Origin of the sequence: Pseudomonas sp. PAMC 25886 (assembly GCF_000242655.1) — a bacterium.
Lineage (GTDB): Bacteria > Pseudomonadota > Gammaproteobacteria > Pseudomonadales > Pseudomonadaceae > Aquipseudomonas.
In genome coordinates this window covers 1-57,671 of sequence record NZ_AHHC01000013.1, presented here as the reverse complement: position 1 = coordinate 57,671, position 57,671 = coordinate 1, and the positions used below count along the sequence as shown (strand labels likewise).

General features: G+C 62.7%; 32 protein-coding genes and 1 pseudogene (1 of these 33 running past the window's edge). 22 read left to right on the top strand and 11 right to left on the bottom strand.

The window, feature by feature from the left end; all coding sequences use genetic code 11:
* Positions 1-326 carry the 5' portion of an ArsR/SmtB family transcription factor gene (locus MUM_RS0102940; protein WP_010166774.1) on the bottom strand. It extends 10 nt beyond the left edge of the window, so 326 of the gene's 336 nt are visible here — the first part of the coding sequence; its start codon is at positions 324-326; its stop codon lies beyond the left edge, outside the window.
* A gap of 86 nt (positions 327-412) precedes the next feature.
* Between MUM_RS0102940 and MUM_RS0102935 the strand changes: the two genes are divergently transcribed.
* A complete protein-coding gene (locus MUM_RS0102935) occupies positions 413-1,276 on the top strand; it encodes an MBL fold metallo-hydrolase (RefSeq protein ID WP_010166773.1) in 864 nt (287 codons plus the stop codon).
* 136 nt (positions 1,277-1,412) lie between these two features.
* On the opposite strand, the gene bkdR is transcribed toward MUM_RS0102935, so the two are convergent.
* Positions 1,413-1,898, bottom strand: a complete 486-nt coding sequence (gene bkdR, locus MUM_RS0102930) for a Bkd operon transcriptional regulator BkdR (protein ID WP_003212855.1) — start codon at positions 1,896-1,898, stop codon at positions 1,413-1,415.
* 195 nt (positions 1,899-2,093) lie between these two features.
* On the opposite strand from bkdR, the gene MUM_RS0102925 reads away from it, so the two are divergent.
* From MUM_RS0102925 to MUM_RS0102905, 5 genes are all read left to right on the top strand, one after another.
* Complete coding sequence (locus tag MUM_RS0102925) at positions 2,094-3,329, top strand: 3-methyl-2-oxobutanoate dehydrogenase (2-methylpropanoyl-transferring) subunit alpha (RefSeq protein WP_010166769.1); 1,236 nt, start codon at positions 2,094-2,096, stop codon at positions 3,327-3,329.
* Position 3,330: 1 nt separating this feature from the next.
* Positions 3,331-4,389: an alpha-ketoacid dehydrogenase subunit beta gene (locus MUM_RS0102920; protein WP_010166768.1), complete on the top strand. Its 1,059-nt coding sequence runs from the start codon at positions 3,331-3,333 to the stop codon at positions 4,387-4,389.
* On the top strand, positions 4,390-5,661 hold the full coding sequence (locus tag MUM_RS0102915; RefSeq protein WP_010166766.1) for a dihydrolipoamide acetyltransferase family protein: 1,272 nt from the start codon (positions 4,390-4,392) through the stop codon (positions 5,659-5,661).
* Positions 5,662-5,664: 3 nt separating this feature from the next.
* Positions 5,665-7,044: a dihydrolipoyl dehydrogenase gene (lpdA, locus tag MUM_RS0102910; protein WP_010166764.1), complete on the top strand. Its 1,380-nt coding sequence runs from the start codon at positions 5,665-5,667 to the stop codon at positions 7,042-7,044.
* Between the two features lie 104 nt (positions 7,045-7,148).
* Positions 7,149-8,168, top strand: coding sequence for a branched-chain amino acid aminotransferase (locus MUM_RS0102905; protein ID WP_010166762.1), 1,020 nt, complete (start codon positions 7,149-7,151; stop codon positions 8,166-8,168).
* A gap of 76 nt (positions 8,169-8,244) precedes the next feature.
* Here MUM_RS0102905 and MUM_RS1000000132960 read toward each other — a convergent pair whose 3' ends face one another.
* The gene (locus MUM_RS1000000132960) at positions 8,245-9,135 is read right to left on the bottom strand and encodes a GNAT family acetyltransferase (protein ID WP_010166760.1); all 891 of its coding nucleotides are present in this window, start codon (positions 9,133-9,135) and stop codon (positions 8,245-8,247) included.
* A gap of 299 nt (positions 9,136-9,434) precedes the next feature.
* On the opposite strand from MUM_RS1000000132960, the gene ctlX reads away from it, so the two are divergent.
* From ctlX to MUM_RS0102860, 7 genes are all read left to right on the top strand, one after another.
* Positions 9,435-10,361 (top strand): citrulline utilization hydrolase CtlX, encoded by a 927-nt coding sequence (ctlX, locus tag MUM_RS0102890; RefSeq protein ID WP_010166758.1) that lies wholly within the window; start codon positions 9,435-9,437, stop codon positions 10,359-10,361.
* Between the two features lie 11 nt (positions 10,362-10,372).
* On the top strand, positions 10,373-11,419 hold the full coding sequence (locus MUM_RS0102885) for an ornithine cyclodeaminase (protein ID WP_010166756.1): 1,047 nt from the start codon (positions 10,373-10,375) through the stop codon (positions 11,417-11,419).
* Positions 11,420-11,774: 355 nt separating this feature from the next.
* The gene (locus MUM_RS0102880) at positions 11,775-12,554 is read left to right on the top strand and encodes an ABC transporter substrate-binding protein (RefSeq protein WP_010166754.1); all 780 of its coding nucleotides are present in this window, start codon (positions 11,775-11,777) and stop codon (positions 12,552-12,554) included.
* Positions 12,555-12,687: 133 nt separating this feature from the next.
* Positions 12,688-13,389, top strand: a complete 702-nt coding sequence (locus MUM_RS0102875; protein ID WP_010166737.1) for an ABC transporter permease — start codon at positions 12,688-12,690, stop codon at positions 13,387-13,389.
* Positions 13,386-14,099 (top strand): ABC transporter permease, encoded by a 714-nt coding sequence (locus tag MUM_RS0102870; protein ID WP_010166736.1) that lies wholly within the window; start codon positions 13,386-13,388, stop codon positions 14,097-14,099. The genes MUM_RS0102875 and MUM_RS0102870 overlap by 4 nt, the downstream gene beginning before the upstream one ends.
* A 3-nt stretch (positions 14,100-14,102) precedes the next feature.
* Positions 14,103-14,948 carry an ABC transporter ATP-binding protein gene (locus tag MUM_RS0102865; RefSeq protein WP_010166735.1) on the top strand — a complete coding sequence of 282 codons (846 nt, stop codon included), beginning with the start codon at positions 14,103-14,105 and terminating at the stop codon, positions 14,946-14,948.
* Positions 14,949-14,960: 12 nt separating this feature from the next.
* A complete protein-coding gene (locus MUM_RS0102860) occupies positions 14,961-15,458 on the top strand; it encodes an Lrp/AsnC family transcriptional regulator (RefSeq protein WP_003208571.1) in 498 nt (165 codons plus the stop codon).
* A gap of 299 nt (positions 15,459-15,757) precedes the next feature.
* Here MUM_RS0102860 and MUM_RS0102855 read toward each other — a convergent pair whose 3' ends face one another.
* The 4 genes from MUM_RS0102855 to MUM_RS0102840 form a co-directional block, all read right to left on the bottom strand.
* Complete coding sequence (locus MUM_RS0102855; protein ID WP_010166734.1) at positions 15,758-16,591, bottom strand: TIGR03915 family putative DNA repair protein; 834 nt, start codon at positions 16,589-16,591, stop codon at positions 15,758-15,760.
* Positions 16,588-17,808, bottom strand: a complete 1,221-nt coding sequence (locus MUM_RS0102850; protein ID WP_010166733.1) for a putative DNA modification/repair radical SAM protein — start codon at positions 17,806-17,808, stop codon at positions 16,588-16,590. Before MUM_RS0102850 ends, MUM_RS0102855 begins: the two co-directional genes overlap by 4 nt.
* 68 nt (positions 17,809-17,876) lie before the next feature.
* Complete coding sequence (locus MUM_RS0102845; RefSeq protein WP_010166732.1) at positions 17,877-19,214, bottom strand: lysine N(6)-hydroxylase/L-ornithine N(5)-oxygenase family protein; 1,338 nt, start codon at positions 19,212-19,214, stop codon at positions 17,877-17,879.
* 159 nt (positions 19,215-19,373) lie between these two features.
* Positions 19,374-19,856, bottom strand: a complete 483-nt coding sequence (locus MUM_RS0102840) for a sigma-70 family RNA polymerase sigma factor (protein ID WP_029615754.1) — start codon at positions 19,854-19,856, stop codon at positions 19,374-19,376.
* A 297-nt stretch (positions 19,857-20,153) separates the two neighbouring features.
* Here MUM_RS0102840 and MUM_RS0102835 point away from each other — a divergent pair, with 297 nt between their 5' ends.
* From MUM_RS0102835 to MUM_RS0102825, 3 genes are read left to right on the top strand one after another with little or no spacing between them, the layout of a single operon-like run.
* Positions 20,154-21,326, top strand: coding sequence for an efflux RND transporter periplasmic adaptor subunit (locus tag MUM_RS0102835; protein WP_010166727.1), 1,173 nt, complete (start codon positions 20,154-20,156; stop codon positions 21,324-21,326).
* Positions 21,327-23,294: a MacB family efflux pump subunit gene (locus tag MUM_RS0102830; protein ID WP_010166724.1), complete on the top strand. Its 1,968-nt coding sequence runs from the start codon at positions 21,327-21,329 to the stop codon at positions 23,292-23,294. It begins immediately after the preceding gene.
* Between the two features lie 7 nt (positions 23,295-23,301).
* Positions 23,302-24,714 carry an efflux transporter outer membrane subunit gene (locus tag MUM_RS0102825; protein ID WP_010166720.1) on the top strand — a complete coding sequence of 471 codons (1,413 nt, stop codon included), beginning with the start codon at positions 23,302-23,304 and terminating at the stop codon, positions 24,712-24,714.
* Positions 24,715-24,804: 90 nt separating this feature from the next.
* On the opposite strand, the gene MUM_RS0102820 is transcribed toward MUM_RS0102825, so the two are convergent.
* Both MUM_RS0102820 and pvdP read right to left on the bottom strand, forming a co-directional pair.
* Positions 24,805-27,291, bottom strand: a complete 2,487-nt coding sequence (locus MUM_RS0102820) for a TonB-dependent siderophore receptor (protein ID WP_010166718.1) — start codon at positions 27,289-27,291, stop codon at positions 24,805-24,807.
* Positions 27,292-27,444: 153 nt separating this feature from the next.
* The gene (gene pvdP, locus MUM_RS0102815) at positions 27,445-29,070 is read right to left on the bottom strand and encodes a pyoverdine maturation tyrosinase PvdP (RefSeq protein WP_029615753.1); all 1,626 of its coding nucleotides are present in this window, start codon (positions 29,068-29,070) and stop codon (positions 27,445-27,447) included.
* 173 nt (positions 29,071-29,243) lie between these two features.
* Here pvdP and pvdM point away from each other — a divergent pair, with 173 nt between their 5' ends.
* From pvdM to MUM_RS0102785, 6 genes are all read left to right on the top strand, one after another.
* Positions 29,244-30,602: a pyoverdine-tailoring dipeptidase-like protein PvdM gene (gene pvdM, locus MUM_RS0102810; RefSeq protein ID WP_010166714.1), complete on the top strand. Its 1,359-nt coding sequence runs from the start codon at positions 29,244-29,246 to the stop codon at positions 30,600-30,602.
* Between the two features lie 4 nt (positions 30,603-30,606).
* Positions 30,607-31,887 (top strand): pyoverdine-tailoring periplasmic protein PvdN, encoded by a 1,281-nt coding sequence (gene pvdN, locus MUM_RS0102805; protein ID WP_010166713.1) that lies wholly within the window; start codon positions 30,607-30,609, stop codon positions 31,885-31,887.
* Positions 31,888-31,928: 41 nt separating this feature from the next.
* Entirely contained in the window at positions 31,929-32,825 is an 897-nt protein-coding gene (gene pvdO, locus MUM_RS0102800; RefSeq protein ID WP_010166712.1) for a dihydropyoverdine dehydrogenase, read from the top strand.
* Between the two features lie 128 nt (positions 32,826-32,953).
* Positions 32,954-34,603: a cyclic peptide export ABC transporter gene (locus MUM_RS0102795; protein ID WP_010166711.1), complete on the top strand. Its 1,650-nt coding sequence runs from the start codon at positions 32,954-32,956 to the stop codon at positions 34,601-34,603.
* Positions 34,604-34,732: 129 nt separating this feature from the next.
* Positions 34,733-43,267, top strand: a complete 8,535-nt coding sequence (locus MUM_RS0102790) for a non-ribosomal peptide synthetase (protein ID WP_010166710.1) — start codon at positions 34,733-34,735, stop codon at positions 43,265-43,267.
* Positions 43,268-43,328: 61 nt separating this feature from the next.
* The gene (locus MUM_RS0102785; protein WP_010166709.1) at positions 43,329-44,282 is read left to right on the top strand and encodes an alpha/beta hydrolase; all 954 of its coding nucleotides are present in this window, start codon (positions 43,329-43,331) and stop codon (positions 44,280-44,282) included.
* Positions 44,283-44,344: 62 nt separating this feature from the next.
* Here MUM_RS0102785 and MUM_RS0102780 read toward each other — a convergent pair whose 3' ends face one another.
* A complete protein-coding gene (locus tag MUM_RS0102780) occupies positions 44,345-47,512 on the bottom strand; it encodes a non-ribosomal peptide synthetase (protein WP_010166708.1) in 3,168 nt (1,055 codons plus the stop codon).
* Positions 47,512-57,671: pseudogene (locus tag MUM_RS1000000134550) on the bottom strand (amino acid adenylation domain-containing protein); the annotation flags it as partial. The gene MUM_RS0102780 and the pseudogene MUM_RS1000000134550, both read right to left, overlap by 1 nt.

Sequence of the window (57,671 nt, the reverse complement as noted above, 5' to 3'; positions counted from 1 at the left end):
CTTTTTATCACTGCGCCGCAGTACAGGCCGGACAGCGTCTTCATCACTTGAATCACTTCGTGGCTGGCCAGCCCGTAGAAAATGTATTTGCCTTCCCGACGGGTGGCCACCAACCCTTCGTCCCGCAGGATGCCCAACTGTTGCGACAGGGTGGGTTGGCGCACGCCGGTCATGGTTTCCAATTCGCCGACATTGCGTTCACCCTGGGTCAACTGGCAGAGAATCAACAGCCGGTCTTCATTGGCCAGGGCCTTGAGCAAGGCGCAGGCCTTGGACGCGGAGGCACGCAATTGCGCGACTTCGCCTTCACTCAGGTTCGATTCCATTTGCGTGTGGCTCTCTCTGTCACTTAAGCTCAAAACATTATGTGTAAACGTAAAGTGATTGTAACTACTTATTTGGGACAACCGTCATGCCAGCGTTGATTCAATCCTTTCTGGACGAGGCGTCGTCGACCTACACCTACGTCGTCTATGAAACGGACGGTGGCCCCTGCGCCATCGTTGATTCGGTGCTCAATTACGACCCGGCCTCCGGACGCACCGGCACCGGCCAGGCGGACAAGGTGATCGCGTTCGTGCGCGAGCACGGCTTGCAGGTGCAGTGGCTGCTGGAGACCCACGCCCATGCGGATCACCTGTCGGCGGCGCCTTACCTGCGCCGACAGCTGGGGGGCAAGATCGCGATTGGCGAGTCCATCAGCAAGGTGCAGGGGGTGTTCAAGAACCTGTTCAACCTGGAGCCGGAGTTTCGGGTGGACGGATCGCAGTTCGACCATCTGTTTGCGCCGGATGAGGTTTTTCATATCGGCACCCTGAAGGCCCAGGCGCTGCACGTGCCGGGGCATACGCCGGCGGACATGGCTTACCTGATCGATGACCAGTTGATTCTGGTGGGCGACACGCTGTTCATGCCGGATGTGGGAACGGCGCGCTGCGACTTCCCCGGTGGGGATGCGCGCCAGCTGTTTGCGTCGATGCGCAAGCTGTTGGCTTTCGCGCCTGAAACCAGCCTTTATGTGTGCCATGACTATCCGCCCGAAGGCCGCGCAGCCAAGTGCCTGACCACGGTGGCTGAACAACGGGCGGGCAATATTCATGTGCATGACGGGGTGGATGAGGCGGCGTTTGTAGCAATGCGCACCACGCGGGATGCCGGGTTGGGCATGCCGACGTTGTTGCTGCCGGCGATCCAGGTGAATGTGCGGGCCGGGGTGATGCCGCCGGCGGAAGAAAACGGTGTGGTGTATCTGAAGATTCCGCTCAACCAGCTTTGAAATGCACTGCCAATTGTGGGAGCTGGCTTGCCTGCGATAGCGGTGTGTCAGACAGCGCATCGGGTGGCTGATACTCCGCCATCGCGGGCAAGCCCGGCTCCCACAGTTGGGCTGTGTTGTTTATGAACAGGGTGTACTAACCGAGGTTGATGCCGTTGGCCGGCAGCGGCAGTGCCGTCTTGTAGCGCACCTGCTTGAGGGCAAAACTGGAGCGGATGTTGGCGACACCCGGGACCTTGGTCAGGAAGTCCATCATGAAGCGCTCCAGAGACTGGATGGTCGGCACCAGCACCCGAATCAGGTAGTCGGGGTCGCCGGCCATCAGGTAGCACTCCATCACTTCGGGGCGATCCGAAATCGCCCCTTCAAACTGCTGCAAAGCCAGTTCGTTCTGTTTTTCCAGGCTGACATGGATGAACACATTGACGTGCAGCCCCAGCAGGTCGGCGTCCAGCAGCGTCACCTGGTCGCGAATCAGCCCCAGTTCTTCCATGGCCTTGACCCGGTTGAAACACGGCGTGGGCGACAGGTTGACCGAGCGGGCCAGGTCGGCGTTGGTGATGCGGGCGTTCTCCTGAAGGGCGTTGAGAATGCCGATATCGATACGGTCCAGTTTGCGCATGAGACAAAACCACCTGTTTATTATGTTTATGCAGTTTTTTTATCCCCAAATGATCTCCAACGCAACGAAACAGAGATAAATATTCTCCTGAGCCGAGCCTATGATTGTTGTAGGACAAGATTTCTTCTACCCGAAGAAGGACTGTCAGCTACCGCGCCCACTACAAGAAATTCACAAGATAGAGCGTAGAAAGCCATGACTCAGCAGTATGAACCACTGCGCCTGCACGTCCCCGAACCCTCGGGCCGCCCAGGCTGCAAGACCGACTTTACCTACCTGCGCCTGACTGACGCAGGCACCGTGCGCAAACCCCCAATTGACGTAGAACCCGCCGACACCGCCGACCTGGCGAAGGGCCTGATTCGCGTGCTCGACGATCAGGGCCAGGCCCTGGGCCCATGGGCCGAAGGTGTGCCCGTCGAGATTCTGCGCAAGGGCATGCGCGCCATGCTCAAGACGCGAATCTTCGACAACCGCATGGTGGTCGCCCAGCGTCAGAAAAAGATGTCGTTCTACATGCAAAGCCTTGGCGAAGAAGCCATCGGCAGCGCTCAGGCCCTGGCTTTGAACATCGACGACATGTGCTTCCCCACCTACCGCCAGCAAAGCATCCTGATGGCCCGGGAAGTGCCGCTGGTAGACCTGATCTGCCAACTGCTGTCCAACGAGCGTGATCCGCTCAAGGGCCGCCAGTTGCCGATCATGTACTCGGTAAAAGACTTCGGCTTCTTCACCATTTCCGGCAACCTTGCCACCCAATTCGTACAGGGCGTGGGCTGGGGCATGGCCTCGGCGATCAAGGGCGATACCAAGATTGCCTCGGCCTGGATCGGCGACGGCGCCACCGCCGAATCCGACTTCCACACCGCCCTCACCTTCGCCCATGTGTACCGGGCGCCGGTGATCCTCAACGTCGTAAACAACCAGTGGGCGATCTCCACCTTCCAGGCCATCGCCGGCGGTGAAGCCACGACCTTTGCCGGACGCGGCGTAGGTTGCGGCATCGCTTCCCTGCGGGTAGACGGCAACGACTTTGTCGCGGTGTACGCCGCCTCTGCCTGGGCCGCCGAACGCGCCCGCCGCAACCTGGGGCCGACCCTGATCGAGTGGGTGACCTACCGCGCCGGCCCGCACTCCACCTCCGATGACCCGTCCAAATACCGTCCCGCCGACGACTGGAGCCACTTCCCGCTGGGCGACCCGATTGCCCGCCTCAAGCAGCACCTGATCAAGATTGGCCAGTGGTCCGAAGAGGAGCACGCGGCGGTCAGTGCCGAGCTTGAAGCCGAAGTGCTCAAGGCCCAGAAAGAAGCCGAACAGTACGGCACCCTGGCCGGTGGCCAGATTCCAAGCGCCGCGACCATGTTCGAAGACGTTTATAAAGAGATGCCGGAGCACTTGAAGCGCCAGCGTCAGGAGTTGGGGATCTGACATGAACGATCACAACAACAATATCCAGCTGGAAACCGCCATGACCACCACGACCATGACCATGATCCAGGCCTTGCGCTCGGCCATGGATGTGATGCTTGAGCGAGACGACAACGTGGTGGTGTTCGGCCAGGACGTCGGTTACTTCGGCGGCGTGTTCCGTTGCACCGAAGGCTTGCAGAACAAGTACGGCACCTCGCGGGTGTTCGACGCACCGATCTCCGAAAGCGGCATCGTCGGCGTGGCGGTCGGCATGGGCGCCTACGGCCTGCGCCCGGTGGCCGAGATTCAGTTCGCCGACTACGTATACCCGGCGACCGACCAGATCATTTCCGAAGCCGCCCGCCTGCGTTATCGCTCGGCCGGCCAGTTCACCGCACCGTTGACCATGCGCATGCCCTGCGGCGGCGGCATCTACGGCGGCCAGACCCACAGCCAGAGTATTGAAGCGGTGTTCACCCAGGTCTGCGGCCTGCGCACAGTGATGCCGTCCAACCCTTACGACGCCAAGGGCCTGCTGATCGCCTCCATCGAAAACGATGACCCGGTGATCTTTCTCGAACCCAAGCGCCTGTATAACGGCCCGTTCGACGGCCACCACGACCGCCCGGTAACCCCGTGGTCGAAGCACCCCCAAGCGCAAGTGCCGGACGGTTACTACACCGTGCCGCTGGATGTGGCCGCCATCGCCCGCCCGGGCAAGGACGTGACCATCCTCACCTACGGCACCACGGTGTATGTGTCGCAAGTCGCCGCTGAAGAAACCGGCATCGATGCCGAAGTCATCGACCTGCGCAGCCTGTGGCCGCTGGACCTGGAAACCATCGTCAACTCAGTGAAGAAAACCCGTCGCTGCGTAATCGTTCACGAAGCCACCCGTACCTGCGGGTTCGGCGCCGAGCTGGTGGCGCTGGTGCAGGAGCATTGCTTCCACTACCTGGAAGCGCCGATCGAGCGCGTTACCGGCTGGGATACCCCGTATCCCCACGCGCAAGAGTGGGCGTATTTCCCTGGCCCGACCCGAGTGGGCGCGGCTTTGCATCGGGTTATGGAGGTCTGAATGGGCACGCACGTTATCAAGATGCCGGACATCGGCGAAGGCATCGCAGAAGTTGAATTGTCGGTGTGGCACGTCAAGGTCGGCGACCTGGTGGTAGAAGACCAGGTGCTGGCGGATGTGATGACCGACAAGGCCATGGTGGACATTCCTTCGCCGGTGCACGGCAAGGTGATTTCCCTCGGCGGCGAGCCGGGCGAAGTCATGGCGGTGGGCAGTATCCTGATCAGTATCGAAGTGGAAGGTGCGGGCAATACCCGGGAATCGGCAGTGGTTGAAGACCTCGCGCCGGCACCCGCACCGGTGCCGAAAGTTGAAGTCAAGGCCGCGCCCGTGGTTGAGCCCAAACCGGCCGCCAGGCCTGCGGTGGCGGCACAGGCCCCAGTGGCCCGCGAGGCCGATGACCGTCCGCTGGCCTCCCCGGCCGTGCGCAAACATGCGCTGGATGCTGGCATCCAGCTACGACTGGTCCAGGGTTCCGGCCCGGCCGGCCGGATTCTGCATGAAGATCTGGACGCTTACTTGCTCCAGGGTCCGGCGAAAAATTCCGCGGCCTCCAACCCGTACGCCGAACGCAACGACGAGCAGCAAATCCCGGTGATCGGCATGCGCCGCAAGATCGCCCAGCGCATGCAGGACGCCACCCGGCGTGCCGCGCATTTCAGCTATGTGGAAGAGATCGACGTCACCGCCCTCGACGAGTTGCGCGTGCACCTCAACGAGAAACACGGCGCCACCCGCGGCAAGCTGACCCTGTTGCCGTTCCTGGTACGGGCCATGGTCGTGGCGTTGCGGGACTTCCCGCAGATCAACGCGCGTTATGACGACGAAGCCCAGGTGATCACCCGCCTCGGCGCGGTGCATGTGGGCGTCGCCACCCAGAGCGATGTCGGCTTGATGGTGCCGGTGGTGCGTCACGCCGAAGCCCGCAACCTGTGGGGCACGGCGCAAGAAATCAATCGTCTGGCGAGTGCGGCGCGCAATGGCAAGGCCAGCCGCGATGAGCTGTCGGGTTCGAGCATTACCCTGACCAGCTTGGGCGCGTTGGGCGGGATCGTCAGCACACCGGTGCTGAACCTGCCGGAAGTGGCCATCGTGGGGGTCAACCGGATCGTCGAACGGCCGATGGTGATCAAGGGCCAGATCGTGATTCGCAAGATGATGAACCTCTCCAGCTCCTTCGATCACCGGGTGGTCGATGGCATGGACGCGGCGCAATTCATCCAGGCCATCCGTGGCCTGCTCGAACAACCCGCCAGCCTGTTCCTGGAGTAACCCATGTCTCAAACATTGCACACCACGCTGCTGATTATCGGCGGCGGGCCTGGCGGTTATGTGGCGGCGATTCGCGCTGGCCAACTGGGCATCCCGACCATCCTCGTGGAAGGCCAGTCCCTGGGCGGCACCTGCCTGAACATCGGCTGCATTCCATCGAAAGCGCTGATCCATGTGGCCGAACAGTTCCAGCAAACCGTGCACCACAGCCTGGGTTCACCGTTGGGCATCGAAGTCGATGTGCCGACCCTGAACATCGGCAAAAGCGTGGAATGGAAAGACGGCATCGTCGACCGCCTGACCACCGGCGTTGCGGCGCTGCTGAAGAAACACAAGGTGCAGGTCATTCAAGGCTGGGCCAAGGTCGTGGACGGCAAGACCGTCGACGTCGGCGACCAGCGCATCCAGTGCGAGCACCTGGTGCTGGCTACCGGTTCGAAAAGCGTCAACCTGCCGATGCTGCCAATTGGCGGGCCGATCATCTCCTCCACCGAAGCCCTGGCGCCGAAACGCATTCCGAAACGCCTGATCGTGGTGGGCGGCGGCTACATCGGCCTGGAGCTGGGGATTGCCTATCGCAAGCTCGGCGCCGAGGTCAGCGTGGTCGAAGCGCAGGACCGGATCCTGCCGGCCTACGACGCCGAACTGACCCAGCCGGTGGCCGAATCCCTGAAGCAACTCGGTGTGAAGGTGTTCCTGAAACACAGCGTCACCGGTTTTGAGCACAACACCCTGCAAGTGCGTGACCCCAGCGGCGAGACGCTGTCGCTGGAAACCGACCAGGTGTTGGTTGCCGTTGGTCGCAAACCCAATACTCAGGGCTGGAACCTCGAAGCCTTGAACCTGGACATGAACGGCTCGGCGATCAGGATCGACAGCCGCTGCCAGACCAGCATGCGCAATGTGTGGGCGATCGGCGACCTGAGTGGTGAACCGATGCTCGCCCACCGCGCCATGGCCCAGGGCGAAATGGTTGCCGAACTGATCAGCGGTAAAACCCGCGAATTCAACCCGGCAGCGATTCCGGCGGTGTGCTTCACCGACCCGGAACTGGTGGTGGTCGGCAAGACCCCGGACGAGGCCAAGGCCGCCGGGCTGGACTGCATCGTGTCGAGCTTCCCGTTCGCCGCCAATGGCCGGGCCATGACCCTGGAGTCGAAAACCGGCTTCGTACGGGTGGTGGCGCGCCGCGACAATCACCTGATCGTCGGCTGGCAGGCGGTGGGCGTTGGCGTCTCGGAACTGTCCACGGCCTTCGGCCTGAGCCTGGAAATGGGTTCGCGCCTGGAAGACGTGGCGGGCACCATCCACGCCCATCCGACCCTCGGCGAAGCGGTACAGGAAGCGGCGCTGCGGGCCCTGGGGCATGCATTACACATGTGAAGGGGGATGCGAATCCCCCCGCTAATGAAGTATTGTTGCGCCCATCCAGAAATAAACCATAAGCCTGCCTTCGACCAGGCGGTTGACAAAAGATAGAGGGTGTCATGGGTAACGAAAGCATCAATTGGGACAAGCTGGGTTTTGACTACATCAAGACCGACAAGCGTTTCCTCCAGACCTGGAAGGACGGCAAGTGGCAAAAAGGCACCCTGACCGACGACAACGTGCTGCACATCAGCGAGGGCTCCACCGCCCTGCACTACGGCCAGCAATGCTTTGAAGGCCTCAAGGCCTACCGCTGCAAGGACGGCTCGATCAACCTGTTCCGCCCGGACCAGAACGCCGCGCGCATGCAGCGCAGCTGTGGCCGCCTGCTGATGCCGCAAGTGCCGACCGACGCCTTTATCGAAGCCTGCAAGGAAGTGGTCCGCGCCAACGAACGTTTCATCCCGCCGTACGGCACCGGCGGCGCGCTGTACCTGCGCCCGTTCGTGATCGGCACCGGTGACAACATCGGCGTGCGCACCGCGCCGGAGTTCATCTTCTCGATCTTCTGCATCCCGGTAGGCGCCTACTTCAAGGGCGGCCTGACCCCGCACAACTTCCTGATCTCCGGTTACGACCGTGCGGCGCCAAACGGCACCGGCGCGGCCAAGGTCGGTGGCAACTACGCTGCCAGCCTGATGCCCGGCTCCCTGGCCAAAAAAGCCAACTTCGCCGACTGCATCTACCTCGACCCGGCCACTCACTCGAAAATCGAAGAAGTCGGCTCGGCCAACTTCTTCGGGATCACCCACGACAACAAGTTCGTCACCCCGAACTCGCCGTCGGTGTTGCCAGGCATCACCCGCCTGTCGCTGATCGAGCTGGCCAAATCGCGCCTGGGCCTGGAAGTGGTTGAAGGCGACGTGCTGATCGACAAGCTGTCGGACTTCAAGGAAGCCGGCGCCTGCGGTACCGCGGCCGTGATCACCCCGATCGGCGGCATCGAGTACAAAGACAAGCTGCACGTGTTCTACAGCGAAAAAGAAGTCGGCCCGGTCACCCAGAAGCTCTACAAAGAGCTGACTGGCGTACAGTCCGGCGACGTCGAAGCGCCTGCGGGCTGGATCGTCAAAGTCTAAGCAACACCGCAAAACAAAATGTGGGAGCGGGCTTGCTCACTCCCACATTTGATCTCCAGTGTTTTCAGAATCAAGCTCAATCTTGCGGAATATTTTCCAGGATCTTCTTGCCCATGCTGATCCTCGGCTCGGCGCCATAACCCAGCGCCTCATAAAACCCCATCACCGCGTCATTGCCGCTGGTGATCTGCAGGTTGATCTTCATACAGCCCAAGGCGGTCAACGCCTGCTCCGCATGCCGCACCAGCGAGGCGCCCAGGCCCTGGCGGCGATAGTCGTTGTGCACTGCCACCGAATACAGCCAGCCACGATGCCCGTCGTAGCCGGCGAGGATGGTGCCGATCACCGCCTTCTTGTCGGTGGCCACGAAGAACAACCCATCGTTGACCGCCAACTTCTTGTCGATCGCCAGGCCCGGCAGGTTATGGGCCGCGTCATAACCAAACGCCGCCTGCCACAGCGCCACCACCTGCGCCCTATGCGCCCGGTCGCGATAGGCGCCGATGGGATGGCGGGATGACAACGCCTTCTCCATCACCAGCGTGCGCTCATTGCCGTGGTAAACGTCGCGCACCGTGTGGAAACCCAGCTTGGTGTAGAACGGCTCGGCGGTCAGGGAAGACGGCACATGCAGCGAGGTCACCCCGGCTTCCCGGGCACGCAACTCGATCTCAATCATCAGCAAGCGCCCGATACCCTGCCCTTGCAGCACCGGATTGACGAACACCGAGCGCACCACATTGGCATCCAGCGCGGCAGTGGCCACGATCACTTCATCCTGGATGGCCACCAGCACCGTTCGACGCCCGAGCAATCCCACCACAGCCTCGGGGGTAAAGTTGCTCGCCACCCGCGCAATCACGTCAGCCGGGTAATCCCGGGCGTTGCTGTCATGCAGGGCCGCCAGGATGACCTGGCTGATGCCCTCGGCATCGGTGGTTTGGGCGAGACGAACTTCAGTGGGCATGGGCACTCCTTAATGACGGACTCAATTCCTGCAGCGCCCCCATACTAATGTGGGAGCTGGCTTGCCTGCGATAGCGGTCTGTCAGTCGATGTTTGATTGACTGTCAGACCGCTATCGCAGGCAAGCCAGCTCCCACAGTTGACCAGCTTTGTTCCTTCAACCGCACCCAACAGCCGATTCGGCTGCCCCACCCCACTTTTCAGCTTTCCCGGCTGAGCCACCCCCTCACTTCAGCCGGGATTCTTCCTTCACACCGCACAAAATAGCCTCACTGCCCAACCCCATGGACCCGTGCACCCATGCAAACCACCAACACTGTCCTGATGATCCGCCCGGCGCACTTCGCCTTTAACCCGGACACCGCGATCAACAACCGCTTCCAGCGCGCGCCCCTCGACCCGGTGGCCGCACAGCAGAAAGCGCTGGAAGAGTTCGACGGCTACGTCGACACCCTGCGCCACCACGGCGTGGAAGTGCTGGTGGTTCAAGACACCCCCGCCCCTCACACCCCGGATTCGATTTTCCCCAACAACTGGTGGAGCAGCCACGCCGACGGCAGCCTGGTGCTCTACCCGATGGAAGGCCAGAACCGACGACTGGAACGCGACAAAGGCGTACTGCAAGTGCTGGAGCAACGCTTTGCGATCCACAACACCATCGACTTCAGCCACCTCGAACAACAGAACATGTTCCTGGAAGGCACCGGCAGCATGGTCCTCGACCGCCAGCACCGCATCAGCTACGCCTGCCACTCCGGGCGTACCCATCAGGATGCCCTGCGCCAGTTTGCCGAACGCCTGGACTATCAGGTCTGCGTGTTCCACGCCGTCGACCGCCACCAGGCGCCGATCTACCACAGCAACGTGATGATGAGCGTCGGCCGCGACCTCTCTGTGGTGTGCCTGCAAGCCCTGCCCGACGACCACGAGCGCCAGGCCCTGGAACGTTCCCTGCGCGACACCGGCAAAGACATCGTCGCCCTGGACTTCGACCAGCTGGAAGCCTTCGCCGGCAACATGCTGGAAGTCCATGACCGCGACGGCCAGCCGCTGCTGGTGATGTCGGCCAGCGCCTGGGGCTCGCTCAAGCCGGCCCAGCGCCAGCACGTGGAGCGCCACACCCGGCCGGTGGTGGTGAACATCGACAACATCGAACGCATCGGCGGCGGCAGTGCCCGCTGCATGTTGGCGGAAGTGCACCTGCCCGCCCGCCCCTCATTTCAATAAGGAGTCTTCCCATGACCCGCTATATCGACGTCAACGACTTGAGCTACCTGGTTTCGCAAAAGGGCCTGCAAACCTGCATCACCGAGATGGCCGAGTACATCCGCGCCGACTACCTGCGCTGGCAGGACTTTGAAAAATGCGCACGCCTGGCCAACCATTCGCCCGAGGGCGTGATCGAGCTGATGCCGGTGTCCGACGCGTCGCTGTACGCCTTCAAATACGTGAACGGCCACCCGAAAAACACCCAGAGCGGCATGCTCACCGTCATGGCCTTCGGCGCCCTGGGCGATGTGGACACCGGCAAACCGGTGCTGCTGGCCGAAATGACCCTGACCACCGCGATCCGCACCGCCGCCACCTCGGCCCTGGTGGCGCGCTACCTGGCCCGGGACAACAGCCGCAGCATGGCGCTGATCGGCAACGGCTCCCAGAGCGAGTTCCAGGCCCTGGCCTTCCACGCCATGCTGGGCATCAATGAAATCCGCCTGTTCGACATCGACGCCAAGGCCACCGCCAAACTGGCCGCCAACCTGAAAGCCTTCCCGGCGATCAAGGTAATCCTGGCGGGCAGCGTGGCCGAAGCGGTGAAAGGCGCCGATATCGTCACCACCGTGACCGCCGACAAGGCCTACGCCACCATCCTGACGGACGAGATGATCGAGCCGGGCATGCACCTGAATGCCGTGGGCGGCGACTGCCCGGGCAAGACCGAGCTGGACCGACGAATCGTCGAACGTGCGCGGGTGATCGTCGAGTACGAACCGCAAAGCCGCATTGAAGGCGAGATCCAGCACATGCCGGAAGATTCGCCGGTCACCGAGCTGTGGCAAGTGATCAACGGCCAGGCCCCGGGCCGCGAAAATGCGCGCCAGGTCACCCTGTTCGACTCGGTGGGTTTTGCCATCGAAGACTACTCTGCCCTGCGTTACGTGCTGGACGTGGCCAAGGCGCTGGACGTGGGCAGCGAACTGGAACTGGTGCCGGACCTCGCCGACCCCAAGGACCTGTTTGCCCGCCTGGCCCAGGCACCGGTGGCACAGCAGAAAAAGCGCGCCTGAGACCGCTCTGGCCTGCCGCTTTGCGTAAGGGGCAGGCCGGAAAAAGTCGACTGACAAGCCGATTTAGCGGGTGCCGCAGCCGTTTCCGCTGTGGCCCGCGTTTTAACAGCACATTCCGCCCGCCGCGGCAGGGGTAAACGACACAAAAAACGCACCATCTTGAAGCATTCTCTCTGACAAGAAACATCCCAATGTGGCGAGGGAGCTTGCTCCCGCTGGAGTGCGTAGCGCTCCCGGGATTTTGGGGCCGCTGCGCAGCCCAGCGGGAGCAAGCTCCCTCGCCACAAAACCCAGCTCGCCTTAGCTTTCAGCTTTCTACTGCCCTGACATCAATTACAAAATATAGGGAATACACATGACTCCGCTCCGATCACTTTTCGCTGCGCTGCTCCTGCCATTGGCCGCCACGGCTGCCCAGGCTCAGGAATGGAAAGAAATCCGCTTTGGGGTCTTCCCCGAATACCCACCGTTTGAATCGGTCGCCGCCGACGGCAGCCTGCAAGGCTTCGACATCGACCTGGGCAACGCCATCTGCGCCAAGCTTGAAGTCAAATGCGTGTGGGTCCATAACGAATTCGACGGCATGATCCCGGCGCTGCGCGCGCGCAAGTTCGACGCCATCATGTCTTCCATGGCCGTGACCCCGGCCCGCCAGAAAGTCATCGACTTCAGCGATCGCCTGTTCCTCAGCCCGACCTCGGTGATCACCCGCAAAAGCGCCGACTTCGGCGACACCCCCGAATCCCTCAAAGGCAAACAGGTCGGCGTGCTGCAAGGCTCGCTGCAAGAGGCCTATGCCCGTGCGCACCTGGCAAAACTTGGCGCGCAGATCAAGGCGTACCAGTCTCAGGAACAGAACTACGCCGACCTGCAAAACGGTCGCCTCGACGCCACCCTCACCGACAAGCTCGAAGCCCAGCTCAACTTCCTGTCCAAACCTGAAGGCGCCGACTTCAAGACCGGCCCGGCCTTCAAGGACCCGACCCTGCCGCTCGACATCGCCATGGGCCTGCGCAAGAACGACAAGGACCTGGTGGAACTGATCAACAAAGGCATCGCCGCCGTCCAGGCCGATGGCACCTACGCACAGATCCAAAAGAAATACTTCGGCGATCAGGATATCTACAACGAGTGATATCCATCCCACCCCTGTAGGAGCTGGCTTGCCAGCGATGGCTGCCTGAAGCATTGCGCTGAACTCGACGGCCCCATCGCCGGCAAGCCGACTCCTACAGGGGACGTCTGAGCCCCACAGAGATCTCCCCTCCATGAATGAATTCCTCAACTTGCAAGGCTTCGGCCCGTTGCTGGCTCAGGGTGCCTGGATGACGGTCAAGCTGGCGTTCCTGGCGCTGGTGCTGAGCCTGTCGCTGGGCCTGATCGCCGCCGGCGCCAAGCTGTCCAGCGTCAAGCTGCTGCGGGTTCCGGCCACGCTCTACACCACGCTGATCCGCAGCGTGCCGGACCTGGTGCTGATCCTGCTGATTTTCTACAGCCTGCAACTGTGGCTGAACGACCTGAGCGAAATGCTCGGCTGGGCCTACTTCGAAATCGACCCGTTCACCGCCGGTGTCATCACCCTCGGTTTTATCTACGGGGCGTATTTCACCGAGAACTTTCGCGGGGCGATTCTCAGCGTGCCGGCCGGCCAACTGGAAGCCGCGACCGCTTACGGCCTGAGCCGCTGGCAGCGCTTTCGCCTGGTGCTGTTCCCGCAGCTGATGCGCTTTGCCCTGCCGGGCCTGGGCAATAACTGGCTGGTGCTGCTCAAGTCCACGGCACTGGTGTCGATCATCGGTCTGTCGGACCTGGTCAAGGCCGCGCAAAACGCCGGCAAGACCACCAACGACCCGCTGTACTTCCTGATCCTCGCGGGCCTGGTGTACCTGGTGATCACCACCCTCTCCAACCGCATCTTCAAACGCCTGGAACGGCGCTACAACGTCGGCATCAAGGGGATGGCGCGATGATCGAACTGATCCAGCAATACGGCCTGGCCTACCTGTTCACCGACGGCAACGGCTTTTCCGGGGTGGCGATGACCCTGTGGCTGTTCATTATCTCGGTGGTACTGGGCTTCTTCCTGTCGATCCCGCTGGCCATCGCACGGGTGTCGGAGCACTTCTGGATTCGCTGGCCGGTGGAGGTCTACACCTACCTGTTCCGCGGCACGCCGCTGTATATCCAGCTGCTGATTTGCTACACCGGCCTCTACGGCCTGGAGGTGGTGCAGGACAACGCCCTGCTCAACCAGTTTTTCCGCAACGCACTGAACTGCACGCTGCTGGCGTTTGTGCTGAACACCTGCGCCTACACCGTGGAAATCTTTGCCGGGGCGATCCGCAACATTCCCCATGGCGAAATCGAAGCGGCCAAGGCCTACGGCCTGCACGGCTGGCGCCTGAACCTGTTTGTGGTGGTACCCGCCGCACTGCGTCGTGCGCTGCCGGCCTACAGCAACGAAATGATCCTGATGCTGCACGCCACCTCCCTGGCGTTCACCGCCACCATCGCCGACATCCTCAAGGTGGCCCGCGACGCCAACGCCGAGACGTTCCTGACGTTCCAGGCCTTTGGCATCGCGGCCCTGTTGTACATGCTGCTGTCCTTTGCACTGGTGGGCCTGTTTCGACTGGCCGAACGTCGCTGGATGCGTTTTCTTGTTCCTACCCGAGGCTAACCCATGAATCAGTCCGCGCAGGCCCTGGCCGCTTATCCCACCGATGTACGCCCTGCCGCCAAACCGGTTGCCGTGGCCGAGAATGCCAACGTCAAACTCCAGGTCGAAGGCCTGCACAAACGCTATGGTGAGCATGAGGTGCTCAAGGGCGTCTCGCTGAACGCGCGCAATGGCGACGTGATCAGCCTGATCGGCGCCAGCGGCTCCGGCAAAAGCACGATGCTGCGCTGCATCAACTTCCTCGAACAGCCGGACGCCGGGGTCATCACCCTGGACGGCATCAGCATCGAAATGCAGCAAGGCCGCACCGGCACCCGCGCGCCGCATCAGGCGCAATTACAGAACCTGCGCACCCGCCTGGCCATGGTGTTCCAGCACTTCAACCTGTGGAGCCACATGACCGTGCTGGAAAACATCACCATGGCCCCGCGCCGCGTGCTGGGGGTGAGCGCCGCCGAGGCGGAAAAACGCGCACGGATGTACCTCGACAAGGTCGGCCTGCCGGGCCGGGTGGCGGATCAATACCCGGCATTCCTCTCCGGCGGCCAGCAACAGCGCGTCGCCATCGCCCGGGCCCTGGCGATGGAACCGGAGATCATTCTGTTCGACGAACCCACCTCGGCCCTCGACCCTGAACTTGTAGGAGAAGTCCTTAAAGTCATACAGACGTTGGCTGAGGAAGGTCGTACCATGCTCATGGTCACCCACGAAATGGGCTTTGCCCGGCAGGTGTCCAGCCAAGTGCTGTTTCTGCACCAGGGCCGTGTCGAGGAGCAAGGCGGAGCCGAAATCCTCGACCAGCCGAACAGCGAACGCTTGCAGCAATTTCTTTCCAACCGATTGAAGTGAACACCAGACCCCATGGATACCAAGGCCACCGGACCGAACGCTTCCCCTGTGCTGGACCGCATCGATGAAGCCATCATCGACGTGTTGCGGCACCAGGGACGCATCACCTACGAAAAACTCTCGTCGCTGGTGCACCTGACGCCCAGGCCGTGCCTGGAACGGGTGCGCAAGCTGGAGCGGCGCGGGGTCATCCGGGGGTATGGGGCAATCATCGATGTGCAGATGGTTTCACCGGGGCTGTCACTGCTGGTGCTGGTAGCCCTCTCCAACCAGAGCGGGCGCTCGGCGCAGAAAGCATTCGAGGCGTGCGTCAAGGCCTGCCCACAAGTGTTCGAATGCCAGTTGATCAGCGGGCCGTTCGACTACAGCCTGCGCATGCGCTGCCGGGACATGGAGCACTATCGGGTGCTGACGGAAACCTGGTTGAACAATGACGAGTTGCACATTGATAAATTGGTGGCGCATCCGGAGTTGGCGGTGGTGAAAAATACCGCCACGGAACTGGCCTGAACACCACCCGCCAAAACCACACACATCACTGTGGTGAAGGTGCCTCTGTGGTGAGTGGGCTTTTGTGGTGAGCAGGCCTTTGTGGTGAAAGGGCTTTTGTGGTGAGCGGGCTTGCCCCGCGCTGGGCTGCGAAGCAGCCCCAACAAAGTCACCGAGTTCTTTCAGATGGAACCGGAGCGCAGGTTTTGGGGCCGCTTCGCAGCCCAGCGCGGGGCAAGCCCGCTCACCACAAAAGCCTGCTCAACACAGAAACCCACTCACCACAGAAGCCCACTCACCACAAATGCCCGCTCTCACATTTAAATGTGCCCGCTTAAGATTCTCTTACCCTGTTTGGCCCCAATCATCTTCGCCTGCCCATCCCGCTGCTTGCCCGTGCGCGCTTCGCTGATCAACCCCGGAATCAACTTGCCCTCCGGCAGATTCTTCCAGAACCGGCTCGGCAAATGCCCTTCCATCACCTTAGGGTTCAGCCGCGCCGGGTTAAAGATATGGCTGTAATACGTCAGCCACATCGCACTGTGCGGGTCCTCGACATTCTGCGCCAACTGCTGCCACTCCACCGGGCAGTGCCGCTGATGAATCAGCTGTTCCCCATCGTAATAAACCCCATCCAGAGGCGTCGCGATCATCCAGCGATGGCGCCCCATGCGCCCGACAAAATGCTGGCTGGCCACCTTCAGGATATCGTGGGCCGGCTCGTGCCAGGCCACATACTCCGGCAACTCCGGCCCCGCCTCGGCCGGCAACGCGATAAACCGCACAAACGCATGCAGGTGATGGGCCTCGCGCTGCACCTGCTTGATCCGGCGCTGCAACTCGCTGCCCAGCTTGTCCCCCGACATCATCGCCGTGCGGTCCCCATGGCTGACGCGCCACAACACCTCATACAACAGGCTCCAGCGCTGCTCACCGTGGTAACACGCGGCAGACTCCAGCAGCTCCAGCAGCGCCTTGGGGATCCGCGCCTGGAACGGCCCGCACTCGGCCGGGTACTGCTCGTCAGTGGCAAACAGGTCCGCCACCTCGGCCACGCCCCAACTCACATGGCTTGGGTCAATCTGATGGCTGAGCAGCCAGCGCGCCTGCTCGCGCCAGGTGCTGAACAGGTTGTCGCACTCCAGGCTGATCATCCCCACAGCCCCATTTGCTGCGGCTGCGGACGGTCGCGCAGTTGTTCACGCAGCAGCACGCTGGTGCTTTCCGCCTGCTGCGGGTGGTAGTCACTGGTGATGAAAAACGGCTTGGCCTTGGCCAGCACGCAACGCATGCGCGCCAGGTCTTCGAAGCGGATCTTGCGCTGGCGGCGCAGGTCCACCAGCCGCTGGGTGGTGCGCAGGCCAATCCCGGGAATGCGCGCAATCAGTGTCGGCTCGGCGCGGTTCAGGTCCAGCGGGAACACCTCGCGGTGCTCCAGGGCCCAAGCCAGTTTCGGGTCGATGTCCAGGGCCAGGTCGCCCGGCCCCTCGAACAGTTCATTGGCGCTGAAACCGTAGCTGCGCAACAGGAAATCCGCCTGGTACAAGCGGTGCTCGCGCATCAGGGGCGGCGCGGCCAGGGGCACGCTTTTGGGGCTGTTGGGAATCGGGCTGAACGCCGAGTAATACACCCGGCGCAATTTGAAGTTGCCGTACAACGCCTCGGCGCTGTGGAGGATGGTGCTGTCGTCGGTGTCATCGGCGCCGACGATCATCTGCGTACTCTGCCCCGCTGGCGCGAAACGTGGTGCACGGGGTTCGTTGAGCACGGTCTGTTCACCGGTGTAGATGGTTTGCATGGCCTGCTTGATCGAGAAAATCTGCTTCTCGGGCGCCAGGGTCTGCAGGCTCTTGTCGGTCGGCAACTCGATGTTCACGCTGAGGCGATCGGCATAGCGACCCGCCTCGGCAATCAGCGCCGGGTCGGCTTCGGGAATGGTCTTGAGGTGGATGTAGCCGCGAAAGTCATGCTCTTCGCGCAGGAGCTTGGCGACCCGCACCAACTGCTCCATGGTGTAGTCGGCCGAACGGATGATGCCGGAGCTGAGAAACAGCCCGCTGACGCAGTTGCGCCGATAGAAGTCGAGGGTCAGGGTCACCACCTCCTCCGGGCTGAAGCGTGCACGGGGCACGTCGCTGGAGCGGCGGTTGACGCAGTATTGGCAGTCGTAGAGGCAGAAGTTGGTCAGCAATACCTTGAGCAGGGACACGCAGCGACCATCGGGCGTATAGCTGTGGCAGATGCCCATGCCATCGGTGGAACCCAGCCCCGCCTTGCCTTCCGAGCTGCGCTTGGGGGCGCCGCTGCTGGCGCAGGAGGCGTCGTACTTGGCGGCGTCGGCGAGGATGCTGAGTTTTTCGATCAACTGCATGGGGCTTCTACCGATACTGGTTTTTTGTACAGTATCAGCAGCAAGCCCCGGGGTTCAAGTGCAGCCTGTCAGCTGGCGGTGGCCAGTAGCAAATCCTGCACTGAACGCCCCTTGCCGCGGCTGCGGTCGTGCTCGTACAGCGACGCGGCAATCTCGTCGGCACGGATCGGCAGGATCGACAGCAACGTATCGCTCAAGCCATGGCTGGCCTGGCTGAAACCCTGCATGTAGATGCCGGCCTTGCAGCGCTCGTCGGTGACGATGCGGTAGTCGCGGCTGACTTCGAAGTCGCCCATGTAGTCCGCCAACGGTGCCAGCAACTGGCGATGCATCTGGCGTTCATACCCGGTGGCCAGCACCACGGCGTCGTAGTGGTTGAGACTGGTTTCGCCGGTGGCGTTGTTGCGCAATGCCAACTCGACCCCCAGCGGCCCGGCCGTGGCTTTTTCCACGGTGGTCAGGGTGCGGAACGCATGACGGGCAATGCCGGAGACTTTCTGGCGGTAGAAGATCCCGTAGATGCGCTCGATCAGGTCCAGGTCCACCACCGAATAGTTGGTGTTGTGGTACTCGTTGACCAGGCGCTCACGCTCACTGCCGTTCTGCTGGAACACCAGGTCGGTGAATTCCGGCGAGAACACTTCGTTGACGAACGGGCTGTCGTCCGCAGGCTTGAGGGCCGAGCCGCGCAGGATCATGTCGACCTGCACCGACGGAAAACTGTCGTTCAGATCAATGAAGGCCTCGGCCGCACTCTGCCCGCCGCCGATGATCGCGACGCGCATCGGCTTGCCGTCCACACATGGCTGCTTGGCCATGCGCTCCAGATACTGGGAATGATGGAACACCCGTCCGTCCTCCTTGAGCCCCTTGAAAGACTCGGGAATACGCGGCGTGCCACCGGCGCTGACCACCACCGAACGGGTGGTACGCACGTGTTGCTCACCCTGGCCATCCCGGGAAATCACCCGCAGCGCCTCGACCTGCTGCTGATGCAGGATCGGTTCGATGGCCAGCACTTCCTCACCATAACGGCTCTGCGCCTGGAACTGCCCGGAGACCCAGCGCAGGTAGTCGTTGTACTCCATGCGGCATGGATAAAAGGTGCCCAGGTTGATGAAATCCACCAGGCGACCGTGGGCTTTCAGGTAATTGACGAACGAATACGGGCTGGTGGGGTTGCGCAGGGTCACCAGGTCCTTAAGGAACGAAATCTGCAATTCACTCTGGGCGACCAGGGTGTTGCCGTGCCAGCGGTAGTCGGCCTGCTTGTCGAGAAACAGAACATCCAGCTTGCCCTGGGCTTTCTCGCGTTCCTGCAGGGCGATGGCCAGCGCCAGGTTCGAGGGGCCGAACCCGATACCGATCAGGTCGTGAACGGCGGGCGATGCAATTGCCTGTGTCATTCCAGTGTCCTCTGGATAAGCCCTCTGCTACAGGAGGGAAAGCCTGGTTAACCTGGCGGGCACACGGGTCAATTACACACGTGTAATCCCGGCACAGGTCGTCTGTTGAATAAGAACGAGGACAATGAAAAGAAATTTAACTGGCTGCCAGGTTGCCGGTCAGTTTGCGTCCCACTCACGCATGCGAAGCCGGCAATGTTTCATGGCATTGACGATGTATTTCTCCACCATGCCTTTGGAAATACCCAGGCGGTCGGCGATCTGCGGATGGGACATGCCCTCAAGCTTGCGCAAGTAAAAGCTCTCGCGGCAGACAGGAGACAGCTCATCCAGAGCCTGGCGCACCAGGTCCAGGCGCTGCTTGTGGTCAATGTCGGCCTGGGGGGGGGGGCTGAAAAAACGCTCATCGCCTTCCAGCACGTCTAAAGATTCCATCTGACGCAGCGCCGTGTAGCGCTTGCCGTCAATCACCAGGTTCATCGCGGTGCGGTAGAGAAAGGCACGGGGCTGCTCGATCGGCGTTTCGCTGGAACGCTCCAGCACCCGCAAATAAGCATCGTGCACCACATCTTCGGCCTGCTGCGGGTTGCCCAGCCTGGCACGGAGAAAATACACCAGCTCCCGATAGTAGCTTTCCAACAGGCTTCTCCACCGTGGATCAGACGGCACGTCTCTGACAAATCGATGTACCAAGGAGTTGGTCGCACGATGATGGCAGTTTGAAGCGCGTAATTTATAATAATTCTCATGTAGAGTTAAAGCGCTGGTTACATATTGCCCACGAAACAACTTGTAATCTATCCCTGCCCAGCCACCGAAAACCGTCTTAAATTCCCCTTCCGCCTCCTCGTTTACAGGACAGCCCCCGTGCCGACAGACCGCTGCCCGCGCCCCACCTGCGTGCACCAGCGGACCGAATTCCCTTGGCTGGAACCCTGCATGAAACGTCCCCGAGTTAACCGATACGCCTGGCTGGCAGCGATGTGCCTGGTCCCTATGATTGCCCTGGCCACCTGGCAGGTTCTACCCGCAGGGCGCGACAAGCTGTCCACTGTCCAGGTCACTCGAGGCGACATTGAAAGCAGCGTGACCGCGCTGGGCACCCTGCAACCACGGCGCTACGTCGACGTGGGCGCCCAGGCGTCCGGGCAAATCCGCAAGATCCATGTCGAAGCCGGCGACCAGGTCCAGGAAGGCCAACTGCTGGTGGAAATCGATCCCGCCACACAAAAGGCCAAGCTCGACGCCAGCCGTTTTGCCATCGAAAACCTCAAGGCCCAGTTGCAGGAGCAGCGCGCCCAGCACGACCTGGCGCAGCAGAAATACAAGCGCCAGCAAAACCTCACGGCCGCCGGCGCCACGCGCGAGGAAGATGTACAAACCGCCCAGGCCGAGTGGCGCGCCACCCAGGCCCGGGTCGAGATGTTTCAGGCGCAGATCCGCCAGGCCCAGGCCAGCCTGCGCAGCGACGAAGCGGAGCTTGGCTACACGCGCATCTATGCGCCGATGTCCGGGACGGTGGTGGCAGTCGACGCCCGGGTCGGCCAGACCCTCAACGCACAGCAACAGACCCCCCTGATCATGCGCATCGCCAAGTTGTCACCGATGACCGTTTGGGCGGAGGTCTCGGAAGCCGATATCGGCCACGTCAAACCGGGCATGAGCGCCTACTTCACCACCTTGAGCGGCGGCAGCCGGCGCTGGGCCAGCACCGTGCGACAGATCCTGCCGATCCCGCCCAAGCCGCTGAACGAAACCAGCCAGGGCGGCGGCAGCCCCGCCAGTTCCAGCAAGAGCGGCAGTGGGCGAGTGGTGCTCTATACCGTGCTATTGGATGTCGACAACACCGACCACGCCTTGATGGCAGAGATGACCACCCAGGTGTTTTTCGTCGCCAACTCGGCGAAGAACGTACTCACTGCACCGATCTCCGCGTTGCAGGGCGGCAGTGCCCCGGACCAGCAACTCGCGCGGGTAGTGGCCGCCAACGGCAGCATCAAGACTCACGAGGTGCGCACCGGCATCAGTGACCGGCGGCGGGTCCAGGTGCTGGAAGGGCTCAAGGAAGGCGACCACCTGCTGACCGGCCCGTCCGACGGCAGTGGTGGTTGAATGCCCACCCCACTGATCGAGCTGCGGGACATCCGCAAATCCTACGGCGGCCATGACACCCCGCAGGTCGATGTGCTGCGCGGCATCGACCTGTCGATCCATGCCGGCGAATTCGTCGCCATCGTCGGCACCTCGGGCTCCGGCAAATCCACCCTGATGAACATCCTCGGCTGCCTCGACCGCCCGACCCGGGGCGACTACCTGTTCGCCGGGGAAAATGTTGCACAACTGGGCAGCGACGAGTTGGCCTGGCTGCGCCGCGAAGCCTTTGGTTTTGTGTTTCAGGGGTACCACCTCATTGCGTCCGGCTCGGCCCAGGAAAACGTCGAGATGCCCGCCATCTACGCCGGCCTGCCCGCCGGCGAACGCCATGCCCGCGCCGCAGCGCTGCTGGATCGGCTGGGCCTGGCCAGCCGCACCGGCAACCGCCCCCACCAATTGTCCGGCGGCCAGCAGCAACGAGTGTCGATTGCCCGCGCGCTGATGAATGGCGGCCATATCATCCTTGCCGACGAACCCACCGGCGCCCTCGACAGCCACAGCGGCGCCGAAGTGATGGCACTGCTCGACGAACTGGCGAGCCAGGGCCATGTGGTCATTCTGATCACTCACGATCGGGAAGTGGCCGCGCGGGCCAAGCGCATCATTGAGATCCGCGACGGCCAGATCGTCAGCGACTCGGGCCCGGACAACGCCCCGGCGCAGGCCGTGGAGGGTACGTTGCAGGCCGTAGATTTGCGCCAGCGCCTGGCCGATGGCAGCGAACACACCGGCGCCTGGAAGGGTGAGCTTGTGGATGCGGTGCACGCGGCCTGGCGCGTGATGTGGATCAACCGCTTTCGCACGGCCCTTACGCTGCTGGGCATCGTCATCGGCGTGGCTTCGGTGGTGGTGATGCTGGCCGTCGGCGAAGGCAGCAAGCGCCAGGTAATGGCGCAGATGGGCGCATTCGGCTCCAACATCATCTACCTGAGCGGCCACACCCCCAACCCGCGTACACCGCCGGGCATCATCACGCTGGATGACGTCGCCGCCCTGGGAGACCTGCCACAAGTGCAACGCATCATGCCGGTCAACGGTGCCCAGGCGACCGTACGTTTCGGCAATGTCGACCATGCCGCCTACGTCGGCGGCAACGACACCCACTTCCCGGCCATTTTCAACTGGCCGGTGGTCGAAGGTGACTACTTCACCGACGCCGACGAGCACAGCGCCGCTGCGGTGGCAGTGATCGGCCAGAAAGTGCGTGACACCCTGTTCAAGGACCTCGCCAATCCCATCGGCCAATACATCCTGATCGAAAACGTGCCTTTCCAGGTGGTCGGCGTATTGGCTGGCAAAGGTGCGAGCTCCGGCGACCAGGACAGTGACGACCGGATTGCCGTGCCCTACTCCGCCGCCAGCATCCGCCTGTTCGGCAGCTACAACCCGGAATACGTGGTGATTGCCGCCGCCGATGCGCGCAAGGTCAAGGAGACCGAACAGGCCATCGACCAGTTGATGCTGCGCCTGCACGGTGGCAAACGCGATTATGAACTGACCAACAACGCCGCCATGATCCAGGCCGAGGCCCGCACCCAGAACACCCTGTCGCTGATGCTCGGTGCCATAGCCGCCATTTCATTGCTGGTGGGCGGCATCGGCGTGATGAACATCATGCTGATGACCGTGCGCGAACGCACCCGCGAGATCGGCATCCGCATGGCCACCGGTGCCCGCCAACGGGACATCCTGCGCCAGTTTCTGACCGAGGCCGTGATGCTCTCGGTGGTGGGCGGCCTGGCTGGAATTGCCCTGGCATTGATCATCGGCGGCGTGCTGATCCTCAGTGACATTGCGGTGGCCTTCTCCCTGATGGCCGGGCTCGGCGCCTTTGGTTGCGCCTTGGTCACCGGTGTCCTCTTCGGCTTCATGCCGGCTCGCAAGGCGGCCAGGCTGGACCCGGTCACCGCCCTTACCAGTGAATGATCGCCCTATGAACGTGCAATTGACCGTGATCGCCGCCAGCCTGTTGCTCGCGGCCTGCAACAACCTGGTGCCCAACGTGGAGAGCGGCCTGGCGCCGCCCTCCTCCTGGCAGTCACCGAATACCGAAGGTGCGCGGCAAGACAATCAACGTTGGTGGACACAGTTCGCCAGCCCCGAGCTTGATCAGTTGATCGCCCAGGCCCAGGCCGGAAGCCATGACCTGGCTGCGGCAATGGCCAGGGTTCGCCAGGCCCAGGCCAGCGCAGTGATCGCCGGCGCGCCGTTGCTGCCGGCGCTGACCGGCGGCTCGAACGCCAGCCGCCAGAAATTGCTGCGCGGCAAAGGCTACAGCCAGTTGGACGCCGACAGCGACAACAAGGCGGTGGACTACTTCGACGCCAGCCTCACCGCCAGCTATGAAATCGATTTCTGGGGCGGCCGCCGCGCCGCCCGCGATAGCGCCCTCGAAGGGCTGCGCGCCAGCGAGTTCGATCGGGCCACCGTCGAACTGACCCTGCTGAGCAGCGTCGCCAACAGCTACACCCAAGCCCTGTCCCTGCGCGAGCAAGGGCGCATCGCCGAACTGAACCTGGCCAATGCGCAAAACGTGCTGGACCTGGTGCAGAGCCGCTACAACGCGGGCTCCGCCACCGCCCTGGAGCTGGCCCAACAGAAAAGCCTGGTGGCGGCCCAGCAGCGCCAATTGCCACAGGTGCAGCAACAGGCCCGCGACGCGATGATCACCCTGGCGGCCCTGCTGGGAGAGCCGGTGCAAAACCTCACATTGGGCCAACAGTCGTTCGATGCACTGCACTGGCCGCAGATTACAGCCGGTGTGCCCAGCGACCTGCTGCGGCGCCGGCCGGACATTGCCAGCGCCGAAGCCCGCCTTGCTGCGGCCAAGGCTGACGTGGTCGTCGCCCGCGCCGCGATGTTACCCACCGTGACCTTGGGGGCCAGCCTCGGCTCGGGCGCCAGCACCGCCTCGGACATCCTGCGCAGCCCGTTCTACAACCTGACGGCCGGGCTTACCGCGCCGATCTTCAACAACGGCCAACTGAGCGCCGAACGCGACCGCACCACCGCCCGCCAGGATGAACTGCTGCAAACCTACCGCAGCGCGATCATCAATGGTTTTGCCGATGTCGAAAAAGCCTTGAACACTCTGCATGGCCTGGACCAGCAACGGAGGTGGCAGGGCCAGGAACTGAGCGAGGCGCAAACGGCCTTCCGGATTGCCCAAAGCCGCTATCAGGCCGGCGCCGAGGACTTGCTGACGGTACTGGAAACCCAGCGCACGCTGTACGCGGCCCAGGACCTCAATGTGCAACTGCGACTGGCGCGAATGCAGGCCAGTATCGCGTTGTACAAGGCACTGGGGGGCAGCTGGCAGGCGCCGACCGTCGCGGATATGCGCTGAAACCGGCGCTATAAAAAAACCGCCTTCACGGCGGTTTTTTGTTGCGTGGAGGGCGCAAGCTCAACTGCCGGCGCCCGGTGTCTCACCGACTCAGAAGGTCCACTTGGCGTTGACCACTGCGTTGCGGGGCTCGCCGTAGGAGCCCGAGTTAAACGTGCCCATGCCGTCGTAGTATTTCTGATCGAACAGGTTGTTAACGTTCAGGCCCACGCTCAGGTGTTCGTCCACCTGGTATTTGGCCAGCAGGCCAACCACGGCGTATGGATCCTGCGTTGCCTTGTAATAAGGACCTGAGTAGTTGATTTGCGAAGAGGCGTACATCTCGCTTTGCCAGGTAACGTTGCCGCCGACGGTCAACTTGTTCCACTCACCCGGCAGGCGGTACGTAGTGCCGAACTTGAACAGGTTGATCGGCTGGTTGGTCTGGACCCGAGCGCCGTCCTTGTCATGGGACTCACGATAGGTATAGCCACCAAACACATTCCAGCCGCTGGCAACTTCGCCAGAGATTTCCGTCTCGACACCACGGGTATTGGTACCGCTGATGGCCTTGTACACGGCCCGGCCCGAAGAGTCCTGGCCAGACTGCGCCGGCGTGTTCTTCTGCTCGATATCGAATACCGCGATGCTCGCGTTCAGCGCGCCGTTGAAGAACTCACCTTTGAGGCCAATCTCGTAGTTGTCACCTTCAAGAGGAGCGAGTGAGCCACCGGACTCTGTCTTGTAGAACGTCTGCGGCAAGAAGATGCTGGTGTAGCTGGCGTACACCGAGTAAGTGTCATTCAGCTCATAGACGATACCCGCGTATGGCGTAACCACCCCGGTTTTTTTGGTCTTGTCAGTGGCTTTGGTGTCGTTGAGGTAGTTGCTGACTTCGTCTTCCTGGTTCCACCAGCTGAGCCGGGTACCCAGAATGATCGTCAACGGATCAAACGGTTTCAGACGCAGGGCGCCGTAAATGCCGGTCTGCTGCAAGGTCGTGACGGTGCCGCCATCCTTGTAGTACTGACGACGTGGGTACTCGCGACCGTCCCAGTTGAAAATATCCGCCGAACCATAGTCACCATCGTCTTGGTGGCTTGCGTAGTTGGGGAAGTTCAGGTGAGTGCGCGACGTACTGGCCCCCACCACCAATTCATGTTCGCGGCCACCCAGTTGGAACGGACCGGAGGCATAGGCGTCGAGCGTGTCCTGGGTCTGGTAGCTGTCCAGGCGATAGATAAATACCCCTGTGCCTTGCCCAGTCACCGGATCAGGGTAACCACCACTGGCTGAGGCGCCCTGACCTTTACGGTAAGAGTATTGATGGCTGTAGGCGGTCTTCAGGCTCCAGTCATTGTCCAGCTTGTGGTCAAGCATGGTGGTGAAGTTGTAGCTGGTATTGTCCATGTAACTCGAGCGCGAGGCTGGGTTGAATGAACGGGACAGATTGGTTTGCGTACCGTTGCTGTAGAACAAAGGGATATGCCCGTAGCTGCTGCCATTGGCATCATTATTCTGGTAATCGAGGCTCGTTCGCAGCGTAGTGCTGTCGTTCAAGTCGATATCCAACGCGCCGTACATCACCCGCTTTTCCTGGCTGTACCAGTCGATGAACGAGTTCTGCTTCTGGTAGGCCGCGACGAACCGCCCACGTACATTGCCTGTCTCGGTCAGGGGGCCGGAGACATCGACTTCGGAACGGTAGCGGTCCCACGCGCCGGCTTCCCCGGAAACGTAAGCCTGGAAGTCCTTGGTCGGACGCTTGCGCACCAGGTTGATAGTGGCCGATGGAGTCCCCGCACCACTCATCAGGCCAGTAGCGCCTCGTACCACCTCGACCCGGTCATAGATGGCCATGTCCGAGATTGCACCCACGTACTGCTGGGACTCGTTGGCCACTTGCGACGGAATGCCGTCGTACTGGAAATTCTGGATCTCGAAGCCACGGGAGTAGAAAGAATAACGTTCACTGTCGCGATGATTCGCGCTGATACCCGGCGTAAAGGTCAGCACCTCGTTGAGCGTTGAAAGGTGTTGGTCGTCCATCAGTTGCCGGGTAATCACACTCACCGACTGCGGAGTTTCACGCAACGACAACGGCAGCTTGGTTGCAGTGCTGGTGGCTCCCGTGGTGTAGGAGCCGGTGTTTTCGGTGGTAGCCCCCAGCCCTTCGGCACTGATATTGGTCGCCCCCAACGTCAATGCCGAACCACTGGCAGGCGGCATCACAATATAGCTGCCGTTGGCTTCTCGACTGGCCTGCAGGCCACTGCCCGACAACAGCCGGGACAGGCCTTCATCCACGCTGAACTGCCCCCTCAACCCTTGGGTGGTGCGCTGGCTGGCCAGGGCCGGGTCGTAGGAAATCGACACGCCTGCCGCCGAGCCGAACTTCATCAAGGCCTCCGACAACTTGCCGGCCGGAATCGCGAACGCAACCTTGCCCGCCTCGCTCTGGGCGAATGCTGCGCCCGGCGCCAATGCGCCAGCGGCCGGCACGGCCAGTGCAGCACCCAGCATCATCAGGCGAACGGTCTGCGGCAGTTTCTTCAACGCGTAATGCTTGGGTGTGGACAACCAAAGGGGATAAGGCATCGACAGCAATCCTTGAACGATGAGGTGTGTGATTGGCAGGAAGTGATGGCGTCTTTCAGCGCCTCTGGTTAATAAGACGGCCCACTAATGAAAACCATACTCATTTACGAAAATCTTTTTTCGACTCTCCATCGACGCGTGAAAGCCCCACCATCAGCCGGGTTTCGGCGTGACCGAAAGGTGCCGTGCATACCAGGGTCGTCGCGGCACACGCCGCCACAGATCGGTCAGTGTGTCCTCCTCGCCAAACGTGATACGCAGTGCCAGCTTCATGGTTTCCGGGTCCATCTCCACCGACTTGCCGACCGCCAGGCCTGGCGTGGTGCTGCAGCCATGGGTCGTCGGGCCCAGCCACGGGTCACTGACCTCGACCCAGCGCCCGGGCGCAAACCAGGGCACGTTATTGACGGTCAGGCGCGTCAGCTCGCCGGGATGGAAACGCTCATGGGCGCGAAACCAGTCCTCCAGCCGATCATCAATCCAGCCATGGAAATGCCAGAACACCGGGTTCACGTGGGAGGAGAACGGGTCGCCGAGAAAGTCATTTTCCGGCCGGTACCAGCGCGCCGCGAAATCCGCCGGATCGCGCGCCATGGGCACGGCCGCACCGTTGGAAGGGTCGCGGGGCACCGAGGCCCAGCGCATGTGCAGCCAGTCATGCAGGCCCAATTCGATTTCCGAGCCGAACTGGCCCAGGGTCAACCTGGCCAGGTAAGCCGGGTTGCGGTAGCGCGATTCCCAGACTTCAAAATTGCCATGGTAGGTTTCGGCGCTTTTTATATCGCCCACCCACTGCGAGTACTCATCATCGCCTTCTGCCAGCCAGGCAGGTGGTAAAGCGAAACCGTCATGGTTGTCGAAGTACCGCGCAAAGCCCTGGCGGTCGCGCTCCAACTCCGGCTGCGGCAGGGGGAAACGCGGCCATGACGGCAAATCCTGCATCAACCGGGCCGTGCCGAGCATGTGCCGGTGCATGAAGAAGAAGTCCACCCCCGAACCATTGCGATCCTTGCGCGGGCCACGGGCGTCGCGCTCCTGGTCACGCGGCCCGGGCTGCCAGCCGATGCCGCGCAAGGCGTCGCGTTTTTTTTCCGACAGTTTGTGCCAACGGTCACGGGATGCGTGCCATAGCTGATGAAACAATCGGTGCTCCGGGGCGATCAGCCAGGCCAACAGCGTCGGATTCAGCCCGATACGTTCACGCGCCTCAGGGAACACCCGCTTCACCGCAACAAAACGCGCGTCGAGTTGCGGCAGGCCCAGGGGACGACTCAGATCCCACACCCGTCCACTCAAGGTGCCACTGCCCGCGTTGCCATGTTCGGCCCAGACCTCATCCAGCACCGCTTCGCACTCATATGCCGGAGCACCGTCAAGGGATTCGCGACTTACCAGACGCCAGGTCAGATGCCGGGTGTCCGCCTCCGCCAGATCACCCTGCACCTGATAGCGCGGTTCGCCCGGCCCGCGCAGAACCTGCGATGTATCCACGCAACCCCGCAGGCCACGCCCACGCGGGGCAATGTCGAGGAACATTTCCAGGCCGTTGACCGGCAATCCCGCCAACGCGGCATCGCGCCCCTGCAGGCGAATGTCCCAGACACCCCGCAACTTGTCGGCCAGGCGCTGGCCGCTGGCATCCGCCAACTCCACGGTCGCCTCGCCGGGGGTTTCCGGCTCCTTGTCCCGCACCCATTCACGGTGGGCGTACCACGCCGCAGGCACCGCCGCCCCCGTCAGGGCCAGGCCCGCCACAAACCCTCGTCGAGAAATCGTCATTGCCCTACCTGTGTCAGCCATGGAGCAGGCCGTATCCAAGCTAGAACGTTGGGTTGCCGGACAAATTTAGGCCCTGCGGCGGTACTCGCTAAATTTCTACGCGCTGCGCTCGTTCTTCCCAGATAGCCAAGGCCACTGCACCCGACCTCGACGGCAACCTGACTGAGATGGCAATGACAAAATCGCGCTCCAAAAAAGCTCTGTTAATTGGCCTGCCACTGGCCGTCGCCCTCACCGCGGGCGCTGGGTGGCTGGCGTGGGAACAGTGGTTCGCCAACCCCGGCTACCCGATAAAACTCATGCAGCAGGCCGAAGAACTGCAAGACCGCCTGCTCTCCTTCGACAGCCACATCACCGTGCCCCTGGATTTTGGCAGCGCCGGCAATGAAGCCGACAAGGATGGCAGCGGCCAGTTCGACCTGGTCAAGGCCAATCGCGGACGTCTCTCGGGGGCTGCGCTGGGCGTGTTTGGCTGGCCGGAAATCTGGAACGGCCCGAATGCCCCTCACCGCCCTACGGCAGGGTTTGTCGACGAAGCCCGCAAGGAACAGGAAATACGCTACAAGATCATCACCGGCATGGTGCGCGACTTCCCCAACCAGGTCGGGATCGCCTACACGCCGGACGACTACCGGCGCCTGCACGGTGAAGGCAAGTTTGCCGTGTTCATCAACCTGTCCAATGCCTACCCCCTGGGCAACGACCTGAGCCTGCTGGATCTGTGGGCCGCCCGTGGCATGCGTATGTTCGGCTTCAGTTATGTGGGCAACAACGACTGGGCCGACTCCTCGCGCCCGCTGCCGTTCTTCAATGACACGCCCGACGCCTTGGGCGGGTTGTCGGGGATCGGCAAGCAAGCGGTGCAGCGCCTGAACGACCTCGGCGTGATCATCGATGTGTCGCAGATGTCATCCCTCGCGCTGGAACAAGTGGCACAACTGAGCCGCACTCCCATGGTTGCCTCGCACTCGGCCCCCAGGGCGCTGGTGGACATTCCGGTAAACCTCAGCGACAAGGAGCTGCAACTGATCAAGAACAGCGGCGGCGTGGTGCAGATCGTCGCCTTCTCGCCGTACCTGCGACCGCTGAGCCAGCCTACCCAGAACAAACTCAACAAACTGCGCGCGCGCTTCGACCTGCCCCCACTGCCCAACCTGGCCATGGCGCTGATGCCGGGCGACGCGGTGATCACCGTCTGGCCGGAGCAGCGTTTCGGCGAGTACGCCAGCGCTCTCTACGCCATCCTCGATGAAGAGCCCAAGGCCGACCTCAAGGACCTGGGCAATGCCATCGACTACGCCGTGAAAAAAATCGGCATCGACCATGTGGGTATCAGCTCGGACTTCAACGACGGCGGCGGCATCAAGGGCTGGAAGGATGTCACCGAAATTCGCAACGTCACCGCCGAACTGCTGCAGCGGGGTTACTCCGAAGCGGACATCGCCAAGCTGTGGGGCGGCAACTTTCTGCGCGTCTGGGACCAGGTGCAACGCGCCGCCAAACCTGACGCCCCTGTCACTCAACAGAATTGAAGCCATGGCCGACCGTAGAACCTTTCTCAAACAAGCAGGCGTCCTCGCGGCCAGCCTGCCGATCGGCTTCAAGCTTGGCGAAGCGCTGGCCAATACCCCGCCGCCAGCAGCTTCCGGCGACAAGTGGGTGCAACTGCGCCAACTGTTCAACCAGGACCCGGCCTACATCCACTTCTCCAACTTCCTGATCACCTCCCACCCCAAACCGGTACGCGAGGCCATCGAGGCCCATCGCGACCGGCTGGACCGCAACCCCGGCCTGGCGATGGATTGGGACCTGGGCGAAACCGTCAAGCGCGAGGATGAAGTGCGACGCTGGGCCGGCCGCTACCTGGGGGCCCAACCTGGCCAGATCGCCCTCACCGGCAGCACCACCGAAGGCCTGGGCATCATCTACAGCGGCGTGCACGTACGCCCCGACCAGGAAATCCTGACCACCGAACACGAACACTATTCGACCCACAACATACTGCAGTACCGCACCCTCAAGCAGGGCACATCGGTGCGCAAGATCCGCCTGTTCAACGATCCCCATACGCTGTCCACCGACGAAGTGCTGGGCAACATCGACCAGGCCATTCGTCCCAAAACCCGGGTTCTGGGCATGACGTGGGTGCATTCAAGCAGCGGAGTGAAACTGCCCATCAGCGACATCGGCAGCCTGGTGCAGCATCACAACCGCAACCGCGATGACCAGGACCGGATCATTTACTGCGTCGACGGCGTGCACGGCCTGGGCATCGAGGACCTCAGCTTCCCCGAGATGAACTGCGACTACTTCATCGCCGGCACCCACAAATGGCTGTTCGGCCCCCGGGGCACGGGCATTATTTGCGCCCACAGCGAGCAGGTCAAAGACCTCACTCCCACGCTGCCAACCTTTTCCGAGACCACCGATTTCGCCAACACCCTGACACCCGGCGGCTATCACGCCTTCGAGCATCGCTGGGCACTGGACAAGGCCTTCGAACTGCACCTGCAACTGGGCAAGGCCGATGTGCAGGCCCGCGTGCATCAACTCAACAGCTACCTGAAGGAGCGCCTGCTGGCGCTGCCCAACATCGACATGGTGACCCCCACCAGCCCCGACCACTCCGCCGGTTTCAGCTTTTTCCGGCTCAAGGGCCAGGACAGCGATGAAGTCGCCGCCTACCTCATGGCCAATCGTGTGGTGGCAGACGCTGTGGAGCGTGACGTGGGCCCGGTCATCCGTACCGCCCCGGGGCTGCTCAATACCGAGGACGAAGTCGATCGCGTGATTGCCCTGCTGGGCAAACGGCACTGACGAGCCCCCCCCTATTTTTTGGCTTATCGATAGAGAGCACCATGACCCCTGTATCTGCTGCCGCACCCAAGCATCTGCGCCCATTGATCAGCGCCCTGGCCCTCACCGCCCTGGCCGCCTGTGCGCTCCCCGCCACGGCGATGGCCGCTGCCGCCCTGCCACCGGGCAAGGTATTCAAGGACTGCAAGGACTGCCCCGAGATGGTCGTGCTGCCTACCGGCACGTTCATCATGGGTACCCCCGAGGACGAACTGGGCCGCCAACCCGACGAAGGCCCGCAACACCCGGTGACCTTTGCCCACCCCGTGGCGATCAGCCGCTTCCAGGTGCTGTCCGGCGAATGGGACGCCTATATCCGCTCCAGCGGCTACGTGATGCCCGACGGCGATACCCGCCCCGGCCGCGAATGCAAGGCCGGCAAACCACGCTACCCCATGGGGCCCAAACAACCGGCGGTGTGCATGGACTACGCCGAAGCCGAAGCCTACGTGGCCTGGCTGTCGAAAAAGACCGGCAAGCACTACCGACTGGTAAGCGAAGCGTTGCGTGAATATGCGGTACGCGGTGGCAGCACCGGGCCCTTCCCGTTCCCGTTCGACGAGGGCTCGGAATACGGCATTTCCAAGCACGCCAATACCTACGGCCCGACGGACGGTTTTACCTACACCTCGCCTGCCGGCAGCTTCGCGCCCAACGCCTTTGGTGTGTATGACGGCCACGGCAACGTCTACGAATGGGTGGCCGACTGTGAGAACGACAGCTATGTCGGTGCCCCGAGCGATGGCAGCGCATGGATGACCGGGCAATGCCAGTACCGGCAGATCCGTGGTAACGACTGGACCGAAGCACCGATTTTCTCGCGCTCCGGCAATCGCAATAACCTGGACCCGGCCGACCGTGGCGACTGGCTGGGATTTCGTGTCGCGCGGGATCTCTGACCCACCGTAATAAAGCTAAATCCCGCCCCACTCGAAACGTCTCCTACAAAAGCCCGCCAGCGATCAAATCGATCGCCGGGCCTCCACTCGCCCTTAGCACGTAGCCACGTCGCGACCGAGGTAGTTTCATGACTGCAAAACCGCGTAGCGCCCTTCGCGAACTCTTGAGCCTGCTCAAGCCCTATCGCTACACCGTCATTCTGTCGATCCTGTTCGGGATTCTCGCAGGCCTGGGCGTCACCGCGCTGCTGGCCACGGTCAACCAGGGCCTGCACAGCGAGTCCGGCCTTACCGCTTCGGTGGTGCTGGCGTTTGCCGGTCTGTGTGTACTCGCCCTGCTCAGCAGCATTGCCGCCGACATCGGCAGCAACTTTGTCGGGCAAAAAGTGATTGCCAAGCTGCGCAAGGACCTCGGGGCCAAGGTGTTGTCAGCGCCGATCGAGCAGATCGAACGCTACCGCAGCCACCGCCTGATTCCGGTACTGACCCACGACGTCGACACCATCAGCGATTTTGCCTTCGCCTTCGCCCCACTGGCGATCTCCATCACCGTCATCCTGGGGTGCCTGGGCTACCTGGCAAGCCTCTCGCTGCCGATCTTCGTCATGACCCTGCTGGCCATCGGGATCGGCTCGGCCATTCAGTTCATCGCACAAAGCAAAGGCATCAAGGGTTTCTACGCCGCGCGGGACGCTGAAGACAACCTGCAAAAACACTACTCGGCCATCGCCGAAGGCGCCAAGGAGCTGCGCATCCATCGCAAGCGCCGTCACGCCATGCTGACCCACCACATCCAGGCCACCGCCGATCACATCTGCGACACCCACGTGCGCTCGATCAATATTTTCGTGATTGCCAAAAGCCTGGGCTCGATGCTGTTCTTCGTGGTCATCGGCCTGGCGCTGACCCTGCAATCGTTCTGGCCCAGCAGCAACCCGGCCATGATGAGCGGCTTTGTCCTGGTACTGCTCTATATGAAAGGCCCGCTGGAAAACCTGATCGCCAACCTGCCGATCATCAGCCGCGCGCAAATCGCCTTCCGCCGCATTGCCGACCTGTCCGAGCGCTTCTCCTCGCCGGAGCCGCACCTGCTGCTCGACGCTGACGAGAGCCGCACACCGCCCATGAAGCACCTGGAACTGCGCGACGTGCAATACGCCTTCCCTCCCGTCGAAGGCAGCGAACCGTTCAAGCTGGGCCCGGTCAATCTGACCATCGAGCCCGGGGAAATCCTGTTTATCGTCGGTGAAAACGGCTGCGGCAAGACCACCCTGATCAAATTGCTGCTGGGCCTGTACACCCCGCAACAGGGTGAGATCCGCCTCAACGGCGCCACGGTCGACGCTCGTGGCCTGGACGATTACCGGCAGATGTTCACCACCATTTTTGCCGACTACTACCTGTTCGACGAACTGGTGCAAAGCGATAAAGCCCTGCCGGACGATGCCAACCAATACCTGGAACGCATGGAGATCGCCCACAAGGTCAGCATCCGTGACGGCGCGTTCACCACCACCGACCTGTCCACCGGGCAGCGCAAGCGCCTGGCCTTGATCAATGCCTGGCTGGATGAACGGCCGGTGCTGGTCTTCGACGAATGGGCGGCCGACCAGGACCCGACCTTCCGCCGCGTGTTCTATACCGAACTGCTGCCGGACCTCAAGCGCCTGGGCAAAACCATCATCGTGATCTCCCACGACGACCGTTACTTCGACGTCGCCGACCAGTTGGTGCGCATGGAAGCCGGACGCGTCATCACCGAAAAGGCGTTCGCCTGATTCCCCTCCGGCGAGCACCCTGCCGCTCGCCGCCTGCCCTCAAGTCCCCGCCCCCACCTAAATCTCGTCGGCCACGCTTCGTCTTTCTGACAACGCATATTTACGCAGCCGATGGCGACGAGACCGAACATGAACCCACTGAATCAACTCCCCGACGACGACCTGCTGGCTTTGTTGATGGCCGACGACGTCGGTTCAGAGCATTCCATCAAGGCTCACACCCATCGCGGCCCCACGCCCCTGTCCTTCGCCCAGCAACGCCTGTGGTTCCTGCAACAGCTGGCGCCCGACAGCAGCGCCTACAACCAGCCCAACGCCCTGCGCCTGCGCGGCCCGTTGAATACACCCGCGCTGGGCACTGCCTTGCAACAGATCATCGACCGGCACGATGTGCTGAAAACCGCATTCCAAACCATCGACGATGAACCCCGGCAAGTGGTGGACACACAAGCCCGGATCCACCTGCAGGAAGAGGACCTGTCGGGCCTGGCGCCCGAATCACGTAGCGCCGCCGTGGCGGATCGCCTTGCCACCGAGGCCGGTACACCGTTTGACCTGGACCGTGCCCCGCTGATTCGCGCCACCCTGATCACACTCGAGCACGACGACCATATCCTGCTGTTGAACATGCACCACATCGTCTCGGACGCCTGGTCCAATCCGATCCTGATGCACGACCTGACACAGGCCTACCAACGCGCCTGCCTGGGCGATACCACCCCGTTGGCGCGGCCTTCCATCCAGTACGCCGACTACGCACACTGGCAGCGCGAAGAATACCCGCACACCCCCGTGCACCAGCGTGCTGACGACTATTGGGCGGATTACCTGGGACACGAGATTCCCACGCTGAACCTGCCCACCGACCTGCCCCGCTGTGCCGAGCAACAGCACCGCGCCGGCAATCTTCACCTGCCATTGCCCCAAGCCCTGTGCCAACAGCTACAGGATTTCTGCCAGCAACAGGACTTGACGCCGTTTATCGTGCTGCTGGGTGCCTGGCAATTGCTGCTCAGCCGCTACAGCGGTCAGCAGGATTTCACCGTCGGCGTTCCGAATGCCAGCCGCAATCAGAGCGAGACCCAGGACCTGGTGGGGTTCTTCGTCAGCAGCCAGATCTACCGCACGCAACTCACCGACAGCCTCACCACAGGTGAGTTTCTCCAGGCACTGCGCCAGCAATCCCGGGCGGCCATGGAACATGCCGACTACCCGATTGAACTGATCATCGAGCGTCTGCAACTGCAACGCAGCACCCAGGCCAATCCGCTGTTCCAGACCCTGTTCAACTGGCGTGTGAGCCAGGACCAGCCAGGTGCGCTGAAGCTCGGTGAGCTGACTCTGGAGTTGCTGCCGGTGGCGCAACATGAGGCCAAGTTCGACCTGTCGATGGACGTGGACTACTCGCCACGGCACATCACGGCGAACATCGAATACAGCACCGCGCTGTTCAGCCTGGCAACGATTGAACGCCTGGGCCAGCATTGGCTGAGTTTGTTGCAGAGTCTCATGCAAGGCCCACAGCAGCGGCTGGCCGAACTGGCCATGCTGGACCGCGCCGAGCAGCAACAGATCGTCAGCGCATGGAACAACACCCGCACCCAGTACCCGCTGGACCACAGCGTGCAACAGTTGATCGAGGCCCAGGTGGCCGCCACGCCGGAGGCACCAGCCCTGGTCTTTGGCGAACACCAACTGAGCTATCGCCAGCTCAACCAGCACGCCAACCAGCTCGCCCACAAACTGATCGAACTGGGCGTCGGCCCGGATGGGCTGGTGGGCATTGCCACCGAACGCAGCCTGGAAATGGTCATCGGCCTGCTGGCCGTGCTCAAGGCCGGGGGCGCCTACGTACCGCTGGACCCGGAATACCCGCAGGACCGCCTGAGCTACATGATTGAAGACAGCGGCATTGGCCTGCTGTTGACCCAGCAGCACCTGCTTGCGCAGTTGCCGATTCCGGCTACGCTGCCGACGTTGGCGCTGGATCAACTGGACGTCAGCGGTTATGCCGAGGTCAATCCTGAGGTTGCCGTCGAGGGCGAAAACCTCGCCTACGTCATCTACACCTCCGGCTCCACCGGTAAGCCCAAAGGCGCCGGCAACCGCCATTCGGCGCTGACCAACCGCCTGTGCTGGATGCAACAGGCCTACGCATTGACCGATGCCGATACCGTGCTGCAAAAAACCCCGTTCAGCTTCGACGTGTCGGTGTGGGAGTTTTTCTGGCCGCTGATGACCGGTGCTCGTCTGGCCGTCGCCGGGCCTGGCGACCATCGCGATCCGGCCACACTGGTGAGCCTGATCCAGCGCTACCAGGTCAGCACCCTGCACTTCGTGCCGTCGATGCTGCAGGTGTTTTTGCTGGATGATAACGTTGCCCGATGCACCAGTCTTACGCGCATCGTCTGCAGCGGCGAAGCCCTGCCCGTGGACGCGCAACAACAGGTATTCGCCAAGCTGCCGAACGCCGGCCTGTTCAACCTCTACGGCCCCACCGAGGCCGCCATCGACGTGACCCACTGGACCTGCCGCGAAGAAGGCAAGGCCAGCGTGCCGATCGGCCAGCCGATCGCCAACCTCACCACCTACATCCTCGATGCCGAACTGCAGCCGGTACCGGCCGGGGTCATCGGCGAGTTGTACCTGGGCGGCGAAGGCCTGGCCCGGGGTTACCACCGCCGCCCGGCCCTCACCGCCGAGCGCTTCATGACCAGCCCGTTTGGTGACGGCCAACGTCTGTATCGCACCGGCGACCTGGCCAGTTATCGCACCGACGGCGTGATCGAATACCGTGGCCGTATCGACCACCAGGTAAAAATCCGCGGCCTGCGCATCGAGCTGGGGGAAATCGAAACCCGCCTGATGGAACTGGACTGCGTGCGCGAAGCCGTGGTGATCGCCGCTGATGGGCAGTTGGTCGCCTATGCAGTGCCGACCGAAGCCCGTGACGCCGGTGAACTGCGCAGCGAAATCAGGCAACGCCTGGGCGAACACTTGCCTGATTACATGGTGCCCGCCCAACTGATCTTCCTCGATCAATTGCCCCTGAGCCCGAACGGCAAACTGGACCGCAAGGCCCTGCCAAAACCCGATGCAAGCCTGCTGCAAAAAGCTTACGTGGCACCACAAAGCCCGTTGGAGCAACAAATCGCAGCGATCTGGCAAGACGTGCTGAAACTGGAACGCGTCGGCCTGAGCGACAACTTCTTCGAGCTGGGCGGTGACTCGATCATCTCTATCCAGGTGGTCAGCCGCGCCCGCCAGCAAGGCATCGCGTTTACGCCCAAGGAGCTGTTCCAGCACCAGACCGTGCAGGGCCTGGCCAGCGTGGCCCGTAGCGGCGCGAATGCCCAAGTGATCGACCAGGGCCCCGCCACCGGAACCCTGCCGTTGCTGCCGACTCATCAGGTGTTTTTTGAAACTGCGATCCCTGAGCGCCATCACTGGAACCAGTCGGTACTGCTCAAACCTGCACAACCGCTCATGGCCGATGCGCTGCAGCAGGCGTTGCACGCAGTGATTGAGCATCACGACGCCCTGCGCTTGAGCTTCGAACAGCGAGCCGGTGACTGGAGCGCACATTACCGGCCGCTGGGCGACTGGCAGTTGCAACAGGTTGAAGCCACCGCCGAGCAACTGTCGGACCTGTGTGATAAGGCCCAGGGCAGCCTCGACCTGCAACAAGGCCCGCTGATCCGCGCGCTGTTGGTCCACCTGGCCGATGGCACTCAGCGCCTGCTGCTGGTGATCCACCACCTGGCGGTGGATGGCGTGTCCTGGCGGATTCTCTTTGAAGACCTGCAAAACGCTTATCAACAGGTGAGCAACCAGCAGCCGGTGCAACTGCCGGCACGCACCAGTTCGGTCAAGGCCTGGGCCGAGCGCCTGCAACACCGCGCCAGCGGCAACCAGGACGAACTCAGCTACTGGCAGGATCAACTGCGCGACGCCATGGTCGACCTGCCATGCGAGCGCCCGAATGGCAGCCTGGACAATCGCCACAGCCACACGCTGCATACCCACCTTGATGCCCGGCAGACACGACACTTGCTGCAGCAGGCGCCGAAGGCATATCGCACGCAGATCAACGACTTGCTGCTGACCGCCCTGGCGCGCGTCATCAGCCGCTGGACCGGCACCCCACATTGCCTGATTGAGCTCGAAGGCCATGGTCGCGAAGACCTGTTCGACGACGTCGACCTGACCCGCACGGTGGGGTGGTTCACCAGCCTGTTCCCGGTCAAGCTGGTGCCGGCGGTGAGCCTTGGCGACTCGATCAAACAGATCAAGGAGCAACTGCGGGCAATCCCCGATAAAGGCCTGGGTTATGGCGCCCTGCGCTACCTGGGCGCACCGCAGGTCCGGGCCAGTCTCGCCGCACTGCCAACCCCACGGATCACGTTCAACTACCTGGGTCAGTTCGATGCCAGCTTCGATACCGAACAGGGCTCGTTGTTGGCACCTGCCACCGAAGGCAGTGGCCGCGAGCAGGCATTGGACGCGCCACTGGGCAACTGGCTGAGCCTCAATGGCCAGGTGTATGGCGACGAGCTGACCCTGGGTTGGCAATTCAGCCGCGAGATGTTCGACGAGGCGACCATCGCCCAACTGGCCGATGACCTCAAGCAAGAACTGCTGGCGCTGATCGAGCATTGCTGCGACGACGCCAACATGGGCGTGACGCCGTCCGACTTCCCGCTGGCGCGTATCAGCCAGGCGCAACTGGACCGCTTGCCGGTACCATTACCCCAACTGGAAGACCTCTACCCGTTGTCGGCGATGCAACAGGGCATGCTGTTTCACACACTGGAAGCGCCGGAAAGCGCGCTGTACGTGAACCAGATGGCCGTCTCGGTCAGCGGCCTGGACGTTGCACGCTTCACCGCGGCCTGGAATGCCGTGATCGAGCGCCATGAAATCCTGCGCACCGGGTTCTGGGCCGACAATCAGTTGGCCGAACCGCTGCAAGTGGTGTATCGCGCAGCGACCATGCCCGTCGAAGTACTCAACTGGCAGCAGCGCGAGGTCACCGCGCACGACCTGGAGGCTCTCGCGAGTCAGGATTGCGCCCGTGGTTTCGAACTGCTGCGTGCACCCCTCACGCGCCTGACCCTGGTACACCTCGCCCCCCAGACCCACTACCTGATCTGGACCAGCCACCACATTCTTATGGACGGCTGGTCCAACTCCCGGCTGCTGGGCGAAGTCTTTGCGATCTACAACGGCCAGGCCGCACCGGCCAAGCGCGGGCATTACCGCGACTACATCCGCTGGCTGCAGGAACAGTCCCAAGCGGTACTGGAGCAGTTCTGGAAGACCAAGCTCCAGGATTTGAGTGGTACCTCGTCCCTGGCCAACAGCCTGTCGCCCAAACCGTCGATGGAACTGGAAGGCCACGCGGCGCTGTATCTGAATTGGGATGCCGCGCAAACCGCTCACTTGCGCGAGCAGGCCCAACGCCTGCGTGTCACCCCCAACACGCTGATCCAGGCCACCTGGCTTTTGCTGTTGCAGCGCTACACCGGCCAGGACACCGTGTGCTTCGGCGCCACCGTCGCAGGTCGCCCGTCCAGCCTGCCAGGCGCCGAGGACATGCTCGGGCTGTTTATCAACACCTTGCCCATCATCCAGACCCCACAACCGCAAATGCCCGTCGCCCAATGGCTGCAAGCGCTGCAAGCCTACAACCTGGAAGTGCGCGACCACGAGCATGCGTCCCTGGCCGACGTACAACGCTGGTCAGGCCAGGGCGGCCAGCCGCTGTTTGACAGCATTCTGGTGTTTGAAAACTACCCGGTTGACGAACGCCTGCAGGAAGCCGGGCAGGAACGCCTGAGCTTCGGCGAAGTCAGCAGTCGCGATGTCACCAACTTTGCGATGGACCTGGCAATCAACCTCGGCGACACCCTGAAGATCGAGTTCCTGTACCTGCGCAACCGCTTCACCGAAGCGGCCACCGCACACGTTCGCCGCAGCTTTGAAACCCTGCTGCTGGAACTGCTGGACAACAGCCAGACGAACGTCGGTAACCTCACGATGCTGGCCGACACCGAGCAGCAACTGTTGCAGCAACGCAACGTACTGAGCCCCGGCACGGCACCGCGCGCCCACCTGGCACAGGTGATCCGCCAGCACGCACTGCAGCGTCCTGACGCAGTGGCGGTGGTGTGCGACGGTATCGAGTTGAGCTACGGCGAGCTGGATGCCCGTGCCAACCGCCTGGCGCATTACCTCATGGCCCAGGGCATCGGCCCGGAAATGTTCGTCGGCGTCGCCCTCGAGCGCTCCGTCGACGTCATCGTCGCCTTCTACGCCGTGATGAAAACCGGCGCCGCCTACGTGCCACTGGACATTGATTACCCGCAAGACCGCGTGCAGTGGATCGTCGAAGACTCTGCCATGAGCGCGCTGATCAGCCAGCACTCACTGCGCTCGCGCTTCGACAGCCTCGGCGTGGCAACGCTGATCGAACTGGATCGCCTGCCGCTGTCGAACTGGCCGGCGAGTTGCCCGGTGCAGGAGGTGCACGACGATAACCTGGCCTACCTGATCTACACCTCCGGCTCCACCGGTAAACCCAAGGGCGTGGCTGTGGCGCACGGGCAAATCCGCATGCATTGCCAGGCGATTGCCGAACGTTACGAGATGGACGCCAGCACACGTGAATTGCTGTTCATGTCCTTCGCCTTCGATGGCGCCCAGGAACGCTGGCTGTCGACCCTGCAAAGCGGCGGGTGCCTGGTGGTGCGTGGCAACCCTCTATGGACCCCGGAAGAAACCTGGCAGGCGCTGCACGCCCACAGCATCAGCATCGCCTGCTTCCCGCCGGCGTATCTGCAGCAGTTGGCCGAGTATGGCGACAGCCAAAACGACGCACCGCCGCCCGTGCGTATCTACTGCTTTGGCGGTGATGCGGTGGCCGAGGCCAACTTCGAATTGGTCAAACGCGTGCTCAAGCCGCAGTTCCTGACCAACGGATACGGCCCTACCGAAACCGTCGTCACCCCGTTGCTGTGGAAAGTGAGTGTGGATCAAAGCTGCGCGGCGGTGTACGCGCCGATCGGCACACGCATCGGTGAACGCACGCTGTATGTGCTGGACGAACACCTCAACCCGGTGCCCGATGGCGTGGCGGGCGAGTTGTACATTGGCGGCGAAGGCGTTGCCCGTGGCTATCACCAGCGACCCGGCCTGAGCGCCGAGCGGTTTGTGGCCGATCCGTTCGCGGCCAACGGCACACGCCTGTATCGCACCGGCGACCTGGTACGCCAACGTCCCGACGGCGTCATCGACTATCTAGGTCGCCTGGACAACCAGGTGAAGATCCGCGGCTTCCGTATCGAACTGGGGGAAATCGAATCGCGCTTGCGCGAAGTCACCGACGTACAGGACGCCGTGGTCGTCGCCCGCGACACCACCGGCGGCAAGCAACTGATCGGTTACGTGGTGGCCGAGGCTTCGGCCGGCCTGGGCGAGCGCCTGCGTGCGGCCTTGCAGGTGGAATTGCCTGACTACATGGTGCCGGCGCAAATCCTCGTGCTCCCGGCCTTCCCGCTCAACCCCAACGGCAAGCTGGACCGCCACGCCTTGCCCGACCCGGACTTCAAGGGCCGTGCCTACGTTGCGCCGCGCAATCCGCTGGAAGCGCAACTGGCGGCGATCTGGCAGGAGGTGCTGGACCTGGAGACTGTGGGCGTCACCGACAACTTCTTCGAACTGGGCGGCGACTCGCTGCGCATTCTCAAGGTGCTGTCCAAGGTACGCAGCCAGCCGGATATCGGCATCGAACTGAAACTGCGGGACATGATCGGCAAGCCGACCATCGCCGAGCTGTCCGGGTTTGCCGAAGACGACGCACGTCTTAATCCGCTGCTGTTGCTTAACAGCGAAACGGCTCATCACTCACCGCTCTTCTGCCTGCATGCAGGGTTCGGCACAGTGTTCGACTATGAACCCCTGGCCCGTCGCCTGGATGGACAGCGCAGTGTCTACGGCCTGCAGTGTCGGATGTTGCTCGACCGCCAGTGGGACGATGAGTCCCTGGCGTCCATGGCCATCGATTACAGCCAGTACATCCGCCAGCAGCAAGCCAGCGGCCCGTATCACCTGATGGGCTGGTCGCTGGGTGGAACGCTCGCGGTGCTGGTGGCCCAGGAGCTGGAAAGCCAGGGCCAGCGCGTGGCGTTTCTCGGCCTGGTGGACAGTTTTATCCCCACCGGCGAGGACGTTTTGAGCGATGACTGGAGTGAAGACTTGCGCGGGTTCCTGGCGGTGCTGTTCGGCCTGCCGGCCGAGAGCCTGCCCACCTTTGAGGTCAAGGCGACAACAGGCAGCACGGTCCTTGAGCACCTGATCGAGCAGGTCCAGACGGGCGCAGCCGCGCAATCGGTGTACGCCGGGATCAGTCCTGAGGAACTGGCCCACACCTTCCAGGTGGCGATGAAACTCAAGGCGTTGTCGCAGCAGATAAGCGGTTTGCCACCAACCCGCGCGCAGGCCGATTGCTGGTGGGCCCGGCAGACGCCCGACCTGCCCGCATCGAACCTGGCCTGCGCCCGGAGCAACGAACAGATCCCGGCCGGCCACTACGACATCCTCAACCATCCGGACCTGCTGCACCGGCTGTTGCAGCACCTGGCGCTGCAACCCGTCGCCAGTTGAAACCGTCGCCGCCCCTGATGGTCAGGGGCGGCGCTTCACCCTATTTCGCAAGGAACATGCAATGCCCCTGGACCCTGATCTCGAAGGCTTTCTGGAACTGGCACAGATGGGTCGCCTGACCGGCAAAAGCCAACCCATGCACGCGCTGAGTGTTGAACAGGCACGACGGGAGTTCGAGCAGACCTCGGCGATTCTCGACCCCAGCCCGCCGGGTTCGGTGGCGGTCACTGCGCTGACGATCACCGCCCGCGATGGCCGTGCATTGCCCGCCCGCCTCTACCGGGCGCCGGGCACGGCGCAACTGCCGGTGATTGTGTATTTCCACGGCGGCGGCTATGTCGTGGGCAGCCTCGACTCCCACGATTCCATCTGCCGCAGGCTCGCGGCCAGCGGTCAGTACGCGGTGTTCGCCCCCACTTACCGCCTGGCGCCAGAGGCGCGCTTCCCAATAGCCGTGAACGACACGCTCGACGCTGCCAACTGGCTGGCCGAACAAGCCGGCAACCTGCAACTGGACAACCGCCGGATGGCCCTGGCGGGTGACAGTGTGGGCGCGACGCTGGCGACGGCATTGGCGATCACCGCAGTGAAGGCACCGCAACAACTGGCGTTCAAACCCTGGGCCCAGTTGCTGTTTTACCCGGTCACCGATACCTCGCGGCAACGGGATTCCCACAGGCAATATGCCGAGGACTACCTGCTGGAAACCGCCACGCTGAAATGGTTCTACCAACACTATTGCCCGGACGCCCAACAGCGCCTCGACTGGCGGGTCTCGCCGCTGCTGGCCGAAGGGCTGACAGCACTGGCACCGGCCTATATCAGCCTGGCCCAGTACGACCCGCTGTATGACGAAGGGCAGGCCTATGCCCGGTTGCTGGCAGCGAGCGGCACCGCCGTCAGCCTGCATGTGCAGCCGGGGCTGACCCATGACTTCTTGCGCATGAACGGGATCACAACCGCCGTTGCCGGTATTTATGAGGAGGTTTTGAGCTGGTTGGGGGAACAGCGCTGAGTACCGCCTGAGCGTTCCCACTATTTAAAACCGGGGCTGATTGCCAGCCCCGGACACTGCAACTATCCCTGCTGTAACTGGCGAGCCTTTTCCATCAGCGCGGCCTTCTCTTCAGGACTCATTGCATCCAGGCGCAAACGCGCCTGGGCAATCTTCTCCAACTGCCCCGCGACACTTTCACGCTCACGCAGCACCCGCGCCAGTTCCGCCACGCTTGGGTGATCAAACACCACACCGGGATGAATCTCGCATTGCAGCAGCTTGCGAATACCCGCCACCAGTTTGATCACCAGCAAGGAATGCCCACCTGCAGCAAAAAAGTCCTCATCGATGCTCAGCCGTTCCAGCCCGACCAACTGGGCCATGCGCGTAGACAACAACGCTTCAAGCGCATCACGTGGCGCTACGTAAACCGCCCTGGAAACCACCGGCTGAGTGTTCTGCAAGGCCTTGCGGTCAACCTTGCCGTTCGGCAGGCGCGGCATGCGTTCGAGGCTCAGTATCAGGCGCGGCACCATGGCCGCCGGCAGGCGTTGAACCAGTTGGGTTTTCAGGTGAGTCAGTACACTCTCATCCATCGCTGCTCGCAGTACCACGAACGCCTGCGGCTCCTCTTGTACCAGCACCACCACCGCTTCGCTGACCTCAGGCAAACGCAGCAACTGTGCCTCGATCTCCGCCAGTTCAATGCGAAACCCCCGTACCTTGACCTGGTGATCACGGCGGCCAGACAGCTGCACGCCCCCGCCGACCCGATAACGGGCCAGGTCGCCGGTGCGGTACAGGCGCTCGCCGCCCACCAGCGGGCTGTGGATAAATGCGTCGGCGTCAGCCTCGGCATTCAGGTAGCCCCGGCACAGTTGGCGGCCACCGATGAACAACTCGCCCAGTTCGCCCGTCGCCAGCAGTTGCGCATCAGCACCGAGTACAAATACCTGGTTGCCGGGAAGCACCTGTGTCAGCGGGACGCCATGGGTCACGTCGTCACCGGGCAGCAACGCATGCACCATCACCCCCACCGTCGCTTCGGTAGGACCGTAATGATTGAACACTCGGCAGTCGGGGCGCAGTTGATGAATCCGCTGCACCAGGCCTGCGCCGATTGCTTCACCGCCCAGCACCAGCGTGCCAGGCAACACAGCGCTCTGGGCCTCAAGCAAGGCAGCCAGATGGGAAGGCACGATTTTCAGGCAATCGATGCGGTGGTCTCGCAGGAACCCGGCAAAGCCCTGCGGGTCTTGCAGGGTCGCGTCGTCAGCGATATGCAGGGTCGCACCGTTGTACAGCGCGCCGAACAAGGCGGTGTTGCCCAGGTCGGCCGCTACCGTGGAGCTGAAAGCAAAGTGACGGCAGGCAGACAGGCCCAATTGCTGGCTGCTGCCCGCGGTGTAGTTGAGTAACGCGCCATGTTCGATCACCACGCCCTTGGGCTGCCCGGTGGAGCCGGAAGTGAACAGCACATAGGCCACGTCCCGCGCCTGCACGGATGCGGCGATTGTCACCGGTGCATCAAGGCTCAGCCCCGCGAGGTTGAGGACCTTGAGCGAGGCCATCGGGTCGCCCGGGCTCGGCGCTTGTGCCGCCAGTATCAAGCTCGCGGCAGCATGCCGGGCGATTTCGGCCTGGCGCGCCGCTGGCCATTGCGGGTCCAGCGGCAGGTAGGCCGCACCCGCACGCCAGGTGGCAAGCATCGCGACGACCAGTTCTACTGAGCGCGGCAACGCCAGACCGACGATCGACCCTGCCCCTGCGCCCTGACGCAGCAACTCGGCACTCAACTGCGCGGTGCGGGCTTCAAGCTCGGCGTAGCTGAGGGTCTGGCCCGCATGGGCCAGGGCCATCGCCTGCGGCGTCTGATGCGCCCAACCGGCGATACGCTGCGGCAACAGCAACGATGCATCCATCGCTTGCGGTGGCGGATTGAGCGCCAGCAGCCAGCTTTTTTCGGCGGAATCCAACAGATTCAAGCGTGCAACGGTTTCTTGCGGATTGTCGGCAATGCTATGGAGCAGTTGACGGTATTGGGCCAACAGGATCTCGACGGCTTGCGGGGTGTAGCACGCAGGGTTGAAGTCGAGTGACACGCCCTGAGACTCACCATTCGCGGCGACTTCCAGCTGCAGTGCCAACTCGAACTCCGGCACGCCGGCCGGCAGGTCACTGCCGGCCCAGACCAGCCCTGCTACTTCACGCGGCGCCGAAACCCGTCGGCGGCCAAAGCTGATTGCTGGCCTGGCCTGCTGCGGGAACGACAAGGGCGTCCAGTATTCCTGCCAGGTACGGTGCTGATCCAACTGCGCCGCCACGCTCGCAACCAGGTCACGCAAGGTACTCGCCGGATCGATACGAATCGCCAGGGGCAAGGTTTTCTCGAACAGGCCCAGACTGTGGCTGAAGAAATCATAATCCTGGCGCGCGTCATGCCGCCAGCCGGCCAGGAACGTCTCACGACCACTGATGCGCGCCAGCAGTATCCACCAGGCGGCTTGCATCAATACGTCCAGCGGCTGTCCCGACGTGGCCAGACGAGCCAGCAGGGCTTGATCCAGCGGCACGCTCAAACGCTCGGCCGGTGCGGTGCCGCCGGGTGTCAGGCGGTACGGCAGGTCGGGGCCGCTGACCAGCGGCTCGGGGCCTTGCAAATACTGCTGCCAGTAAGCCTTGGCCGTGTCTGCGTCTTCATCGAAGATCACCTCGCCGCGCCATTCCAGGTACTGGGAAAACTGCCCGGGCTCGTCCTCTTCAAACCCTTGCTGCCCATAGGCTGCCAGCAACTCCTGCTGGATCAGGGCCAGGGTCGCGGCATCGGCCGCGTAACGCGCCACGCCGACCAGCAGTTGCCAATGATCCGTTTCCAGGCGTTGCAACAACGCGCCGAACGGCGGCAGTGGTTGCTGCAACCATTGCTGCTGACGGGCGCTCACCTGCTGCGGCGAGCCCACTTCGGGCCACAGGGTCAAGCTTACCGCCTCAGCCGCCACGACCCGCTGACGCAGTCCGTGATAACCGCTGACAGGGGCAAACTGCGCCACCAATGCTTCGTGCCGCAGTGCCAGGCTGTCCAGGGCGTGCTGCAGACGCAACGGGTCCAATTGGCCGCGGATATCCAGTTTGAGGCAGTGGGCCAAATCGCCCCAGCTCGCCCCCTGTTCCCGAGCGTCCAGGTGTTGTTGCTGCTCGATCAGCAGCGCCAATCCTGGGTCCACGATTCCCTGTTGTGCAGTACTCATGCTCCGGCCTCTTCCTTTTCGGTCTCGCCGTGCGCCACTTGCAACGCACTGCGTTCAATCATTTCACCCATGGCCACGACAATCTTGCGCGGCCCTTCGAACGGGTCGCGGGCGTGGGCAGCCAACATGTTGTCCAGCAGGATCACGTCGCCCTTTTGCCAGTCGAACCGCACCGCGCAGGCTTCGTACAGATCGCCCACCAACGCCATGACCTCGTCTTCGATCGGCGAACCATCGCCGTAGTACACATGACGAGGCATGCGGTGCTCGCCGAACAGCGCCAGCAAGTCCTCGCGCACATCCGGGTCCAGGCAGTAGATGTGATGCAGTTGAACCTGGTTGAAGAAGGTTTTTTCACCCGTCACCGGGTGCCGGATAATCGCCGGGCACGGTGTGCGGATTTGCAGCTCATCGTTGTCCAGCCAGGTCCACTCGATGCCCGCAGCTCGGCAACGCGCCTCGACGTCGGCACGCACATCGGTCTTGAAGAAGTGCTGCCAGGACACGTCCAGCTTGTCGGCAAAGGTGCGTACGTACAGCAAGCCCCTGTCTTCGAAACGCTCGCGTATTGCCACCGGCAGCTTGAGGTACATCTGCCGGCAATCCACCACTGGTGTGGCGCCGCCCACCGGCGATGGCTGCTCGCAGAAGAACAGTTGCTTGCGCGGCCAGCGGTCCTGGTGGGAGCTTTCGTTATGGAACAGGATCATTTTCTTTTCAGGGTACGGCGTGGAACGGTAGGTGTTCTTGCCGCCCTCCTTTTTCGGCAAGTCGCCGTATTGGCCATACAGGCCAGGCTGTACGGCCTCGGCAAATGCTTCAAAGTCATGAATGTCGCGCAGCGCAAACCCGCGGAACAGGATCCCCGCGTGGCGAGCCAGCTTGGCCTCCACCAGCGCGCGGTTTTCCTTGATCCACGCCACCAGGTCCAGGCCTGGATCGGTGGGTTCCATCAGTAATGGGAAGTCCTGCTCCGGGACCAGCAGCGATTCACGCATCAGCGCGCCGGCTGGCTTGTCGGTGCGGCTTTGGGACTTTTTCAGGAACTTGCCCAGCTTGTCGGCCTTGATGGCAGGCGGTACGGGCGCGGCGTTTTGCTCAAGGGTGTTGGTAGGCATGGTGATATCCCCTAATTGAATGTTCGGATCACACACAATCTGTTCAAGAATTCCTGTCCAGGCGTTGACGAATGACTCAATGCGTTGTGGTTCAAACAGGTCGCTGGCGTACTGCCAGGTACCGTGCAGGCGGCCAGCATCCTCATCGATGAACAGGGCCATATCGAACTTGGAGTAACCGCCACGGGTTGGCAGCACCTCAACCTCGACCCCCTCCATCTGGCCGCCCTGCACCGGCAGGTTGTTCATCACGAACAGCACCTGGACCAGTGGGTTGAAACCGCGCTGGCGCACAAGTGACGAGGCCTCGACGATCATGTCGAAGGGCAAGTCCTGATGATCGAAGGCGTCCAGTGCAGTGCCCTGGGTACCGGCAAGGAAAGCGCTGAACGGCTGCTGCGCCGTGAAGGTCGAGCGCAGCGGCAGGATATTCACGAAAAAGCCGATCAAGCCTTCCAGCTCCGGCTGCTGACGCCCGGCCACGTCGGCGCCCACCAGCACATCGTCGCAGCCAGTGAGCCGATGGAGCATGACCTGGAACGCCGCCAGCATCGTGCTGTAGAGCGTGACGCCCGCGTTGGCCGACAGCGCCTTCAAGCCGTCATGCAAGGTGGCGGGCAGCGTGAAGCCAAGGTCCCGGCCTTCGTAGGTGGGTGCCTGGGATCGAGGCTTATCGGTGGGCAGTCGCAATACACCGCTGTGCCCGGCCAACGCCTGTTCCCAATAACGCGCCTGCGCTGCCAGCACGCCGGCCTGTTGCAACTGCTGCTGCCACAGCGCGTAGTCGGAGTACTGGATCGGCAAGGGTGGCAGCGGTTCAAGGACACCGGCCTTGGCGCGTCCATAAATCCCCACCAGTTCATTGACCAGCACTGCCATCGACCAGCCATCGGAGATGATGTGGTGCATCGAATACAGCAACACGTGTTCAGTGGGGCCCAGCTTGAGCACCTGCCCGCGCAACAACGGCGCCTGCAACAGGCTGATGGGCTGGCGGGTGTTGGCTACCACGGCGAGGGTAACTCGGCGCTGCTGCTCCGCCGGGTCCAGGGCCGACAGGTCGAGCAGCGGCAGATCGACATCCACGTGCCCGGCGATGATTGCCAGCGGATCGCCCTCCTCGTCAGTGATGTAGGCGGTGCGCAGGGTTTCGTGGCGGGCAATCACCTGCGCCAGGCTGCTGATCAGCAGCGGCAATGACAACTCGCCGCGCAGGCGCACGGCCAGCGGCATGCCATAGGCGCCGCTGGCATCCGAAAGCTGCTCCACAACCCACAGCCGGCGTTGTACCAGGGACAGGCTCGCGCTGGTTTTTTTACCGTGGGCCACCAGCGGAATCTGCACCACCGGCTCGTCCCGCCCGGTTCGGGCTGCCACCGCCGCCACAAAGTCTGCCAGGCGCGGCGCGCCAAACAGGTCGCGCAGGGTAAGGTTGCAGGACAGCAACGTCTTCAGGCGCGCGACCACCTGAGTCGCCAGCAGCGAGTGGCCGCCCAGTTCAAAAAAGTGATCGTCCAGCCCGACCTGTTCCAGCTCCAGCACGCTTTGCCAGATCCCGGCGACCTGGATTTCCAGCGCCGTTCGCGGCGCCACATAGTGGTTTTGCTGTTGGCTGGCATCCGGTTTGGGCAGGGCCTTGCGGTCCAGCTTGCCATTCGGGCTCAGGGGCAGCACATCGAGGAACATCAGGAAACCCGGCACCATGTAGTCCGGCAGCACCGCCGCCAAGGCAGCCTTGATCGATTGGCGCAACTGCGCTTGCGGCACGGCACTGGCGTGGGGCACCACGTAACCCACCAGTTGCAAACCACTGGCTGCCGGTTGCGCGAGGACAATGGCGTCTCGCACCGCGTCCTGCTCCAGCAACCGGGCCTCGATTTCCCCCAGTTCGATGCGGAAACCGCGAATCTTCACCTGATGGTCGATCCGCCCCACGTACTCGATCACCCCGTCAGCGTTGTAGCGCGCCAGGTCGCCGGTGCGGTACAGCCGGCCGCCACTTTGGCTGAACGGATCGGGCATGAAGCGTTCGGCGGTCAGGTCCGGGCGATTGAAATACCCACGGGCCAGCAACTCGCCGCCGATCACCAGTTCACCCACCACACCTATCGGGGCCGGGGCGCCGCTGTCGTCCAGCAGGTAGATGCTGCGCCCGGCCAAGACCTTGCCGATGGGCATGGTCAACGGCGTGGGGCGTGCGCCGGTCACGTAGTCGGTGCAGTCGAGCGCGGTGACGGTGACGGTGGCTTCGGTGGGGCCGTAGGTGTTGAGCAACTTGACGTGGCCAAGGCCAGCCTGGCCCACGCGGCAAGGCCTTCGGGCGGCATGGCTTCACCGCCGGCATGCACTTGCTTGAGGCGCCCGTAATCCGCGGCGGCACGCGAGTCTGGCAGCAGTCAGTAGCGTGGTCAGGTCGACCACGCTGATCTGGTGCCGGATCAGTTCGCGGTAGAAGGTCTCGGTGTCCCAGATCTCGGTGCCGCGCAGCACCACCGAGGCGCCACAGATCAGCGCCGGGTAAAGCTGCTCGACGAAGCCGTCGAAGTTGAAAGTGGAGAACTGCAGGATGCGGTCGGCACCGTTGAGGTTGAAAAACTCCAGGGACACATAGGCATGCCGAGTCAGCGAAGACTGGTTGATGCCCACGCCTTTTGGCCGCCCGGTGGAGCCCGAGGTGAACATCACATACGCGAGGTTCTCGGCGTGGGCGCGGTTGAGCAGGTTACTGTCGTCCAGGTCGATCCAGGCCTGCTCGTGGTCCAGGCACAGGTGTTCGACATAGGCGGGAATCGCCAGTCGTTCACGTAAATGGCTCTGGGTCAGTATCAGCCGGGTGCCGCTGTCTTCGATCATGCACAGCAGGCGATCCTGGGGGTATTCCGGGTCCAGCGGCACATAACCGCCGCCGGCCTTGAGCACCGCCAATAGGCCGATGATCATGTCCAGGCCACGCTCCACGGCGATCCCCACCAGCACGTCGGGGCCGACGCCCAGGCTCACCAGATGCCGGGCCAGGCGATTGGCCCGGGTGTTGAGTTCGGCGTAGCTCAACTGGCGGTCTTCGAAGAGCAAGGCCGGTGCGCAAGGTTGCTTCGCGACCTGGGCTTCAAACAGCTGATGGACCCGCTGTTCGCTCGGGTAATCAAGGCGGGCGCTGCTCCAGTCATGGACCAGCGACTGGTACTCCTGGGTATCCAGCAGGCTGATTTCTGCCAGCGGCAGCTCGGCCGCACCGAGCACATGGTTGAGCAGATTGCTCAAATGCATACCGAGACGCTGCACCGTCGACGTTGAAAAGTGCGCGTGGGCATAGCTGTAATGCAGGGTCAGGGTATCGCCCAGATTGACCGTCAGGGTCAGCGGGTAGCTGGTCTGCTCATGAGTGTGCAATGCCTCGAATTGCAGGCCTTCGGGAGCCCCTTGCTGCAGCACCTCGGAGACCGGATAGTTTTCGAATACCAGGATAGTGTCGAACAGTGCCTCGCCACCACGACCGGCCCAACGCTGGATTTCGTAAAGCGGTGCGTGCTCGTGCTCGCGCAGGCTCAGGTTCAGCATCTGTACGCTTTGCAGCCAACTGCTGACACTTTGCTCCGCCAGCGGGCTGGCCACTACCGGCAAGGTGTTGATGAACAGGCCTATCTGCTGCTCGACTCCGGGCAAATGCGCCGGGCGCCCCGCCACCGTGGCACCAAACGCTACCGTGGCCTGTGCGCTGTAGCGTTGCAGCAGTAACAACCAGGCGGCTTGTACCAGCGTGTTGACCGTGACTTTCTGCTGGCGGGCAAACTCATGCAGGCGCCGGGTCTGCGCGGCTTCCACAACGCAATAGTGTTCACCATAGGCCGGCCCCGATATAGCCGGCATCTGCGTTTGGGCCAGGCGGGTCGGCTGCTCCAGGGGCAGCAACTGCGCCTTCCAGAATGCTTCACTGGCGGCACCATCCTGCTGTTGCAGCCACGCGATGTAATCGCGGTAGCGGCCAACGGCGGCCGGCGGGTTTTGGCCGCTGTAGCGCTGCAACACTTCGCCGAGCAACTGCGAGTTGCTCCAGCCGTCCATGAGGATGTGATGATGGGTGTAAATCAGGTGCCAGTCAGTGTCCGTCAGTTGCACCAAAACCAAGCGTAACAATGGCGGCCGGGCAAGATCAAAAGGTTCGCGGGATTGCGCCTGGGCCAGCGCCTCCAGGGCGGCCGGCACGTCATCACGGTTACGCCAGTCGAGTACGCTGAACGGCAACTGCACCTGGCGGTGCACCACTTGCTGCGCCTGCGACCAGTCGCCGGGCCAGATGAAACCGGTGCGCAGGATGTCCTGGGCGTCGACGGTAGCCTGCCAGGCGGCACGAAAGCGCGCCGCGTCCACCCCCAGCACATTGACGCGCATCTGGTTGATGTAATCGCCGGCGTCCTGCTCGTACAGGCTGTGGAACAACATGCCCTGCTGCATCGGCGACAACGGATACAGGTCTTCGGCCTGGGCCCCCAACTGCGGCAACGCATCCAGCTGGCGCTGGCTGATACCGGCCAACGGGAAATCCGACGGCGTCGCCTGTCCGGCCTCAAGCGCACAGCGATGGGCAATCAACGCCTTGAGTTCGCGGGCATAGTCGTCAGCCAATTGCTGGACGGTCGTGGTCAAGAACATCTCACGGCTGAAACCCCATTGCAGGAACAGTTCCCCGCCGTAGACCTGCCCTTCAACCGTCAGCCAGTTGGCCAACGGCGCCAGGGGGTCCTGGGCCAGGCCATTGCCTTCGGTGGAAGGCACGAACAACGCCGCTTCGTCGAACTGGCGGTCGAATTGCCCAAGGTAGTTAAACGTGATGCGCGGCTGAGCCAGAGCGGCCAGGGCCGCGACCACGGCAGGCTGCGCCAGGTAGCGCAACACACCGTAGCCAATGCCCTTGTCCGGCACCTCACGCAATTGCTCCTTGACCGCCTTGATCGAGTCCGACAGTTCCTGGGCCGGGGTCAGGTTGACCGGGAACAGGCTGGTGAACCAACCAACGGTACGGGTCAGGTCCACGCCGTCAAACAGGTCCTCACGACCATGGCCTTCCAACTGAATCAGGGTACTGCCCTGCCCGCTCCAGCGGCACACCACACGCGCCAGCGCGGTCAGCAGCAGGTCGTTGACCTGGGTTCGATAAGCGGCCGGCGCAAGGGTCAGCAGTTGGCGGGTGGTGTCGGCATCCAGGGTGCAACTGACCTTCTCCTCCAGGTATTGATGCAAGCCGCCGTGGGCATTATCGCAAGGCAAATCCGCCATCGACGTCGCCCCAAGCCGCGCCTGCCAGCCTTCAAGCTGGGGCAGGAAGCGCGCACCGGCGTCTTGCAGCCGGGCGGTCCAGGCTTGATAGGAGGTGGTCTTGCCTGCCAGTTTCGGCACCGTGCTGTCACGCAAACCGGTGTACAGCTGCTGCAAATCATCCAGCAGCACGCGCCAGGACACGCCATCCACCACCAGATGATGGACCACCAGCAGCAAGCGCTGGCTGTGGTCGGGCATCTGCACCAGCAGCGCTCGCAGCAACGGGCCGTCTTGCAGGCTGAGGCTGCGCTGGGCCTCATCACACAGCTCGGCCAGGGCCGCGTTGCTGTCAGCCTGGCGCTGCCATAACACGGATTCAACCGCGGCCTCGCCGTAGTGCTGCTGCCATCCCTCGGCACCCGGCTGATAGCGTAAACGCAGGCCGTCATGGTGGTTGACCAGCTGCTGCAACGCGGCATCCAGGTGCGCCGCCATTATCGGCTCGCGCGGCACCAGCAACAGCGACTGATTCCAGTGCTGGCGCTGGGGGATGTCCTGAGCGAAAAACCACTGCTGCACCGGGCTGAGGGCCGCCGGACCGTGGGCAGCACCCTGGTCGATCGCGGAGTGCAGGCGCAGGCTGGCGACTTGTGCCAGGCTACGCAGGGTCTGGTGCTGGAACACGTCCTTGGGGCTCAGGCTGATCTCGGCCTGGCGTGCCCGGCTGACCACTTGCATGGAGACGATGGAGTCGCCGCCCAGTTCGAAGAAGTTGTCGTCCAGCCCCACGCGTTCAATGCCGAGTAACGTTTGCCAGATCGCCGCCAGCGCTTTTTCCGTGTCGCTGCTCGGCTCGACGTGTTGCCGTGCCGGTTGTGAACTGTCGATGGCCGGCAGGGCCTTGCGGTCGAGCTTGCCGTTGGGGGTCAACGGCAAGTGCTCCAGGAACAGCAAATGTGTGGGCACCATGTACGCCGGCAGCACCTGCTTGAGAGCGGCCTTGAGGGTTTCGCGCAAGGCGTCCTGAGCCTCGGCATCGCCAGATAAATCCGGGTTGGTGGGCACCAGATAAGCCACCAGTTGCTGGCCACTTGGGCTGTCCTGGACCAGTACCGTCAACTCACGTATCGCGGGCTGGCGCGACAGTTGCGCCTCGATTTCCCCCAATCGATACGGAAGCCGCGCACCTTGACCTGATGGTCGATGCGCCCCTGATATTCCAGCACGCCGTCGTCCAGGTAACGCACCAGGTCGCCGGTGCGGTACAGACGTTCACCACTGGTGGCAAACGGGTTGGGTACATAGCGCTCGGCGGTCAGGGCCGCACGCCCCAAATAGCCACGGGTTATCCCCGCGCCCGCCAGGTAGAGTTCGGCGCACACACCCTGGGGCACGGGCCTGCAACCGGGCAGTCCAGCAGGTAGCTGGCAGTATGGTTGATGGGGCGGCCTATACTGCGCGACCACCGGTAGCACGCCGGGTATAGGTGGAATAAGTGGTGTCTTCAGACGGGCCATAAAGGTCGTAGACATGCTCGATACCCGGCTGTTGATACAACGCCTCCACCAACGCCTGCTTCAGTGGTTCGCCGGCCAGGTTGATGACGCGCACCCCGGGAGGAATCTGCCCGGTGCGCTGGAGCGCGGCAATCGCCGATGGCACCGTGTTGATCAAGCGCACCCGGTCACGGGCCGGCAGGTCGGGCAACTCCAGGGCGTTGCGGGCGATGATCAGCGAACCGCCGGCGGCCAGGGTCACAAACAACTCCCACACCGAGAGGTCGAAACACACCGAGGTCGAGGCCAATACACCCTGCACATCCTCACGGCTGAAGACCCGCTGCGACCAGTCGATCAGCGCCAGCACGTTGCGATGGGCAATTGCCACGCCCTTGGGCTTGCCGGTGGAGCCCGAGGTGTAGATCACATAGGCCAGGTTGTCCGGGGTTACCGCCGTGACCGCTTCGGTGACAGGCCATGGCGCCAGCAGTGATACCGGATCGTCGAGCAAAATCACTTGGGTATCGGGGATGATCGGCAGGGTTGCCGCCACCGCCTGTTCGGTCAGCAGCAGCAAGGCGCGGCTGTCTTCGAGCATGTAGGCCACGCGCTCGGCCGGGTAGTCCGGGTCCAGCGGCACATACGCGCCACCGGCCTTGAGCACCGCCAGCAGCGCCACCAGCAACGCCTCGGAACGGACCATCGCCACGCCGACGCGCACCTCTGGCCCCACACCGTGCTTGATCAGCAGATGGGCCAACTGATTGGATTGCTGATCGAGTTGCTCACTAGGTCAGCTCACGGACGCCAAACGGTGACCGCCAGTGCCTCGCGGGGTTTGGTCGCGCCTGCTCGGCAATGCGCTGATGGATGCACAGCGCCTCGGGGAAGCTGTCGTGACGGGGAGTTCCAGTCATGCACGATGCGCTGGTATTCGTCTTCGTCCAGCAGCGGCAAATCGCCGACCGCCTGACGGGGATCGGACACCATCCCCTGCAACAGTCGCAACCAATGGCGCGCCATGCGCTCGATGGTGGCCGGGTCGAACAGGTCATCGGCGTAAGTCAGTGCGGCATGCAGGGTGCCGGACTGTTCATAGGTGTCCAGTGTCAGGTCGAATTGCGTGGTACGGCCTTGCCCTTGCACCAGGCTCAGTTCCAGACCTGACGCGGTGCTGACCGTGGAAATATCCGCCACCTGCGGCTGGTGGTTGTACATCACCTGGAACAGCGGTGTGTGGCTCAAGCTGCGCTCGATATTCAGCGCCTCACCAGCCGTTCGAAGGGCAGATCCTGGTGGGCCTGAGCGCCAAGGGCCGCTTCCTTGATGGCTGCCAGCAGTTCGTCGACAGGGGTTTGCCCGTTCAATTCAGTGCGCAGTACTTGGGTGTTGACGAAGAAACCGATCAGCCCTTCGATCTCGCTGCGGTTACGGTTTGCAATCGGCACGCCAACCCGAATATCGCCCTGACCGGTGTAGCGGTGCAGCAGCACGTTGAACGCGCCCAGTAGCAGCATGAACAGGGTCACTTGATGCAGCTGGGCACAGGCGCGCAATTGCTCTACCAGCCGGGCGTCGACTGCGAAGGTATGACGTGTACCGCGATAGCTGGGCATGGCCGGACGAGGGTGATCCGTAGGCAGTTCCAGCACCGGATGCTCATTACCCAGGCGCGCCTGCCAGTATTCCAGCTGGCGGGCCTGCTCCCCCGCTTCCAGCCAGCGGCGCTGCCACAGGGCGTAGTCGCTGTACTGGATCGGCAGGGCCGGCAACCGTGGCTGCTCATTGCGCTCATGTGCGTCATAGCAGCGAATGAACTCGTCGATCAGCACGTTCATCGACCAGCCATCGGAAACGGATGTGGTGCAAGGTCAGCAGCAGCACGTGTTCCTGCTTGGCCAGCTTGAGCAAGTGCACCCTCAGCAAAGGGCCGTTGGCCAGGTCGAAGGGCAGCAGCGACTGGCGGGTGGCGGCCTGTGTCACCGCCTGCTCGCGCTCGGCTGGCGCCAGGGCGCTGAGGTCTGATTGCTCGATGGCCAGCGGCGACTGTGCGGCCACTTGCAACAGACTATCATCCGCCTGGCGCTGGAACACCGTGCGCAAAGTCTCATGGCGGGCCACCAGGCTGGCGAACGCCTGCTCAATTGCCGGCAGGCTCAACGCCCCTTTCAGCCGCACCGCCCCCGGCAGGTTATAGGCGCCACTGGCAGGATCCAGTTGCCACAGAAACCACATCCGCTGCTGCGCGTAGGACAGCGCCTGCCGGTCCTCGGCCTCCACTCCTGC

Excerpts from the sequence above, each read along its gene's own strand:
- MUM_RS0102865 (WP_010166735.1), top strand. The coding sequence starts at position 14,103 with ATGAATCAGTCCGCGCAGGCCCTGGCCGCTTATCCCACCGATGTACGC.
- MUM_RS0102820 (WP_010166718.1), bottom strand. The coding sequence starts at position 27,291 with ATGCCTTATCCCCTTTGGTTGTCCACACCCAAGCATTACGCGTTGAAG.
- MUM_RS0102915 (WP_010166766.1), top strand. The coding sequence starts at position 4,390 with ATGGGCACGCACGTTATCAAGATGCCGGACATCGGCGAAGGCATCGCA.
- bkdR (WP_003212855.1), bottom strand. The coding sequence starts at position 1,898 with ATGCGCAAACTGGACCGTATCGATATCGGCATTCTCAACGCCCTTCAG.
- MUM_RS0102870 (WP_010166736.1), top strand. The coding sequence starts at position 13,386 with ATGATCGAACTGATCCAGCAATACGGCCTGGCCTACCTGTTCACCGAC.
- pvdN (WP_010166713.1), top strand. The coding sequence starts at position 30,607 with ATGGCCGACCGTAGAACCTTTCTCAAACAAGCAGGCGTCCTCGCGGCC.
- pvdO (WP_010166712.1), top strand. The coding sequence starts at position 31,929 with ATGACCCCTGTATCTGCTGCCGCACCCAAGCATCTGCGCCCATTGATC.
- MUM_RS0102835 (WP_010166727.1), top strand. The coding sequence starts at position 20,154 with ATGAAACGTCCCCGAGTTAACCGATACGCCTGGCTGGCAGCGATGTGC.
- pvdM (WP_010166714.1), top strand. The coding sequence starts at position 29,244 with ATGACAAAATCGCGCTCCAAAAAAGCTCTGTTAATTGGCCTGCCACTG.
- MUM_RS0102860 (WP_003208571.1), top strand. The coding sequence starts at position 14,961 with ATGGATACCAAGGCCACCGGACCGAACGCTTCCCCTGTGCTGGACCGC.
- MUM_RS0102780 (WP_010166708.1), bottom strand. The coding sequence starts at position 47,512 with ATGAGTACTGCACAACAGGGAATCGTGGACCCAGGATTGGCGCTGCTG.
- MUM_RS0102830 (WP_010166724.1), top strand. The coding sequence starts at position 21,327 with ATGCCCACCCCACTGATCGAGCTGCGGGACATCCGCAAATCCTACGGC.
- MUM_RS0102880 (WP_010166754.1), top strand. The coding sequence starts at position 11,775 with ATGACTCCGCTCCGATCACTTTTCGCTGCGCTGCTCCTGCCATTGGCC.
- MUM_RS0102825 (WP_010166720.1), top strand. The coding sequence starts at position 23,302 with ATGAACGTGCAATTGACCGTGATCGCCGCCAGCCTGTTGCTCGCGGCC.
- MUM_RS0102920 (WP_010166768.1), top strand. The coding sequence starts at position 3,331 with ATGAACGATCACAACAACAATATCCAGCTGGAAACCGCCATGACCACC.
- MUM_RS0102885 (WP_010166756.1), top strand. The coding sequence starts at position 10,373 with ATGACCCGCTATATCGACGTCAACGACTTGAGCTACCTGGTTTCGCAA.
- MUM_RS0102905 (WP_010166762.1), top strand. The coding sequence starts at position 7,149 with ATGGGTAACGAAAGCATCAATTGGGACAAGCTGGGTTTTGACTACATC.
- ctlX (WP_010166758.1), top strand. The coding sequence starts at position 9,435 with ATGCAAACCACCAACACTGTCCTGATGATCCGCCCGGCGCACTTCGCC.
- pvdP (WP_029615753.1), bottom strand. The coding sequence starts at position 29,070 with ATGACGATTTCTCGACGAGGGTTTGTGGCGGGCCTGGCCCTGACGGGG.
- MUM_RS0102875 (WP_010166737.1), top strand. The coding sequence starts at position 12,688 with ATGAATGAATTCCTCAACTTGCAAGGCTTCGGCCCGTTGCTGGCTCAG.
- MUM_RS0102850 (WP_010166733.1), bottom strand. The coding sequence starts at position 17,808 with ATGCAGTTGATCGAAAAACTCAGCATCCTCGCCGACGCCGCCAAGTAC.
- MUM_RS0102925 (WP_010166769.1), top strand. The coding sequence starts at position 2,094 with ATGACTCAGCAGTATGAACCACTGCGCCTGCACGTCCCCGAACCCTCG.
- MUM_RS0102855 (WP_010166734.1), bottom strand. The coding sequence starts at position 16,591 with ATGATCAGCCTGGAGTGCGACAACCTGTTCAGCACCTGGCGCGAGCAG.
- MUM_RS0102795 (WP_010166711.1), top strand. The coding sequence starts at position 32,954 with ATGACTGCAAAACCGCGTAGCGCCCTTCGCGAACTCTTGAGCCTGCTC.
- MUM_RS0102790 (WP_010166710.1), top strand. The coding sequence starts at position 34,733 with ATGAACCCACTGAATCAACTCCCCGACGACGACCTGCTGGCTTTGTTG.
- MUM_RS0102785 (WP_010166709.1), top strand. The coding sequence starts at position 43,329 with ATGCCCCTGGACCCTGATCTCGAAGGCTTTCTGGAACTGGCACAGATG.
- lpdA (WP_010166764.1), top strand. The coding sequence starts at position 5,665 with ATGTCTCAAACATTGCACACCACGCTGCTGATTATCGGCGGCGGGCCT.
- MUM_RS1000000132960 (WP_010166760.1), bottom strand. The coding sequence starts at position 9,135 with ATGCCCACTGAAGTTCGTCTCGCCCAAACCACCGATGCCGAGGGCATC.
- MUM_RS0102845 (WP_010166732.1), bottom strand. The coding sequence starts at position 19,214 with ATGACACAGGCAATTGCATCGCCCGCCGTTCACGACCTGATCGGTATC.
- MUM_RS0102935 (WP_010166773.1), top strand. The coding sequence starts at position 413 with ATGCCAGCGTTGATTCAATCCTTTCTGGACGAGGCGTCGTCGACCTAC.